The sequence below is a fragment of the Halovenus halobia genome (assembly GCF_051414135.1).
In the GTDB taxonomy this organism is placed as follows: domain Archaea; phylum Halobacteriota; class Halobacteria; order Halobacteriales; family Haloarculaceae; genus Halovenus; species Halovenus halobia.
This window is the reverse complement of record NZ_JBLKOA010000006.1, coordinates 165,976-219,322: the sequence shown is the minus strand read 5'-3', so window position 1 is coordinate 219,322 and position 53,347 is coordinate 165,976. Positions and strand designations below refer to the sequence as shown.

At 61.4% G+C, this 53,347-nt stretch carries 59 protein-coding genes, 2 tRNA genes and 1 pseudogene (2 of these 62 running past the window's edge); 29 read left to right on the top strand and 33 right to left on the bottom strand.

Features of this window, described 5'->3' with window-relative positions:
* On the top strand, positions 1-1,406 hold the 3' portion of the coding sequence (gene thrS / locus ACMGFM_RS14065; RefSeq protein ID WP_436903289.1) for a threonine--tRNA ligase. Its footprint begins 526 nt before the window's first position; 1,406 of the gene's 1,932 nt are visible here — the last part of the coding sequence; its start codon lies beyond the left edge, outside the window; the stop codon is at positions 1,404-1,406.
* Here thrS and ACMGFM_RS14060 read toward each other — a convergent pair whose 3' ends face one another.
* Positions 1,407-2,132 (bottom strand): phosphatase PAP2 family protein, encoded by a 726-nt coding sequence (locus ACMGFM_RS14060; protein WP_436903288.1) that lies wholly within the window; start codon positions 2,130-2,132, stop codon positions 1,407-1,409.
* 104 nt (positions 2,133-2,236) lie between these two features.
* Between ACMGFM_RS14060 and ACMGFM_RS14055 the strand changes: the two genes are divergently transcribed.
* The 3 genes from ACMGFM_RS14055 to ACMGFM_RS14045 all read left to right on the top strand — a co-directional run bounded on the left by ACMGFM_RS14055 (position 2,237) and on the right by ACMGFM_RS14045 (position 6,213).
* The gene (locus ACMGFM_RS14055; protein ID WP_436903287.1) at positions 2,237-3,199 is read left to right on the top strand and encodes a DUF3592 domain-containing protein; all 963 of its coding nucleotides are present in this window, start codon (positions 2,237-2,239) and stop codon (positions 3,197-3,199) included.
* A gap of 41 nt (positions 3,200-3,240) precedes the next feature.
* A complete protein-coding gene (locus ACMGFM_RS14050; RefSeq protein ID WP_436903286.1) occupies positions 3,241-3,687 on the top strand; it encodes a hypothetical protein in 447 nt (148 codons plus the stop codon).
* A gap of 138 nt (positions 3,688-3,825) precedes the next feature.
* Positions 3,826-6,213 carry a hypothetical protein gene (locus ACMGFM_RS14045; protein ID WP_436903285.1) on the top strand — a complete coding sequence of 796 codons (2,388 nt, stop codon included), beginning with the start codon at positions 3,826-3,828 and terminating at the stop codon, positions 6,211-6,213.
* Between the two features lie 5 nt (positions 6,214-6,218).
* On the opposite strand, the gene ACMGFM_RS14040 is transcribed toward ACMGFM_RS14045, so the two are convergent.
* Positions 6,219-7,871, bottom strand: a complete 1,653-nt coding sequence (locus ACMGFM_RS14040) for a hydroxymethylglutaryl-CoA reductase (protein WP_436903284.1) — start codon at positions 7,869-7,871, stop codon at positions 6,219-6,221.
* Positions 7,872-7,970: 99 nt separating this feature from the next.
* Complete coding sequence (locus ACMGFM_RS14035) at positions 7,971-8,513, bottom strand: hypothetical protein (RefSeq protein ID WP_436903283.1); 543 nt, start codon at positions 8,511-8,513, stop codon at positions 7,971-7,973.
* Positions 8,514-8,700: 187 nt separating this feature from the next.
* On the opposite strand from ACMGFM_RS14035, the gene ACMGFM_RS14030 reads away from it, so the two are divergent.
* Positions 8,701-10,008 carry a DUF445 domain-containing protein gene (locus tag ACMGFM_RS14030; protein ID WP_436903282.1) on the top strand — a complete coding sequence of 436 codons (1,308 nt, stop codon included), beginning with the start codon at positions 8,701-8,703 and terminating at the stop codon, positions 10,006-10,008.
* Positions 10,005-11,312 carry an Abi-alpha family protein gene (locus ACMGFM_RS14025; RefSeq protein ID WP_436903281.1) on the top strand — a complete coding sequence of 436 codons (1,308 nt, stop codon included), beginning with the start codon at positions 10,005-10,007 and terminating at the stop codon, positions 11,310-11,312. Before ACMGFM_RS14030 ends, ACMGFM_RS14025 begins: the two co-directional genes overlap by 4 nt.
* A 1-nt stretch (position 11,313) precedes the next feature.
* Here the strand turns inward: ACMGFM_RS14025 and ACMGFM_RS14020 are convergent, their stop codons facing one another.
* Positions 11,314-12,693 (bottom strand): wax ester/triacylglycerol synthase family O-acyltransferase, encoded by a 1,380-nt coding sequence (locus ACMGFM_RS14020; RefSeq protein ID WP_436903280.1) that lies wholly within the window; start codon positions 12,691-12,693, stop codon positions 11,314-11,316.
* A 155-nt stretch (positions 12,694-12,848) separates the two neighbouring features.
* Here ACMGFM_RS14020 and ACMGFM_RS14015 point away from each other — a divergent pair, with 155 nt between their 5' ends.
* Positions 12,849-14,498, top strand: coding sequence for a flavin-containing monooxygenase (locus tag ACMGFM_RS14015; protein WP_436903279.1), 1,650 nt, complete (start codon positions 12,849-12,851; stop codon positions 14,496-14,498).
* On the opposite strand, the gene hisF is transcribed toward ACMGFM_RS14015, so the two are convergent.
* Positions 14,495-15,310 carry an imidazole glycerol phosphate synthase subunit HisF gene (gene hisF / locus ACMGFM_RS14010; protein WP_436903278.1) on the bottom strand — a complete coding sequence of 272 codons (816 nt, stop codon included), beginning with the start codon at positions 15,308-15,310 and terminating at the stop codon, positions 14,495-14,497. The genes ACMGFM_RS14015 and hisF overlap by 4 nt on opposite strands.
* 293 nt (positions 15,311-15,603) lie before the next feature.
* Between hisF and ACMGFM_RS14005 the strand changes: the two genes are divergently transcribed.
* Both ACMGFM_RS14005 and ACMGFM_RS14000 read left to right on the top strand, forming a co-directional pair.
* Positions 15,604-15,783, top strand: coding sequence for a DUF7550 family protein (locus ACMGFM_RS14005; RefSeq protein ID WP_436903277.1), 180 nt, complete (start codon positions 15,604-15,606; stop codon positions 15,781-15,783).
* 69 nt (positions 15,784-15,852) lie between these two features.
* Positions 15,853-15,984 (top strand) — tRNA-Met (locus ACMGFM_RS14000).
* Between the two features lie 86 nt (positions 15,985-16,070).
* On the opposite strand, the gene ACMGFM_RS13995 is transcribed toward ACMGFM_RS14000, so the two are convergent.
* Together ACMGFM_RS13995 and ACMGFM_RS13990 are read right to left on the bottom strand one after the other, a co-directional pair.
* Positions 16,071-16,949, bottom strand: coding sequence for a S8 family serine peptidase (locus tag ACMGFM_RS13995; RefSeq protein ID WP_436903276.1), 879 nt, complete (start codon positions 16,947-16,949; stop codon positions 16,071-16,073).
* Positions 16,950-17,107: 158 nt separating this feature from the next.
* A complete protein-coding gene (locus ACMGFM_RS13990) occupies positions 17,108-17,377 on the bottom strand; it encodes a hypothetical protein (RefSeq protein WP_436903275.1) in 270 nt (89 codons plus the stop codon).
* Between the two features lie 115 nt (positions 17,378-17,492).
* On the opposite strand from ACMGFM_RS13990, the gene ACMGFM_RS13985 reads away from it, so the two are divergent.
* Positions 17,493-17,627: a hypothetical protein gene (locus tag ACMGFM_RS13985; protein WP_436903274.1), complete on the top strand. Its 135-nt coding sequence runs from the start codon at positions 17,493-17,495 to the stop codon at positions 17,625-17,627.
* A gap of 141 nt (positions 17,628-17,768) precedes the next feature.
* Here the strand turns inward: ACMGFM_RS13985 and ACMGFM_RS13980 are convergent, their stop codons facing one another.
* On the bottom strand, positions 17,769-18,134 hold the full coding sequence (locus tag ACMGFM_RS13980) for a hypothetical protein (RefSeq protein ID WP_436903273.1): 366 nt from the start codon (positions 18,132-18,134) through the stop codon (positions 17,769-17,771).
* Between the two features lie 73 nt (positions 18,135-18,207).
* The gene (locus tag ACMGFM_RS13975; RefSeq protein WP_436903272.1) at positions 18,208-19,566 is read right to left on the bottom strand and encodes an FG-GAP repeat protein; all 1,359 of its coding nucleotides are present in this window, start codon (positions 19,564-19,566) and stop codon (positions 18,208-18,210) included.
* 146 nt (positions 19,567-19,712) lie between these two features.
* On the opposite strand from ACMGFM_RS13975, the gene ACMGFM_RS13970 reads away from it, so the two are divergent.
* Both ACMGFM_RS13970 and ACMGFM_RS13965 read left to right on the top strand, forming a co-directional pair.
* Positions 19,713-20,261, top strand: coding sequence for a cysteine hydrolase family protein (locus ACMGFM_RS13970; protein ID WP_436903271.1), 549 nt, complete (start codon positions 19,713-19,715; stop codon positions 20,259-20,261).
* Between the two features lies 1 nt (position 20,262).
* The gene (locus ACMGFM_RS13965; RefSeq protein WP_436903270.1) at positions 20,263-21,012 is read left to right on the top strand and encodes an SDR family oxidoreductase; all 750 of its coding nucleotides are present in this window, start codon (positions 20,263-20,265) and stop codon (positions 21,010-21,012) included.
* A 10-nt stretch (positions 21,013-21,022) separates the two neighbouring features.
* Here ACMGFM_RS13965 and corA read toward each other — a convergent pair whose 3' ends face one another.
* From corA to ACMGFM_RS13940, 5 genes are all read right to left on the bottom strand, one after another.
* Positions 21,023-22,009 carry a magnesium/cobalt transporter CorA gene (gene corA, locus ACMGFM_RS13960; protein WP_436903269.1) on the bottom strand — a complete coding sequence of 329 codons (987 nt, stop codon included), beginning with the start codon at positions 22,007-22,009 and terminating at the stop codon, positions 21,023-21,025.
* Complete coding sequence (locus ACMGFM_RS13955) at positions 22,006-22,170, bottom strand: hypothetical protein (RefSeq protein ID WP_436903268.1); 165 nt, start codon at positions 22,168-22,170, stop codon at positions 22,006-22,008. Before ACMGFM_RS13955 ends, corA begins: the two co-directional genes overlap by 4 nt.
* 248 nt (positions 22,171-22,418) lie before the next feature.
* Positions 22,419-22,492, bottom strand: a tRNA-Thr gene (locus ACMGFM_RS13950).
* A 67-nt stretch (positions 22,493-22,559) separates the two neighbouring features.
* Complete coding sequence (locus ACMGFM_RS13945) at positions 22,560-23,543, bottom strand: class I SAM-dependent methyltransferase (RefSeq protein WP_436903267.1); 984 nt, start codon at positions 23,541-23,543, stop codon at positions 22,560-22,562.
* Positions 23,544-23,582: 39 nt separating this feature from the next.
* Positions 23,583-23,825 (bottom strand): DUF7385 family protein, encoded by a 243-nt coding sequence (locus ACMGFM_RS13940; protein WP_436903266.1) that lies wholly within the window; start codon positions 23,823-23,825, stop codon positions 23,583-23,585.
* A 98-nt stretch (positions 23,826-23,923) separates the two neighbouring features.
* Between ACMGFM_RS13940 and ACMGFM_RS13935 the strand changes: the two genes are divergently transcribed.
* Entirely contained in the window at positions 23,924-24,208 is a 285-nt protein-coding gene (locus ACMGFM_RS13935; protein WP_436903265.1) for a DNA-directed RNA polymerase subunit L, read from the top strand.
* 12 nt (positions 24,209-24,220) lie between these two features.
* Here the strand turns inward: ACMGFM_RS13935 and ACMGFM_RS13930 are convergent, their stop codons facing one another.
* The 6 genes from ACMGFM_RS13930 to ACMGFM_RS13905 form a co-directional block, all read right to left on the bottom strand.
* Positions 24,221-25,213: a hypothetical protein gene (locus tag ACMGFM_RS13930; protein WP_436903264.1), complete on the bottom strand. Its 993-nt coding sequence runs from the start codon at positions 25,211-25,213 to the stop codon at positions 24,221-24,223.
* A 50-nt stretch (positions 25,214-25,263) separates the two neighbouring features.
* Positions 25,264-26,127 carry an aminotransferase class IV gene (locus ACMGFM_RS13925; protein WP_436903337.1) on the bottom strand — a complete coding sequence of 288 codons (864 nt, stop codon included), beginning with the start codon at positions 26,125-26,127 and terminating at the stop codon, positions 25,264-25,266.
* Between the two features lie 5 nt (positions 26,128-26,132).
* The gene (locus tag ACMGFM_RS13920) at positions 26,133-26,750 is read right to left on the bottom strand and encodes an anthranilate synthase component II (protein ID WP_436903263.1); all 618 of its coding nucleotides are present in this window, start codon (positions 26,748-26,750) and stop codon (positions 26,133-26,135) included.
* Positions 26,747-28,225: an aminodeoxychorismate synthase, component I gene (pabB, locus tag ACMGFM_RS13915; protein ID WP_436903262.1), complete on the bottom strand. Its 1,479-nt coding sequence runs from the start codon at positions 28,223-28,225 to the stop codon at positions 26,747-26,749. The genes ACMGFM_RS13920 and pabB overlap by 4 nt, the downstream gene beginning before the upstream one ends.
* Positions 28,226-28,297: 72 nt before the next feature.
* Positions 28,298-28,858, bottom strand: a complete 561-nt coding sequence (locus ACMGFM_RS13910; protein ID WP_436903261.1) for a helix-hairpin-helix domain-containing protein — start codon at positions 28,856-28,858, stop codon at positions 28,298-28,300.
* Positions 28,859-28,976: 118 nt separating this feature from the next.
* The gene (locus tag ACMGFM_RS13905; protein WP_436903260.1) at positions 28,977-29,795 is read right to left on the bottom strand and encodes a shikimate dehydrogenase; all 819 of its coding nucleotides are present in this window, start codon (positions 29,793-29,795) and stop codon (positions 28,977-28,979) included.
* Positions 29,796-29,878: 83 nt separating this feature from the next.
* Here ACMGFM_RS13905 and fen point away from each other — a divergent pair, with 83 nt between their 5' ends.
* Entirely contained in the window at positions 29,879-30,856 is a 978-nt protein-coding gene (gene fen, locus ACMGFM_RS13900; protein ID WP_436903259.1) for a flap endonuclease-1, read from the top strand.
* 53 nt (positions 30,857-30,909) lie between these two features.
* Positions 30,910-31,485, top strand: coding sequence for a response regulator (locus tag ACMGFM_RS13895; protein WP_436903336.1), 576 nt, complete (start codon positions 30,910-30,912; stop codon positions 31,483-31,485).
* Here ACMGFM_RS13895 and ACMGFM_RS13890 read toward each other — a convergent pair.
* Positions 31,482-31,976, bottom strand: a pseudogene (locus tag ACMGFM_RS13890) (multiprotein bridging factor aMBF1); the annotation flags it as partial. The gene ACMGFM_RS13895 and the pseudogene ACMGFM_RS13890 sit on opposite strands and share 4 nt — an antisense overlap.
* On the opposite strand from ACMGFM_RS13890, the gene ACMGFM_RS16665 reads away from it, so the two are divergent.
* Both ACMGFM_RS16665 and trpB read left to right on the top strand, forming a co-directional pair.
* A complete protein-coding gene (locus tag ACMGFM_RS16665; RefSeq protein ID WP_495849258.1) occupies positions 31,858-32,103 on the top strand; it encodes a DUF8138 family protein in 246 nt (81 codons plus the stop codon). The pseudogene ACMGFM_RS13890 and the gene ACMGFM_RS16665 sit on opposite strands and share 119 nt — an antisense overlap.
* A gap of 7 nt (positions 32,104-32,110) precedes the next feature.
* Positions 32,111-33,286 carry a tryptophan synthase subunit beta gene (gene trpB, locus ACMGFM_RS13885; protein WP_436903257.1) on the top strand — a complete coding sequence of 392 codons (1,176 nt, stop codon included), beginning with the start codon at positions 32,111-32,113 and terminating at the stop codon, positions 33,284-33,286.
* Here trpB and eif1A read toward each other — a convergent pair.
* On the bottom strand, positions 33,283-33,573 hold the full coding sequence (gene eif1A / locus ACMGFM_RS13880; RefSeq protein WP_299276940.1) for a translation initiation factor eIF-1A: 291 nt from the start codon (positions 33,571-33,573) through the stop codon (positions 33,283-33,285). The two genes, trpB and eif1A, sit on opposite strands and share 4 nt — an antisense overlap.
* Positions 33,574-33,672: 99 nt before the next feature.
* Here eif1A and ACMGFM_RS13875 point away from each other — a divergent pair, with 99 nt between their 5' ends.
* On the top strand, positions 33,673-33,888 hold the full coding sequence (locus tag ACMGFM_RS13875) for a DUF7470 family protein (RefSeq protein WP_436903256.1): 216 nt from the start codon (positions 33,673-33,675) through the stop codon (positions 33,886-33,888).
* A gap of 118 nt (positions 33,889-34,006) precedes the next feature.
* Here the strand turns inward: ACMGFM_RS13875 and ACMGFM_RS13870 are convergent, their stop codons facing one another.
* Positions 34,007-35,980, bottom strand: a complete 1,974-nt coding sequence (locus ACMGFM_RS13870) for a DUF460 domain-containing protein (protein WP_436903255.1) — start codon at positions 35,978-35,980, stop codon at positions 34,007-34,009.
* A 522-nt stretch (positions 35,981-36,502) separates the two neighbouring features.
* Here ACMGFM_RS13870 and ACMGFM_RS13865 point away from each other — a divergent pair.
* Positions 36,503-36,733, top strand: coding sequence for a DUF8123 family protein (locus ACMGFM_RS13865; RefSeq protein ID WP_436903254.1), 231 nt, complete (start codon positions 36,503-36,505; stop codon positions 36,731-36,733).
* Here the strand turns inward: ACMGFM_RS13865 and ACMGFM_RS13860 are convergent, their stop codons facing one another.
* Positions 36,734-37,711 carry an NOG1 family protein gene (locus ACMGFM_RS13860; protein ID WP_436903253.1) on the bottom strand — a complete coding sequence of 326 codons (978 nt, stop codon included), beginning with the start codon at positions 37,709-37,711 and terminating at the stop codon, positions 36,734-36,736.
* Positions 37,712-37,902: 191 nt separating this feature from the next.
* On the opposite strand from ACMGFM_RS13860, the gene ACMGFM_RS13855 reads away from it, so the two are divergent.
* Positions 37,903-38,439, top strand: coding sequence for a response regulator (locus ACMGFM_RS13855; protein ID WP_436903251.1), 537 nt, complete (start codon positions 37,903-37,905; stop codon positions 38,437-38,439).
* A 2-nt stretch (positions 38,440-38,441) separates the two neighbouring features.
* On the opposite strand, the gene hisE is transcribed toward ACMGFM_RS13855, so the two are convergent.
* Together hisE and pdxT are read right to left on the bottom strand one after the other, a co-directional pair.
* Entirely contained in the window at positions 38,442-38,741 is a 300-nt protein-coding gene (hisE, locus tag ACMGFM_RS13850) for a phosphoribosyl-ATP diphosphatase (protein WP_436903249.1), read from the bottom strand.
* 44 nt (positions 38,742-38,785) lie between these two features.
* Positions 38,786-39,385 carry a pyridoxal 5'-phosphate synthase glutaminase subunit PdxT gene (gene pdxT, locus ACMGFM_RS13845; RefSeq protein ID WP_436903247.1) on the bottom strand — a complete coding sequence of 200 codons (600 nt, stop codon included), beginning with the start codon at positions 39,383-39,385 and terminating at the stop codon, positions 38,786-38,788.
* Between the two features lie 114 nt (positions 39,386-39,499).
* On the opposite strand from pdxT, the gene ACMGFM_RS13840 reads away from it, so the two are divergent.
* Positions 39,500-39,862, top strand: coding sequence for a HesB/IscA family protein (locus ACMGFM_RS13840; RefSeq protein WP_436903245.1), 363 nt, complete (start codon positions 39,500-39,502; stop codon positions 39,860-39,862).
* Here the strand turns inward: ACMGFM_RS13840 and ACMGFM_RS13835 are convergent.
* Positions 39,859-40,059: a dodecin gene (locus ACMGFM_RS13835; RefSeq protein ID WP_436903243.1), complete on the bottom strand. Its 201-nt coding sequence runs from the start codon at positions 40,057-40,059 to the stop codon at positions 39,859-39,861. The genes ACMGFM_RS13840 and ACMGFM_RS13835 overlap by 4 nt on opposite strands.
* A 138-nt stretch (positions 40,060-40,197) precedes the next feature.
* Here ACMGFM_RS13835 and ACMGFM_RS13830 point away from each other — a divergent pair, with 138 nt between their 5' ends.
* Complete coding sequence (locus tag ACMGFM_RS13830) at positions 40,198-40,770, top strand: HalX domain-containing protein (RefSeq protein ID WP_436903241.1); 573 nt, start codon at positions 40,198-40,200, stop codon at positions 40,768-40,770.
* Positions 40,770-41,429 (top strand): DUF7504 family protein, encoded by a 660-nt coding sequence (locus ACMGFM_RS13825; protein ID WP_436903239.1) that lies wholly within the window; start codon positions 40,770-40,772, stop codon positions 41,427-41,429. The genes ACMGFM_RS13830 and ACMGFM_RS13825 overlap by 1 nt, the downstream gene beginning before the upstream one ends.
* Here ACMGFM_RS13825 and ACMGFM_RS13820 read toward each other — a convergent pair.
* Together ACMGFM_RS13820 and ACMGFM_RS13815 are read right to left on the bottom strand one after the other, a co-directional pair.
* Positions 41,418-42,320, bottom strand: a complete 903-nt coding sequence (locus ACMGFM_RS13820) for a phosphatase PAP2 family protein (RefSeq protein ID WP_436903237.1) — start codon at positions 42,318-42,320, stop codon at positions 41,418-41,420. The genes ACMGFM_RS13825 and ACMGFM_RS13820 overlap by 12 nt on opposite strands.
* Positions 42,317-44,116 carry an ABC transporter substrate-binding protein gene (locus ACMGFM_RS13815; protein WP_436903235.1) on the bottom strand — a complete coding sequence of 600 codons (1,800 nt, stop codon included), beginning with the start codon at positions 44,114-44,116 and terminating at the stop codon, positions 42,317-42,319. Before ACMGFM_RS13815 ends, ACMGFM_RS13820 begins: the two co-directional genes overlap by 4 nt.
* Before the next feature lie 124 nt (positions 44,117-44,240).
* On the opposite strand from ACMGFM_RS13815, the gene ACMGFM_RS13810 reads away from it, so the two are divergent.
* Positions 44,241-45,605, top strand: a complete 1,365-nt coding sequence (locus ACMGFM_RS13810; RefSeq protein ID WP_436903233.1) for an MFS transporter — start codon at positions 44,241-44,243, stop codon at positions 45,603-45,605.
* Between the two features lie 55 nt (positions 45,606-45,660).
* On the opposite strand, the gene ACMGFM_RS13805 is transcribed toward ACMGFM_RS13810, so the two are convergent.
* Both ACMGFM_RS13805 and ACMGFM_RS13800 read right to left on the bottom strand, forming a co-directional pair.
* Positions 45,661-46,683, bottom strand: a complete 1,023-nt coding sequence (locus tag ACMGFM_RS13805; RefSeq protein WP_436903232.1) for an N-acetyltransferase DgcN family protein — start codon at positions 46,681-46,683, stop codon at positions 45,661-45,663.
* A gap of 247 nt (positions 46,684-46,930) precedes the next feature.
* Positions 46,931-47,824 (bottom strand): Vms1/Ankzf1 family peptidyl-tRNA hydrolase, encoded by an 894-nt coding sequence (locus ACMGFM_RS13800; RefSeq protein WP_436903231.1) that lies wholly within the window; start codon positions 47,822-47,824, stop codon positions 46,931-46,933.
* A gap of 112 nt (positions 47,825-47,936) precedes the next feature.
* Here ACMGFM_RS13800 and ACMGFM_RS13795 point away from each other — a divergent pair, with 112 nt between their 5' ends.
* The 3 genes from ACMGFM_RS13795 (at position 47,937) to ACMGFM_RS13785 (ending at position 50,953) form a co-directional block, all read left to right on the top strand.
* On the top strand, positions 47,937-48,116 hold the full coding sequence (locus ACMGFM_RS13795; protein ID WP_436903229.1) for a DUF5786 family protein: 180 nt from the start codon (positions 47,937-47,939) through the stop codon (positions 48,114-48,116).
* Positions 48,113-48,673 carry an endonuclease dU gene (locus tag ACMGFM_RS13790; protein WP_436903227.1) on the top strand — a complete coding sequence of 187 codons (561 nt, stop codon included), beginning with the start codon at positions 48,113-48,115 and terminating at the stop codon, positions 48,671-48,673. Before ACMGFM_RS13795 ends, ACMGFM_RS13790 begins: the two co-directional genes overlap by 4 nt.
* A gap of 432 nt (positions 48,674-49,105) precedes the next feature.
* A complete protein-coding gene (locus tag ACMGFM_RS13785) occupies positions 49,106-50,953 on the top strand; it encodes a PINc/VapC family ATPase (protein ID WP_436903226.1) in 1,848 nt (615 codons plus the stop codon).
* Here the strand turns inward: ACMGFM_RS13785 and ACMGFM_RS13780 are convergent, their stop codons facing one another.
* Positions 50,954-51,220 carry an ArsR family transcriptional regulator gene (locus ACMGFM_RS13780; RefSeq protein WP_436903225.1) on the bottom strand — a complete coding sequence of 89 codons (267 nt, stop codon included), beginning with the start codon at positions 51,218-51,220 and terminating at the stop codon, positions 50,954-50,956.
* Positions 51,221-51,341: 121 nt separating this feature from the next.
* Positions 51,342-51,788: a hypothetical protein gene (locus ACMGFM_RS13775; RefSeq protein ID WP_436903224.1), complete on the bottom strand. Its 447-nt coding sequence runs from the start codon at positions 51,786-51,788 to the stop codon at positions 51,342-51,344.
* A gap of 81 nt (positions 51,789-51,869) precedes the next feature.
* Here ACMGFM_RS13775 and ACMGFM_RS13770 point away from each other — a divergent pair, with 81 nt between their 5' ends.
* On the top strand, positions 51,870-52,217 hold the full coding sequence (locus ACMGFM_RS13770) for an EMC6-like membrane protein (protein WP_436903223.1): 348 nt from the start codon (positions 51,870-51,872) through the stop codon (positions 52,215-52,217).
* A 3-nt stretch (positions 52,218-52,220) separates the two neighbouring features.
* Positions 52,221-53,347: the 5' portion of a ribosome biogenesis/translation initiation ATPase RLI gene (locus tag ACMGFM_RS13765; RefSeq protein ID WP_436903222.1), read on the top strand. 703 nt of this gene lie beyond the right edge of the window; only the first 1,127 of its 1,830 coding nucleotides appear in the window; its start codon is at positions 52,221-52,223; its stop codon lies beyond the right edge, outside the window.

Below are 53,347 nucleotides of genomic sequence, written 5' to 3'. Positions count from 1 at the left end.
ACGACTGGCAGGACCTCTGTGAGGGACCGCACGTCGAGTCAACGGGCAAGATTGGCGCGGTCAAACTGCTCGAAATCTCCGCCTCGTACTGGCGCGGCGACGAGGACAATGACACACTTACGCGCGTGTACGGGACGGCCTTCGAGACCGAAGACGAACTCGAAGCCGAACTACAGCGCCGGGAGAAAGCCCAGGAGCGCGACCACCGGAAGGTCGGCCAGCAGATGGACCTGTTCTCGGTGCCCGACCACTCGCCGGGCTGTGCACACTTCCACCCAGCCGGGATGACAATCCGCCGAGAGCTGGAAGAGTACATCCGCGGCAAGAACGACAAACTTGGCTACGACGAGGTGTTCACGCCCGAACTGAACAAGGCCGAACTCTGGAAGCCAACCGGTCACTACGACGCGTTCAAGGAGGCCGGCGAGATGTTCGCCTGGGAGCAGGACGACACCGAGTACGGCCTGAAGCCGATGAACTGCGCCAACCACGCTCACATCTACAAGGAAGGCCAGCACTCCTATCGTGACCTTCCAGTGCGGTTCTCGGAGTTTGGCACCATCTACCGCAACGAGCAGTCCGGAGAGCTCTCGGGACTCCTTCGCGTGCGCGGACTGACGCAGGACGACGGCCACGCCTTCATCCGCCGCGACCAGATTACCGAGGAGATAACGGGCACGCTCGAAGTGATAGAGGAAATCTACGACCTCTTCGACCTAGAAGTGCTGTACAAACTGGAGACGAAAGGCGACGACGCCGTGGGGAGCAACGAAATCTGGGAAGAAGCGACCAACGGTCTCCGCGAGTCGATGGACTCACTCGGACTGGAGTACGATATCGAGTCGGGTGAAGCCGCTTTCTACGGCCCAAAGATTGGACTCGACGCCCGTGACGCACTGGGCCGAGAGTGGACGATTGGGACTGTCCAGCTCGATTTCAACATCCCAGACCGGCTGAATCTCAGTTACGTTGGCGAGGACAACGAGGACCACCAACCGGTGATGGTCCACCGCGCGCTACTGGGGAGTTTCGAGCGCTTCATGGGCGTCATCATCGAGCACTTCAATGGTAACTTCCCGACGTGGCTCGCTCCCGAACAGGTCCGAATCCTCCCGGTTTCGGACGACAACATCCCCTTCGCAAAGCGACTGAAGAACCGCGACTTCGGCGACTTCCGTGTCGAAATCGAAGACCGCTCCTGGACCGTCGGCAAGAAGATTCAGCAGGCCCACGACGACCGGGTCCCCTACATGCTGATCATCGGTGACGACGAGGAGGAAGACGGGACGGTTTCGGTCCGAGACCGGTTCGAGAACCAGACCCAGGACGTGCCGATCGAGCAGTTCCGCGCCCATCTCGAATCGGAAGTCGACGAGAAACGCGTCGAACCTGACTTCCTCGACTGATCAGTTGGCGCCGAATTGTTCCCAGACCACAAGCGCAACCAGCCCGAGAACACCGAGTTCAACTGCTGTCTGTGCCCCGCCGCTGGCAAGATAGTACAGCCCTGCGAACGGAAGGACAGCAGCGAAGCCAACGGTGACGCGGCGGTCCGGAGCGTACTGCGCTGGCAGCCAGAAAAACAGCGCCAGCGCGAGCAGTCCGGTTGGGATCCCAGCCAGCACGTCGACGAGGTTGTGCACACCCAGTGCGAGTCGGCTGAAACAGACCGTTCCGATGAACACGCCAGCGCCAGCAAATCGCTGTCGTCGGGTCCCGACAGGCAACACGACAGCCAGCCCGACGTACAGAAGCGTCGCGGTGGTCGCGTGGCCGCTAGGAAAGCCAAAGCCGCCCGCAGCAATCGCATTCTCGTACAGCGGTCGGAGCAGGCCGGGAACCTCGCTTGGGTCAACTGGGACCGTCGTCGGCCGGGGGGCCTCGATGGTGTGTTTCAGCGTCCGGTAGAGACCGAGGCCGCCAAGCGCTGTTGCAAACAGTCCAGCGACATCGACACGCTGTGCTGGGAGCCGCCAGTAACAGAGTCCAAGCAACACGGTCAGAAACCAGAAGTCCCCGAGTTGGGTGAGTACGGCCATCAGTCCCGCAGCCCAGCCGGGCAGGACGCGCTCAAGGAACTCGACAGCCCCGACACTGCGGGCCGTCGCCAGCGGGAGCCGAGAGAGTGCCATACCGGCAGGTACGGGCCAGTGCTGTAATAGCTGACGGCTCGCGCGTTTCCGGCTCCGAAACGAGACTGGCGTTATTATATGCCACTCGGACAGAACCCGGAAGCATGGAGCTGTCTGTCGGTAGCGTGCCGGTCAGACTGACGGGAGCGACACTCCTCGTGATGGTGCTCTGTGTGGGCGCCATCGGGTACGCTGGCTACGATTACACACAGCAGTCAGCGGCCATCGAGGAGGCTGTCGCAGTGAATGCGACGGTCACGGAGACAGACATCGAGGAGACCGGCACTCGCGGCGTGCGGTACGAGGTAACTGTCGTGTTCACCTACGAGTACGAGGGCACGGCCTACGAGAGCAATCGACTGTACCCGACGACACTCAGTCCAACCTTCGAGACGGAGTCGAAGGCTCAGTCGGTACTCGCCTCCCACGAACAAAACGAGGCGACGACAGCCTACGTCGAGCCATCGGACCCAGACGGGGCCTTTCTCGAACCCCGCCGAACGAGCGGGCCGCTCTGGCTCGCGGGCGGCGGCGGGCTGGTACTTCTGCTGACGGTGCTCAACGCTGCCGGCGCACAGACGCCCGGGCAAGAGACTGGGGTCGCGCCGGCGGACGAACGCGAGGTAGCGAGCGGAACGCTGTTCGGGGTCGACCGCGACCGCATCAACTGGCTCAGCAAGCGAGTTATCGCTGGCGGAGCGGTGATGTTCGTGCTCACGCTGGTGGCGACAGTCCTGCTCCTCGCCGCCGCCGAGGACGCACACGTCGAGGCGACGGTAACCGACCCGGCCGGACTTGCAGTCGTGACTGCGTTCGTCTCGTTTCTCTCCGTCATCGGTGGACTCCTCCTGTACGGGAGCTGGTCGTTTACGGAGTACCGCCGTCTGCGCGAGTCCATTCCCGAGCCACGGCCACCGAGCCCGTTCACGCACCCGACGCGGCTGGTGACGATTCTCAGAACAGACAGCGACAAACTCGACGACTACGGGAAACGAGTCGGGCGCACCGGCTTTGCCATCGCGGTGGCACTGTTCTGTCTCGGGGTCGTCCTGCGGGCCCTCATTTAATCGGGAGTAGATTCATTTGTCCCCCTCGTCGAGAGGCACCTGTGAACCTCCCTCGACGCAGCGTGCTGGCAGCAGTCGCCGCCATCGGGGTCGCGGGTTGTACCGGAACTGACGCCACCCCCACAACCACACAGGCGAGTGGCCCCGAGGCAGCGGTTAGAAATCTGCTGGCGGCCATCAACGCCGGCGACGACGAGCGAATCGACGAACTGACCCTCGCAGACAATCCCGATATCGAACAGCAGTCGGTCACCGTGGAGACAGTGCGAGTCCACTCAGCCGAGCGCTACGCGAGCAGGACCGACCGCTCGGCGACAGCCGTTCGCGAGCGGATGGCCGAGTACATCGGACGAGAAGGGTTCGAGAACTACGCGTTCGTCTCCGTCGATGTCGACATGGGCGAGCGTGGCCCTTTCGATGGCTATGCCACCGTCGTCAAAGACGGGGACAGATGGCTCCTGACGGAGCTATCGGCTCTGACCAAGTGAGGAGACGTTCCTCGGTTGGACCACAAACATTAACAGCACCGCCCAGCGTGGCGTTCGTATGTGTGAACGCCGCTCGCGACAGCCGGCAGATAACTACGTTGGGACAGCCAAGTTGGTTGGGCAGAGGTGGTGTAGTCGATGAGGTCACGGCTTCTAGTTGCGTTTCTGGTGGTAACTACCGTCGGAGTGCTCGGCGTTGCCGCCGACCCTGCCGCCGGCGCGACGCAGGATTCCGAACAGCGAATCGAGACCGACCACTTCGTGATTACCTACGAGGAGGGAATGGAGGCCGACGCCGAAGCGGTGGCGTCAGTCGCCGACGAGTACTACAGCGTGCTCTTCCAGCGGTTCGGCCAGAATCCGAAGGAGGGGCGCCTCCGGGTGGCACTCACCAGCGAGTCGACCCTCCCCTGTGGAGACGACAACGCCGCTGGTTGTTACGACGGGTCGGACAAGACCATCTACATCTCCGAGGGTGACCCCGAACTGCTCTACCACGAACTGGTCCACCGCTACCAGGACGTCGCGGGGATTGGCTCTCCCGGGGGACAGCAACCGCTCGCAATCGGTATCGAAGGGACGGCAGAGTACCTGAGCGTGCCCAGCACCGAACTGGCACAGCGGGCGACCTTCGACTTCGACAAGGACTGGTATTTCACCGTCCGGGACGTCGACGTGGCCTCGGAGGAGTACGCCCAACTCGCGCTGTTCAACGAGTTCCTGCTCCACGAGTACGGCCGCGAGGCCTTCGACGTGCTGTACGAGCAGGCGTGGTACTTCCCCGCCGGCGGAAGCGTCGCCGAGGAACTCGAAGCCATCACGGGAACGGAGTTCAGCACGGTCCGAGAGCAGTTTCTCGACCAGCGCGGCCAGCAGCGCCAGCGACTCAGCGAGGGGCCGACCGCATTACCCGGGTTCACATACGACCCGTTCGTCGTCTCGGCGGGGACGGAGGTGACCTTCGACGCCCGGACGCCCGGCGTCATCGAGCAGTTGGGGCGGTCGTGGTATCCAGCGCGACCCAGCGCCTACGAGTGGGACTTCGACGGGGACGGCGCCGTCGATGCGACCGGTCCGGTCATCACCCGGACAATCGACAACCCCGCAGACACGACTGTCACGCTTTACGTGACCGTCGACGGACAGCGCCGGAAAGCGAGCCAGGACATCCTCAGTCGGTTCGTGTCAGACGGGTCGAGTCCCACGTTGGCGGTGACCGACATAACTCGCGGTGCGGGCCTGACCTATCCGGCAGACCGGAACGCGGACTACCGTGGTGTCGTGGGCGCGCAGGCGACGCTGAACGCCTCGATTGTGAACCGCGGTCTCGCACGAACGGAGACGGTTACCCTGTCGCTCGCGAACAGGACGGTCGCCGAGCAGACGGTCGAATTGGAACGGGATTCGACGACTCCGCTGACGCTCGCACACACGATTCCCGGTGGACTCGAACCGGGGGCGTACGACTACGAAATCACGGTCGACGGTCGAACCAGCGAGCGAACGGTCTACGTCCGCCAGCCAGCACTCAATCTGGACTGGGACTCGATTGCCGTCCCCGAGGGGAACTCCGCACTCTTGCTCGCCGGAAAGGTCAGAACCGGTGAGCGCGTCCGGCTGACAGTTGACCCGACCGCGACCGAGTTCGACTCGCAGGTGACCGAACGAGTCGCCTTTTCCATCGGTGACCGGACGATAGACGAGCGCGAGGTGACGTTCGGACCGGGGACGGAGAAAGTGACCGTCGAGTTCGACGCGCCCTCGACGCCGGGCACCTACCAGCTCGGCGCCAGCGCAGTCGACGCGACGAGTCCAGTAAAGGGCTTCTCGCGACGACTCACTGTCGTCGACGATGTCGCGCTTGCGCGCGTCGAAAATGCTGCCGGGGACTGCTCGCTGGCGGTCACCGAAATCGAGTTCACCCAAATCTTCACCGCCGACACCGAGCAGTACATCTGGGCGGACGAGGTGTCGGAAATCAACCCCGGCGACGAGGTGACCTACACGATTCACGCACTCCGGAACGACAACTGCGAGAGACGAATCGAACTGCCCGTCACCGTTGGCGGCGAGCAACAGACAGTGCTGGAGGAGGCTAGCGGAACCAGACAGTACACCTTCAGGGTGACTCAGGCGTTCGGCTCGCCGGGAACGTACGAGTTGATGGTCGACGAGACAGTGTTGAGCGAAATCAACGTGACTGCCGACCAGACAGACAGCGAGGCGGATTCTGAGGAGACCGACTCAGACGACACCACCGACCAGACCGATTCCACCGACGAGGAGCGCGCGGGCGATGGCTCGACAGACGAGACAGAGTCGACCGAGGACCAGACTGACGAGCAAGACGAGGAGAACCAACCCACAGAAGACACGACCGAACGGAGCACCGAACCGACCCGAGAGAACGAGAGTCAGTCACCGAGCAGCGACGAGTCCGGGCCTGGATTCGGAATCGGGGCCGCGCTCGCTGGGGCTGGGGCTGGTGGGTATCTGTTGAAACGAGAACGACCGGAGCGTGAGTGAGGAGATTAGCGGTTCCGGCCGAGCGATTCGTGGCTGGTCACCCAGTCAGAGGCCGAGATTGCGGCACCGAGTGAGATTTCGCCGGCGAGCACCGTCGCCGCGGCAATCTCTGCGAACTTGTTGACGTTGCCGGCACCATCACAGTCGAGCATCGAGAGACACTCCTGCTGGGTTGGCATGCCCGTTCCGCCGCCGTAGGTTGCGACGATAAGCGACGGAATCGTCACGGAGATATGCAGCGAGTTGTCCTGCAACAGCGTCGTGTTGATCATCGCCGAGTGTGACTCGGCCACGTTGGCCTCGTCCTGTCCACAGGCGATGAACAGCGAGGCGAGTCCGTTGGCAGGGTGTGCGCCGTTGGTGTCCGCACCGGAGAAAAACGACCCCAGCGTCGCAATCTTGCCGTGGTGGTCGAGACTCTCGGGTTCGGCACCGAGGTGGTGGATACAGGTATCCTCGCTGAGGGTGACCTCGGCAGTGACGCGTTTCCCGCGTGTCATCAGGTCGTTGACCTTCGAGGCCTTCTTGTCGGTGCCGAAGTTGCCCTCGAGATAGAAGTTCTCGACGTAGCCCGGATACTCCTGGAGAATCCAGTTACACGCCGCAAAGGTTGCCTTGCCGACCATATTTTGGCCGGCGGCGTCGCCGGTTTCGTAGCTGAACCGGAGGTGGGCGAAGTTGTTGGTCATGTAATCCTCGATGCGGACGAGATTCGCCACGCTCGAGGTTTCCTCTGCTTTCTCCTCGACGGTTTCCTGGTGCTCGAAGACCCAATCGCGGAAGTCACGGGCCTTCCGGGCGTCCTCGAAGACGAACACCGGCGCGCGGTTCATTCGGTCGTCAGTGACCGTCGTCTTCGCGCCACCGGACATGTTGATTGCCTTCATCCCACGACTGTAAGAGGCGACCAGTGTTCCTTCGGTCGTCGCCATCGGAATGGGGTACTCGCCGTCGGCGTGTTCACCGTTGACTTGGACTGGCCCGGCGATACCCAGTGGCATCTGTGCCACGCCGATGAAGTTCTCGATGTTACCCTCTCCGCGCTCGGCGTCGAAGGAGTACTCCGGTACGTGTTCGAGTTCGACGCCAGTTTTCTCTTCGAGCCACTCGTGGCGGTCGGCGATTGCTTCCTCGCTGTAGTTGTTTGCTTCGTCGCGCGGAATGCTCGTAATCTGGCCCTCGTCGCGGATCGTATCGCCGATTTCCAGGGAGAGTTCGCCGAACGGTTCGGCGATGAACTCGGTGTAGATCTCGTGGTCGCCCGTCGGCAGTTCCATTCCCTCGACGGTGATGACGACCGTGCGCCCGACCGCAAACGAGATTGGGTCGTTTTTCGTTACCTCGTTCACACGGAAGGTCTGGCCATCGGCCGTCTCCATCTGCACCCTGTCGAGGTCGATCTCGTCACCGTTGATACGGAGTTTCTTGATCCCCGCAAACTTCGCGTCCTGTAAGCGGTTTTTCACTTCGTACTCGATGCCGTCATCAGTATTTTTCAGGCTCCCGTAGGTGTAGAGTCGTTTCAACACCTTGTCAGGGATGTCGAGTGAAATTGCGCCCCCGGAGCTGAGCAGGTTCGCGTACAACCGTTTCAGAATCCCACTGTCTGGTTTTGGTATAACCATCTGCGTATCTCGGATATCAACACTATCGGTCATAATGATTTCGAACCTCGATATCACCTGCACTACATTTCTCGTTGTTCAGAGCGAGAAAAACGTCACAGCGTGTGCGACCAGCGAGTCAGTTCTGAAAGTTCAGGCGTCGTCGCCCGAGTCGATCTCGATGGTTGTTGGCTCAGTGTTGCTTCCAGCGAACGTATCGACCTGCTCCTCGAACTGGTCGAGAACCTCGTCAAGTTGACCGGGGAACTCCTCGGCGGCCAGCGAACCCTCGAGCAGCGTCTCGACCTGGGCCTCGACCGCTTCGTTGACTTCGAGCAGCAGGTCGACCTGGTCCTGCACTCCCGCAACTGCCTGGTCGGCCCCAGACTGCTGGCCGGCAGTGCCGAAGAAACTGTCCTGTTGTGCCTGAAAGAGGTCGAACGCTTCGTCGACGGAGTCTCGAATCTGTTCGATATCTCCCCCGACGACGGATTCTGTCGCGTCGAGTGAGCGGTGGGCCGACTGCCGAGAGAGTTCGACAGCCTGCTCGCTCAGTCCGCGCCCCGAGTCAATGCCGGCAAGCGCGGTCCCGCCGAACTCCGCCGGGAACCGGAGCAGTTCCTCTGCGGCTACGCCGGTTTGTCGAATCGCTGTCCGCTGCAGGTCAAAGAACGCCGAAAGTGGTGTATCTGTCATTGGTGACTGATAGTTTGTTTCGGTGAACATTAATACTTGCCGATTAAACACACTGAACACCACTCAACGACAACGAAAGTCATCGGGTTCATCGACCCTCGCTGGTCGGGCAACTAAAAGATAAATGAACCCGGCGGAACGAAGGACAGACGTACACCGACGGTGTCGCGGTCGGGAGAGAGGAAGTATGCTACTATCAGAAGTCGCCGCCGTTGTGAGTTTGCCCGACGTGCAGTGGCGACTGCTTTCGATTCCACTGATTACGGGGTTGATCGGCTACGGCACCAACTGGGTCGCGATTCGGATGCTGTTCTACCCGACAGATTTCGTCGGCGTCTCGATGCCGGGACTGCGACAGGTCGCGCCCGCGCTCCCGCGGAGACTCCAGCAGATTCCCGGCGTCGTCGAGGGCCGGGTTGGCTGGCAGGGAATTATCCCCTCGCGGTCGGCCCGGATGGGAACCATCGCTGCGGAGAAAGGAATTGCCAAAATCGGGACCGAAGCGGAGTTTTACGAGCGGTTCGACCCCGACCGAATTGCCTCGCATATCGTCACCGAGTCCCGGGAGGAGGTCCGGGAGTTGACCACAGAGGTAATCCAGTCAGAGTATCCCGAACTGTGGCACAACGCACCGGAAGTGACACGCGAGTTCATCCACGCCCGCGTGGAAAACCGGTTTCCGCGCATCGCCGAAGAGATTACCGAGAAGATCGGCGAGAATATCGACGAACTGCTGGATATCAACCAGATGATAGCCGGCCACCTCGACCGCAATCCCGAGTTGATCAATCAGATCTTTCTGGAAGTCGGGGACCGCGAACTGAAGTTCATCGTCAACTCGGGCTTCTATATTGGGACCTTTCTCGGCCTGTTTTCGGTCCCGCTCTTTCTGTACATCGACAAGTGGTGGGTGCTCCCGCTCTGTGGCGTCGCGGTTGGCTATCTCACCAACTACATCGCCCTGTACATCATCTTCCGGCCGATCAAAGAGTACAAACTCGGCCCCATTCGCCTCCAGGGGCTTTTTATCAAGCGCCAACCAACTGCCGCGGCGAAGTACGCCGAGATAGTCGCCGAAGAGGTGGTAACGATCGGAAACGTCGCCGAGAATCTCATCCACGGCAGCCAGTCAGACCGCACACGAAAAATGATCCGTGACGCAATCCGACCCGAAGTCGACCGCTCGGTGGGCCTCGCCGCCCCCATAATCAGAATGGCCGCCGGCGACCAGCAGTACGAGCGACTGCGGGAGACGTTCGCGGAGGAGAGCGTCGACCAGACAATCGGCCCGCTACAGGACCCCGAGTTCAACGACGAACGCAGCGACGCAATCGAAGGCTGGATGACCGAGCGCATCAGAAATCTCCCGCCCGAAGGGTTCGTGGAGTTACTGCGGCCAGCCTTCGAGGAAGACGAGTGGATGTTGATTCTGCTCGGCGCGGTGCTCGGCTTCGTCGCCGGGTGGCTCCAGCTACTGGTGGTGACAACGTTATGAGTGGTGACACAGACGACGACCCGGACACTGTCGACGAGGTCGACGTGAACCTCCGGCTGGCGGAGGTCGACCGTATCTTCTCGATTGTCGAGCAACTACTGCAGGGCGACCGCCTCGAACGCGAGGAAACAAACCGGCTGATCGGGCTGTTCGAGCGCGCAATTGCGAACCCGACACAGACAGAGCCAGAGACGATTGCAGAGTTCGTCTCGCTGGTCGAGGAGTCGATTATCCAGCCCGATGAGCTCGAAGACGCAAACGTCGAGGGACTGCTCTCGGTGTTCGAGCAGGCCCTTGCCGGGACAGGAACTGGCGAGGAGCGAACTGACGATATTCTGTCAGTGATTGAGGCGGGGGTGCGCGACCCAGCGAGCATCAACTCGAACGACGTCGAGCGGTTCCGGACGGGCATTCAACAGGCGATTACAGCCATGACCGACCCGTACAACAGTCCGCTGAGCGGGTTGTTTAGCGGGGACGGTGCGGAGCTCGTCCCGGCAGAAGACAGCGACCTGGAGACGTTCCGACTGGCGCGGCTTGGCGCGGCGATGACACAGCGAGCAACGGGCTACTCCCTCGAATCCGGCGTCCGAACCGGCACGCGGATGGGGTATGCGGCGATGAACGCCAGCTCGCCCGCCGAGTTGCTGACCGAGGTGCGCGCAATTACACTCGACGAACTCCAGCGGTCCGGCGTCGACATCGGGGAACGGCGCTCAGAGTGGCTCGACGCCCACGATGACGCCGCGCTCGACGACCGACCCGTTACAAGCGAGCAACTTCGCCAGCGCGGGGAACGCCTGCTCTCCAGATCCGCAGAGATCGGACGGAGCGAAGCCTTCCACCCGGCCTACCCGTCGATACTTGACTCGCTCGCGGCGGACGAGGCCCGCATTCTTCGCCTGCTTGCGACGGAGGGTAGACAGGCCTCGATTGATGTCTACGACAAACAGTACATCCCACCCCAGTCACGGCTGATTGCCCGGACACTCTCGATGGTCGGGACCGATTCGGGCTGTCGCCACGCCGAGCGAACACCGATTTACCTGCAGAATCTCCAGCGACTCGGACTGGTCCGAGTGACCGAGCAACCAGTCGATGATCTCAAGCGGTATCAGGTGCTCGACGCCCAACCACACATCGAGGCCGCCATCGACCGAGCGAATCGGCCCAAAACAGTCTACGGCTCCATCCAGTTGACCGAACTCGGCGTCGATTTCTGTGAGAGCTGTCTGCCGGTGACTGTCGAACACGAAGGCGGGCGAGAACAACTCCGGAGCGACGACCAACCAGCCGAGGAGTAGGTCAGTCGTCGAGTTGGGCTTCGAGGTGGCCGATTTCTGCCTCGAAGTGTTTGGCCAGACCGTCTGCGTCTGGGATGAGATTGGCGTCGCCGGCGACGCCGACGCGGACGCTGCCGCCGTAGGTGATGAGGCTGATGCCCAGCCCCTGGTCGACGGCCTGTGGCACCCAGAAGACCATGTCGGTTACTTCCGTGCCGGCGAAGTCGATGGTGTTCAGCGGCCCCGGCACGTTCGTGACGATGCCGGTCGCTCTATCCTCGAACATCGTCATGAGTTGCTCCTGTGCCATGTCGGGCAGCATCCCGCCGAAGTCGAGCAGTTTGTACATCAAGAAGGCCTCGACCCCGAGTTTCTCGATGCCGACGTTGTCACTCATGAACTCGATGCGCTCGCCAAGGTCCTCCTCGCCGACCGGCAGCGGAAGAAAGGCCAGTCCGAAGCCGTTGCCCAGTTGTTCGGTGCGGTCGGCCATCGGCACGAGGTTGACCGGAACGGTACACCGGAGTTGCAGTCCCTCGGTGTCTTCGCCGCGGTCTTCGAGTTCGCGCCGGAGCGCTCCTGCCGTGACCGCCAGCAACACGTCGTTGACCGTCGCGTCGTGTTGTCGTTTGATGTCTTTGATGCGGGCGAGTTCCACACCGTCGGTCCAAGAGGCGTGTTTCCGGCTGCCCAGTTCACCTCTCAGGGAGGTGTCGGCCTCGTCGGGCATCCGAAGCAGGTAATCCATTTCCTTGATTGTCGTCGCCGCCAGTCCGGCTTTCCCGAACCGAATCTCGCTCAGGTCTGCGCCCTCGTCGGCACTGCGGCCGCTGTCGCTGTGGGCGTTCGGTTTGCGCTCGGTGCTCCGGGCCTCGGAGGGGTCGCTGTTTGGGGCCTGCGGGACGTTCCCGATAGGGAGTTCGATATCTTCGGGGTTGTCGGCCAGTCCGAGCAACACGTACAGGAGTGCAAACCCGTCGCCGAGGCTGTGGTTGATGCGGAACGTGATTGCATTGCCGTCGCCTCTGTCCACGTCGTCGATGAGATAGGCCTCCCACAGCGGCCGGCGCTCATCGAGCGGTCGGCTCATGAGCCGACCAACGAATTCCTGGAACTTTGCGTCGCTGGCTGGTTCTGGCAGTGAGATATCGTAGACGTGTGATTCGATGTCGAAATCCTCCACCGTCTCCCAGTATGGACGGCGGAAGCGCCGCTTTCGGCCCCCAATTTTCTGTGTGAACCGGTCGAACTGCAGCAATCGCTCCTCCAACCGGTCGCAGACTTCCTCGTAGGTTACCTTCTCGTCGAACCAGAGAATTCCGGTAATCGTCATCAAATTGTCCGTCCGCCCCATTCGTCGCCACGCGTTGTCAGCACCCGAAAGCGGATCTCGATCTGGCATGATCGGTTATCAGGTTGTTCAGGATAACATCTCTTAAACCTTCGTTGTTAGGAGGGTCAGTGCCCGCTGTGACGGTATCTTCGAGTCTCCGGGCCGGCAGGGCGCTTATTGTGCTGCGAGCCAAATGTGACAGCCGACCATCAATGTGTGCAACAATGACACGGGACGACACGGGGGGAACAGCAGCAGTCGATGCTGTCGTTGTCGGCGCAGGCTTTTCGGGACTGTACATGTCTCACCGCCTGCGCGAACTCGGCCTATCGGTTCAGGTGTTCGAGAAAGCACCGGACGTGGGTGGAACGTGGTACTGGAACCGCTATCCGGGGGCTCGCTGTGACAGCGAGAGCCACATCTACTGTTACTCGTTTTCCGAGGAGATTCGCGAGGAGTGGGAGTGGAGCGAGCGCTACCCAGAACAGCCCGAAATTCTCGACTATCTCCGCTTCGCTGCCGACCACCTCGACCTGCGAGAGCAGATTAGCTTCGAGACAGCGGTCGAATCCGCAACGTTCGACGAAGACGCTGGAACGTGGACCGTCGAAACCGACGGCGGCGAGTCAGTCACCAGTCGCTTTTTCATTAGCGCCGTCGGCTGTCTCTCGGAGCCGTACACTCCCGACTTCGACAATCGCGATGCCTTCGAGGGAGAGAGCTATCACACGGCGCGGTGGCCACAGAACGGTGTCGAGTTAGCGGGGAAACGGGTCGGAGTTATCGGCACTGGCTCGACCGGTATCCAGCTGACGCCGGAGGTTGCCGACCGGGCAGGCCACCTGACCGTCTTCCAGCGAACGCCGAACTACGCCGTGCCGGCACGGAACCGCCCGCTCGGAGACGACGAGTGGGCAGAGATCAAAGCCAACTACGACGAGATCTGGGAGGACGCACGCTTCTCGTGGCTGGGGATGCCATTCGAGATGACACACGCGACGACGGCAGGATTGTCCGACGAAGAGATTCGCGACGCACTGGAGGAGGGCTGGCAAGCGGGCGGCTTCCGGTTTCTGCATACTTTCGAAGACACGCTGTTCAACGACGACACGAACGAGATTGTATCCGAATTCCTTCGTGAGAAGATTCGAGAACAGGTTGATGACCCCGAAACAGCCGAGAAACTCGTGCCCACAGCGCACCCTTACGGGAGCAAACGACCGCCGATGGATTACGGCGGCTACTACGAGACGTTCAACCGCGAGGACGTGACGCTTGCTGACGTGGCGGAGAACCCAATCACCGAGTTCACGCCCGAGGGAATTCAGACGACGGCCAACCACTACGACCTCGATACCGTCATCTTCGCAACTGGCTTCGACGCGATGACCGGCGCGCTGCTGGCGATGGATATCGAGGGCCGGGACGGATACACCCTCGAAGAAGCGTGGGAGGGCGGCCCGCGGACGTATCTCGGCCTCGGCGTGGATGGCTTCCCGAACCTGTTCACCATCACTGGCCCGCAGAGTCCGTCAGTCCTGAGCAACATGCCCGTTTCTATCGAGCAACACGTCGACTGGATTGCGGACTGTATCGAGTACATGCAGTCGGAGGGGTACGAGTACATCGAACCGCAGTCTGCGGCCGCCGAGCGGTGGGTTTCCCAGACGAATATGCTCGCCGACCAGATGCTCTTCTCGGAGGCAGAGTCGTGGTATCGCGGCGCGAACGTCCCAGACAAGCCCCGTGTGTTCACGCCGTTCCCCGGCGGTGTCGAGACCTACCGGCGAGAATGTGAACGCGTCGTCGAGAATGGCTACGAGGGCTTCGAGTTCGGCCAGTCCGTCGACGGAGTAGCAGGCTCCGCAGATTAGAGTCGAACGGGAATTCCGCGCTCGTCGAGATACTGTTTCGTTTCTTCGATGGAGTACTCGCCGAAGTGGAAAATAGACGCGGCCAGCGCGGCGTCGGCGTTGGCCTCGGTGAACACTTCGTAGGCGTCCTCGGGACCGCCACAGCCCGACGACGCGATTACCGGCGTCGAAACAGTTTCGCAGACGGCACTCATCAGCGGAATATCGTAGCCGTCCTTGGTTCCGTCGGCGTCGATAGAGTTGATGAACAGTTCACCCGCGCCACGGCGTTCTGCCTCTTCGGCCCACTCGACGGCGTCGGTGCCGGTGCCCTCACGGCCCCCCTTGACCGTGCACTCGAACCAGCAGGATTCGCCGTCGACCTCGGCGTAGTATTCGCCCTCGTCGTCGAATCGTCGGCGTGCGTCGACGGAGATGACGATACACTGGCTGCCGAACGCCTGTGCCCCCTCACCGATGAGTTCTGGGCGCTGCAGTGCACCGGTGTTGATTGACACTTTGTCGGCACCGGCCCGAAGCGTCTCTTTGATATCATCGCGGGTACGGATGCCGCCGCCGACAGTCAGCGGGATGAACACCTCGTCGGCGACCGACGAGACGGTATCGAGCATCGTCTCGCGGCCCTCGGCAGAGGCGGTGATATCCAGAAAGACGAACTCGTCGGCACCGGCCTCGTTGTACTCCTTTGCCATCTCGACCGGGTCGCCGGTGTATTCGAGGTCCTCGAAATTGACGCCCGTGTAGACTGCAGCGTTACCGTCATCGTCGACATCCACGTCGATACAGGGGATGATCCGCTTGGTGAGGGTCATATGGGTTGTTGTGCCGCGGTAGGAGACTGGGGCACCTATGCGTTTCCATCCGAGGAGTTTGAGTAGAGAGCGAGAAGGTTACGGATATTAACAGCCAGAAAGCCCCCCTCGCGCTCGGCCCCTTTCAGTCCCACCCGCGGTGGCCTGTGGGACAAGCAACAGGGTGGGGCTGAAAGGGTCGAGAACCTCGGGGCTTTCTGGCTGTTCTCAGCAATACAACAACCACGTCCACTCGAACCAACCCATACAAAAAGAGTCGATACACCGAAGTGAATCCGACTACGAGTGCGAGTATGAGCGACGACGACAGCGAGGCCTACGACCCAGCGGACCCGCAAGCACCGGAAACGGAGCCACCGCGGCGCAGCACCGCCCCGCAGAGTGAGTACACCAACGGACAGGTCGCAATCGGATTTGCCGTCCTGTTCGTGGGACTAGTCGTGGTAGTTGGGTTGACGCTGGCGCTGGCGTAACTGGGACTCCGCCACATACCGCGTTGGAATGAGAATCTTAAAGACAACGACCCGATTAGGGGTGTATGCGCCCGGGTGGCTTAGCTGGACATAGCGCCGCACTCATAGGGTATCAACGAACGCGGCACACGCACGTTCCCCCGAGGGTCGCCTCGGACCTGGGACATGCGGAGATCGAGGGTTCGGAGCCCTCCCCGGGCACTTCTCAACTGTCGCGAATCTTCTGTGAGCGACAGCGCTGGAAGTGCGCTGGAGGGTGGAGAACCCGTGGGTCGCAGGGAGAGATGCTATCGGAGTAAATTCTGGAATATAGCCTGTGAGTTGAACTTGCGCTGAGACGTCCCCTCGACTGTCGTTGGCGTGTTTCGGATTGCTTCCATTACCTCTTCTGGTTGTGGGAGAGGGCGCTCCTGTGCTACAGTGCTCAAGATATCGGCAAGCGCACCCGAAACTAAGGCGGTAGCAAAACTCGTTCCGACATCGATGCCTAATGTTCCATCACGTCGTTGGAATGGATAATGGTCTGGAGCAAACACATCAGGTTCGCCATCACTAAATGAAACGTTGAGATCAGACAACTGTTCTATGCGATTATTTTCACAAGAATGCCACTCCGAGCACCCACGGCCCGAACAGAACGCGATATCTATTGGCTCTCCATCAGACGCCATTTTTGAATCCCGGATCCAATATGCGTTCGGGGGGTAGATGTTCTGTGGAACTGTTCGATACACACCCACATCTGCATCCTCGTTAACTTGGAGACCGAAGCGTGTTTCATAGCTCCCGACAGCGATAGCATCGCTACACAAGGCAGGACAGTAGAGAGTTTTTGACTCTCCTTCGTATTGATTACCTGCACCAGCGACCACGATCGTCCCGCTTTCAATCACCTCTCTGGTGGCTTTGCAAATACGGCAGCGTTGTTTGCACCCGGTGTGATGCTTCCCCCCGGAAATATTCACTATATCTACGCTTCTACCTTTGATATCGCTCATTGCTTTGAGGAAATTGCTGGGTTTGAATTCTCCCGAATCAATGATGATTCGATGGGTTTCATAGAGCGACTCCGGGGCATACTCCTGAATTATTCGCAACATACGGAAGCCATGAACTGCCGTTACAGCGTCATCGCTAGCAATATAGTTTTTCTGCCTACTGGTCACAATGTCGAACCCAACTTCGTCTGGTTTGTAAATAGAGTCTATGACCGCAATTGTCAGCGTCTCCCCTCGCTCGCCTTCAGACCGGTGTTGTATGTCAATGAAGTGTTTTCTGCCAACAAAATTTTGGAACCAGCCGAGCTCGTCATCCGGAGGGGACGTTAGTTTCCCTCAAGAATCTCCATTCCTTCATCAAGCTCAACACTTTCAATTCCGTCAAGCCCACAAATTTCAACTATGCTTGATCTGGGGACGGAGGCATGGAGGCTACTAAATGGGAGCTCTTCGACATCTGTCGCGCCAAACTTCCTCGCCTGGTGTTGTACTTCTGTGAGGTGCCCTTCTCGTACGCCAATGAGGAGGTTGACACTCTCAGGCCCCTCTTCCGCGTGAGCGAGAGCCGTAATCTCATCGGCGACATAGGCACTCATGTATAGTTGACTCTACGTATCCATCAAGAATAAAGTTATGACAAAATTTCACGGGCAATATCGAGGTCGGAAATACAGCACCTTTTTAAAAGATCACGGTCCTCAACCCAAATGTATGCCTGAGAAGACCGAAATCAAGACCATCCCACTCGGTGACAATGATATCGAAATCAAGCACGCCGAGTCTTTCCGTGGTTCGGAGCCCTCCCCAGGCATTTTCCACGGAACCACGACCGACAGGGAGTGGTGACGCCGTGAAATCCCGGGCGGCTCCGTTCTGTAAACACGATTCCGGGAAGACCTGTTACAGTCAGCCGCAGCAGAAATCGAGAGAGAGTCTTCGTCGCCTGTCCCACGGAGACTCAGTTTCGGAGGGAGTCTGAAACAGCGTTCAGGCGTGTCGATACCGTGAAAGATGCACCAGTAGCGTTGCGCTGCCGAAGAGTATCGTCGCGTAGGTGACTGGCATGAAAAAGCCCCCAGAGTGTGGCTGAATAATGTGGAACACGCCAATCGCAAGCGGGACCCCACCTGCAAGGAGTGCACGCAGTGACGGCCGGTCACGGGTCGCCGCGAGCAAAACTGCATAGCCGAAGAAGCCACCGGCAAAGAGCCAGGGCGGGATGCCAAGTTCCGCCGGTTCGCCGCGCATGAGATCCTGGCCGGCGTGCATGAACGCGGCAGCAATAGCGAGGGATTCGGCGTAGCGTATTAACTCCGGACGGCGCTTGACAGTCCCGGATTGGGAGTCGTTCATACGGCCATCTCTCTGGTTGTCGGTGAGTCAAAATAAACACTAGGGGAAACCGGGAGACACGCGACGACGCGAGTCACGAACTCGGGCCGAAGACGTAGGCTGCACCACGGCGGCGAAGGCCAGTTGGATTTGCATTCGGAGCGCCGACGAGGGCAGTCGAGCCATCTCTAGACAGTGCAACCAGTGAGAAGCGGTCCAGACTACCCCCGTCGTCGGCCACGAGTTTCCGCTGTTGACTCCACCCGTCACGACGGCGGAGGAAGGCGTAGACTGCGCCAGCTTTCGTGCCGTGAGGTTCGGCTTCGCCAGAAGCTCCAACGAGCACAACCAGTCCGTTCGCCCCGACAGCCACCGACTCGCCCAGGCGGTCCAGGCTGTCAGCGTCAGGGAGGACCAGAGGACCATGTCGGGTCCAACCATCGTGGCCGTGTTCGAAGATGTACGCAGCACCGCGGCTCACCGCGCCGCTTGAGCTAGCCTGGGGAGTCCCGATAACGGCTAGCGAGCCATCGGCGGCGAGTGCGACCGGCCGGTCTGCGTCTGTCCTGTCTTCGACATCGGCGGTGAGTGTGGCCGTTGGTCGCCAGCGACGACCGGTCCGGGTGAAAACGTATCCGAGCGCTTCGCCGCAGGCGCTGAGGAGAGCGGTCGACCCATCAGCGGTCAGCGCGACCGAGCGACCGAACCGTGGGGGCTGGTCGTCCGGTGCTGTGAGCGTCCCGTGCTGTCGCCAGAGGTCGCCGCGACCAGAAAAGACGTATCCTGTGCGTGCATCCTCGCCGTTCGTACCCACGAGAGCAATCGTACCGTCTGCGGCAAGCGCCACCGAGGTACCAAATGCGTCACCGGGAGCACCGTCTTCAGAGACGAGTTTCGCTCGCTGTTGCCAGTCACTGTCGCGGGGGCGGTCAAACTGCGAACGGGTGAAGACGTACACGGCGCCAGCGAAGTCGCCGTGAACTGTGTCGTTGTTCGGGGCACCGACGAGGGCTGTCGTGCCGTCTCCAGACAGCGCGACTGACCAGCCAAACTGGTCTCCACGGCGGCCGTCGTCCGGGAGCAGTCGTGCCTGTCGTTGCCAGACCAACCGTCGCCTGACAAATAGTTCGACAGTCCCACCCGCAGCGGCTGGCGCGCCAACGAGGGCGGTCGATCCGGTCTCCGACAGGGCGACCGAGTGGCCGAACTCGTCGACGCTGTGGCTGTCGCTGGCGGTGAGTCGCGCCGCTTGTGAGTCCGGGAGCCGAGAGAGGAGTTCTTCGGTGACATCGGGTGGGTCGGTGGCACTGAGAAACTGCGCCGAGTGCGTGACTGCGTCGCCAGACTGGCCGAAAACGAGGTCGCTGCCGTCGCTACTCTGGAGACGGCTAGACAGACCCACTGTGGCACTCGTGGCAAGCAGGCCCAGTACGTGCCGTCGGTCCCAGTCCATACTAGTGAGTCGGGGCCAGCAAGTAAAAATCGTGTGATGGTAAAACATAACTAGGACATCGCAGAAACCGGCGAGTGAGTGACTGGTAACGGCGAGGAAGGCCGGAAATACGGAGTATTATCACCAGCGACGCCGAGAGTGGGTGCATGGAGCCGGAGACGACAGCCATCATTGTCATCGACTTGCAGCGAGAGTATTTCGAGGACGACCGACCGTGGTACGTGCCCGACAGTGACCGCGTGCGTGAGCAGTGCCAGCAGATACTCGACGCTGCCCGGGAGACTGAGGCGACCGTCATCCACGCCCGGCACGTCTCCCGGGGCCGGGACGCGGCCGTCTTTGGCTGGGGGTCGGAGTACATCGAGATTATCGACGACGTAGAGATAGCAGAAGACGAGCACCTCATTACAAAGACCACACCGAGTTGCTTCCCCAACACGCGACTGTCAGATATCCTCCAGCGCAACGGCATCGAGACAGTGGTCTGTACCGGGCTGCTGTCGTTCATCTGCGTCGATACAACTGCGCGAGACGCCGCGGCGCGAGGGTACGAAACGAAGTACGTCGAGGACGCGACAGCAGCGTTCCCGCTGGAGGGGTACAAACCCGAGGAGATTACCGAGACTATCGCGACGATTCAGGATCTCGTCTTCTCGGATGTCGTCGGAACCGACGCGGTCGTCGACCAACTCTAAGATGACGCGCGAGCAGTTCTCCGAGTCGGTCGTGTTAGTGACCGGTGGGAGTTCTGGAATCGGCGCCGCCACTGCCCGGCAATTTGCCGACTCCGGGGCCGACGTTGTGCTGTGTGCCCGTAGTGAGGACCGCCTGTCTGCGGTCGCCGCCGACTGTCGCGAGCGCGGCAGCGAGGCGCTTTCGGTGCCGACAGACATCACCGACCCCGACGCCGTCGACGCGCTAGTCGAGGCGATAGCGGACCGCTTTGGGCAACTTGATGTGGTGGTTGCTAACGCCGGCACCGGCGAGCAGTCCAACGTACCGTTGTCGGAGTTGCCAATCGAGCAGTTCGAGCAGGTCACAGAGACGAACGTCCACGGTTCATACTACACCACGCGCGCGGCGGCACCCCTGTTGCGCGACGGCGGCGGCGCACTGGTCTACGTTGGCAGTTTCAAAGGGAAGTATCCAAGCCCGTCGACACCGATTTACGCCGCCTCGAAGTGGTGGCTGCGCGGGTTCGCCGCCAGCATGGCTGGCCGTCTCGGCCCCGACGGCGTCGGCGTGAGTCTAGTCAACCCCTCCGGCGTGACGACACCGTTTGGCTCGCAGTTCCGTGAACAGACGAACGACGTGGTGCTCGACGAGGAGTCGACGCTGGACGCCGAGGATGTGGCGGAGGCAATCAGCTACGTCGCTGCCCAAGAGCCACCGGCGGCGGTGAGCGAACTCGACCTCAACCGTCAGGATATCTTCGAGCGGTTCTAGTGGAGGCGACTCACAGCCACTCCTGCCGGCGGAAGTGGCCGAGCATCACCACTGCGATGAGCGTCATGCCGAGCATGGCCGCCGGATAGCCGTAGGTCCAGGACAGTTCCGGCATGGCAAGGGCCGTCCCAGAGAAATTCATCCCGTAGATGCCGGCGACGAAGGTAAGCGGGATGAAGATTGTCGCAACGACAGTCAGGGTTTTCATCACGTCGTTGGTCGACTGGGAGACGGTGTTGATATAGATATCCCGCGAGCCACCTGTGAGGTCACGGTAGGTTTCGATCAGGTCGACAACCTGCACGAGGTGGTCGTAGACATCTCGAAAGTACTTCTCGTTGCTGTCGTCGACCTGCGGAATGTCGCCACGAGAGAGCGAGGAGATGGCCTCCCGCGCCGGCCACGCAACCTTTCGGAAGGCAAGCAGGTCTCGGCGGATGTTGTTCAGGTCTTCGATCATCCGCGGGTCCGGTTCAGAGAGGATGCGCTCCTCGGCGAGTTCGATATCGTCTTCGATTTCATCGAGAATATCGAAATACTCGTCGACGATAGCGTCCATGATCCGGTAGGCCAGAAAGTCCGCGCCGCGGGCGGCGACCCGGTCGCTGTGGCGGGTCCAGGCCGGACCGGTCGGTTCCACGTTTTCGAGGTCACCCGTCGAGAGCGTGACGAGCCAGTCGTCCCCGATGAAAAAACCGACCGAGGTGGTCCGGACTTCCTTGTGGAAGGCGACGGCTTCGCGCTGGCTCAGCCGCGTCGTCTTCATCAACACGAACGTGTGTGTTTCGTACTCCTCGGTTTTCGGGCGATTCTGCTCGTCCAGTACGTCCTCGATAGCGAGTTGGTGAATGTCGAACTCCGACTGTATGGTGGCGATGTTCGTCTCGTCGGCGTTTTCAACGTGGATCCACGTCTCCCCTGGCGCGGCAATCGCCGTCGCGATATCGTCGTACTGTTCGACGGTCTCGGGTGTGTAGACCATCACGTCGAGGCTCATAGTTCAGCCTCCGTGGCCGGCGTCGTGAACGCCAGCGTGATGCCGACCATCGTCAGCGTCAACGAGAACGCACGGCCGGGATAGGCCGCGTAGACACCGACGAAATAGCCGAGGATTCCGGCCGCTGTCAGGCCGATTCCAAGGACTCTCCTGTAGTGCATACCCGCAGTATACACCGGGTGGGTCAAAAGTTGTCACCACGAAGCGATGAGTTGAGACGAGTGCTCGAAGACCGACCACGCGCGGGATGTGAACCACGGTCGGAGCGAAGCTCCTCGTGTACACTCGTCGCAGAACCAAGCCGGTGAAGGGATTGTGAACTACGCCCACTTCGGTCGCTTCGCTCCCTCGTGCTCTCGTTCAAATCCCTCCGGATGGCTCTCACGCCTCGCAAGCGCTCGGCGAGAAGAGCCGGTGAAGGGATTTGAACCCTTGGCCTATTCCTTACGAAGGAATCGCTCTGCCAGTCTGAGCTACACCGGCGCGCACACTCATGTAGTATCGATACGACCAATAAGCGTTGCGAATCCGCCCGCCGAAAGCCGACTGCTCACCGCCGAGCGAGGCGCACATCCAGCACGACGTTGTACTCGTGCGGCGCGTACGACCGCACCGTGTGGCGGTTCTCGACGGTCACCTCGTACTCCGGCGTTGCCGCTTCGCGGATGGCCCGTTCCCCCGGCCCGAACAGGTCGTCCTCGTGCTGGATATCGTAGTAGTGAATTACGCATTCCTCGCCAGCGAGCGCAACGGCAGTGTCGACGAACTCGTTGGCAGAGTGAGGCAAGTTCATCACCAGCCGGTCTGCCCAGCCAGCGTACTTGTCGGTCGTGTCTCGCACGTCGCCGTGAATTCCAGTCACGCGGTCAGCGACACTGTTGCGCCCAGCGTTCGCCCGGAGATACTCGATGGCTGTCTCGTTGATATCGACGCCGACAGCATGTTCGCCGCGCTTGGCCATCGGAATCGTGAACGGACCAACGCCGGCGAACATGTCGAAGACCTGCTCGCCCGCGGCAACCTGTTCGGTGACGCGATGGCGTTCGGTCGCCAGTCTGGGCGAGAAGTAGACAGCAGCCAGGTCGAGTGCGAATTCACAGCCGTACTCGCGGTGGAGCGCTTCGGTCTCGTCGCCGACGAGCACCTCCCAGTCCCGAACGCGTTGCTCGCCACGAATCTTCGAGGCACGGTTGAGCACCGTCTTCGTCGGGATGTCAGAGTCGACCAGCGCGTCGGCGAGTGCCCGCGCTCGCTCGGGGGCATCCTCGTCGATGATGATAACCTCGCCGAGACGTTCGTACGAAGCCGAAAAGTCGATCAGATCGTCGGGTGTGGTCTGTGTCTCTCGGCGTGGGGCGTCATGTTCCACGACGGTGTATTCCTCGGGGACCGCGTCCGGGTCTCGAACCGGAATGTACAGCGAGCCGTCTTCGTGGACGATTTCGTACCCCTGCGCAACGAGGTCAGCCTCGGCGAGGCGCTGTCTGGTCGCCTCGCCATCCTCGCGGGACACCCGGACACAGGGCACAGTCATACACGACAGTCGCAGGCGACCCGCGGTAAGTCTGCCGTTTCAGTGCGTGAGCACGAGCAGTTGGTCGTCGGTGCGAGCGAGACAGAAGGGGGTGTCGGGGTTGCCGAAACTGTGTGTCCGGTCCTCGCTTATCAGGAGTCGCTCGAAGGGCTTGCCACAGGCCGGACAGCCAAAGCCGTCGCGGTTTGCCAACTGCATCGTCTCGCGGTCTTCGCGGATGAGTTTGAGTCCGTGACGATACTCGTGGACATCGAATCCACCGGAGATGTCCAGTTGGTCCATACCCCGCATTCACACTGGGACTCGAAAAATCTTCATCCCAGGGCCGCGAAGACGGCCGAGTCGAAAGGTTGAGAAGCGTCACCGGACTTAATCAGAGTATGGAACTTCGGGTTATCGACAAAGAGGAGACGGAACTCGCCCTCGAGATCGCCGGCGAGGACCACACGTTCATGAACGTCCTGAAGGGTGCACTGCTAGAGACAGAGGGAGTTACGGCGGCAACCTACGACGTGAACCCAGAACAGTCCGGTGGTCAGACTGAGCCAGTGCTGACCATCAAAACTGAGGCTGACGTGGACGCACTTGACGCCCTCGAAGACGGCGCCGACCGAGTTATCGGCAAGTCCGAAGGGCTACGCGACGCCTACGAGGCGGCAGCCTAAGCGAGCGTATTTTCAGGACGCACAGAGGAAAACCTGCAAGTAGAGTCGTCCCTCGGCAGCGTGGATATCGACACCAATCACATCGACGGCTGAGTCTGTGACGAGCGGGTCAGTTAGCAGCCCGTCGGTGACGAATTTGTCTGCCAGGGTACTCGCGTCGTCGCCGGGCGCGACAGGAGCAGACGACTGAATTCCCCACGCGCGCTGGCAGCTACCGCTCAGCAACTCGTTGACCCGTTGTTCGTTGACGCCGCCGCCATCGGCGAGTTCAGCCTTGACGCGTTGCTGATTCGAAAAGGTTGCAATCTCGTCGACCCGGTTTGGTCTGGAGAGTGCCTCAACATTCTCGCTCTCACGCTGTTCGTTGAGTCGGTCGACAAACTCACTCTCGGCATCCGCCAGCGCGATACCGGATTCTGTCTCGTCTTCGCTTCCCGGAACATTCTGGACATCGGGGACGCCGTTGCTGATGAAGGGCACGTCGATGACGCCGACAAAGCCGAGAATTGCCACGGCTGCAATCAACAACACCGCACCGAGGGCGAGGACGTACTGCGGTGTTACGAGGTCCAGATAGCTCGGAATCGCCGTTTCAGATTCGCTGATCCGCTTTTCCGTCTCTTCGAGGTCGGCGTTGCCACAGTTGTTGCAGGTTGCGGTGTGTCTGGCATGTTCGCGGCCGCACTGGCTACAGGTCCAGACGGTAGTTGTCTCCCGAATCGTCCCACGTTGTGCGCCGCCCTCACCTGGTCGTTGGGTGAGTTCCTCGTCGCTAATCGTCTTCTCCTGTCGCTCCAGCGTGGCGTTGTTACAGCGACTGCACGGCGGGGAGTGTTTCGTGTGCTCGCGACCACACTCGGTACAGACCCAGACAGTCGTCGACCCGGCCTCGCCGCTGGCACCCTGGCGGACCACTGCACGCTCGAATTTGCCGTGCCCGCAGTTGTCACAGGGCGGGTCGTCTGCTTCGTGGGGTTTCCCACACCACTCACACCGCCATTCCATTACGCGTAGGTTTGCCCTCGCAACGAAAAAGCTACTGTTGTCGTCGTCACTCAGTCGTACAGTTTCTCGACGCGGTCATCGAAGCGCTGCTGGAGTGTGCGCGTGACTGGGCCAACCTCGTAGGCACGCCCATCGACGCTGGTGACCGGGCGAATCTCCCACGTCGAGTTCGTCACGAACACCTCGTCGGCGTCGACCAGTCGGTCAGGCTCGTAGACGCCAGTCACCGTCTCGATGCCCGCAGCGTCGGCGAGTTCGAGCACAACGTTTCGGGTAATCCCGGGCAGCAGTGGCAACGAGTCTGCTGGCGTGTGTACTGTTCCGTCGTCGACAAAGAAGAGATTGCTCGACGCACCCTCGGTGAGCGCGCCGTCGACTGAGCGAACAATTGCCTCGTCAGCCTCGCTGCCCCGGAGTTCGAGGCGAGCGAGAATGCTGTCGAGGTAGTTGTGTGTCTTCGCGTCTGCCGGGAGCACACTGTCGGGCGTCTGGCGACTGTCGACCGTCGCAAGTGCTGCAGGGCCAGACCAGACCCGCTCGCCGTCGGTCCCGCCACGCGGCAGTTCGGAGATGTAGACGACGATAGTCGGGTCAACGTCCGGGTCGGGCGAGAGTTTGCCGGGCTGGACACCCCGGGTAATCGAGAGTTTCGTGTATGCCTCGGTCAGGTCGTTGGCCGCCAGTGTTTCCTGAATGCGCGCGTGGAGGTCAGCGGCCGGCGGAAGCGCATCAGCAAACCCGAGTTGCTCGCAACTCCGCTGGAGTCGGTCAGCGTGAGCACTCCACTCAAAGATGGTGCCGCCGTAGACGCGCATCGTCTCGAACGCTCCGTCGCCGTACATGAACCCGCGGTCACGAACGTTGACCGTCGCCTCGGAAGCCGGGACGAGTTCGCCGTCAACGTGATACTGCAGCTCTGTCATTGCGTCTCCTCCGCAAGCGCGAGGAAGTTCTCGACGAGAGCCATTCCCTCGCCAGTGAGGATGCTCTCGGGGTGGAACTGGACGCCGATATGTGGCCGCGTGTCGTGGCGAACAGCCATCACGACCGTCCGCTCGTCGTCCGTCCGGGCCGTCTCAGTCAGTGAGTCTGGCAGGTCCGCTCTCTCGACAGCAAGCGAGTGATACCGGCCTACCTCGAACTCCGGCGGCAACCCCTCGAACACACCGGTACCGTCGTGAGAAATAGCAGACGGTTTGCCGTGAACGACGTCCTCGGCGTGGCCAATCTGTGCGCCGTGGGCAGCACAGAGCGCCTGGTGACCGAGGCAGACACCGAGTGTGGGGTAGGACCGCTCGGCAAACAGTGGGACCGAAACGCCGGCGTCCTGTGGCGTGCCCGGGCCGGGCGAGACAACGATTGCGTTGGGGTCGAGTTCGTTGATACCTTCGAGGGAAACTTTGTCATTCCGGCGGACGACAACCTCGCCACCGCGGGCGTTGCCGACGCCATCGGTGACGGCTTCCCCAACGTACTGGACGAGGTTGTACGCAAACGAGTCGTAGTTGTCGACAACCAGCACAGTGAACTCACTCACGGTGAGTGCACCTCAAACTCTGCTCGCTCACCCAGCGCCGTGTCGACGGCGTTGATGAGTCCGCGAGCTTTGTCGAGTGTTTCGGCGTATTCTGCCTCGGGGTCGGAGTCGTGAACGATACCTGCCCCGACGCGGAGGTGATACTCCTCGTTGTAGCGGACCAGCGTTCTGATGATGATGTTCAGCGTCGCGCGGTCGTCGAAGCCGACGATTCCGATGCTGCCGGTGTAGGGACCGCGACGACTCCCCTCGAGTTCGTCGATAATCTCCATCGTCCGGGGTTTCGGCGCGCCGGTAATCGTCCCGCCGGGGAACATCGCAGCAATCGCGTCACCGAGGTCGTATTCGTCGCGAAGTTGCCCCTCGACCAGCGAGACAAGATGCATCACCTCGGAGTAGCGGTCGACACGGCGGTACTCCGACACGTCGACACTCCCGTACTCAGAGACCTTGCCGAGGTCGTTGCGTTCGAGGTCGACCAACATCGCATGTTCGGCCCGTTCTTTCTCGTCGGTCGTGAGTTCGGACTCCAGACGCTGGTCTTCGGCGTCAGTTTCGCCTCGTGGTCGTGTACCGGCAATCGGTTCGGTCCACAGTTGGTTCCCGTCGCGTTCGAGGAGGAGTTCGGGGCTCGCACTCACCAAGTCGACACCCGGAAACTCCAGGAGCGCAGAGTACGGAGCGGGATTGACCGACCGGAGTGCGTCGAAGGCGGCGACTGGGTGGACTGCCGCAGGTGCGCGAAGTCGGTGCGAGATGTTCGTCTGGAAGGTGTCGCCCTCGCGGATGTACTCCTTGACGCGGCGCACGCGCTCTCCAAACGCCGCGGGACCGCAGTCACTCTCGAAGCGTGCGTGGTCTGCGTCCGCCGGCGCGGGGCCGACCGCCGGGTCGCCATCCTGCAAGCGTGCTCCGAAGGTTCGGACCGTCTCGCGGGCCTGCTCGTACGTACGCTCGATGTCGGCGTTATCGTCAGGGTTGGTGATTTCTGGGCAACTCGTTATGCGGAGTGTGACGGCCTCGCCGCGGGGTTCCTCCCACGCGACAAGTGTCTCGTAGAGGGCGACCTGCAGTCGCGGGAGTGTGCAGTCTCGCTCGGCGTCGCCGGGTAGCGCTTCGAGTTCGCGAGCAACGTCGTAGGAGAGCCAGCCAATCACGCCACAGGGGTAGGGCACTGAGCAGTCGCCGCGGTGGAGGTCAGTGTCCTCGACCAGTTCGGTCAGACGCTCGAGCGCCGGGCCATCGTCGGGGCCGACGCTGTGGGTTTCGACTGGTTCGACGCCGAAATACCCCCAGCCGGATTGGCCGCCGGAGGTTTCGAGATAGGCGCCGCCGGTCTCGCGGCGTGCTCGGCGGTAGGCGAGAAACGGGTCAGAGACGGTAAGCCGTGCCTCGACTGGCACGCGGTCGCCCGGCGCAGCGTCGGCGGCAAGCGCCGCGAACTCGCCGGGAGTCGTCACCACCTCTAGAGTCATACGGTAGTATAGCAGCGGAGCTACTAACGACTTTGCGGTTCGAGAAAACGGCGTCCGTCGTGGTGGCAGTAATTAGAGGCGGTCGTTTGCCTTGTCAATCCAGTCCTGGGCGCGCGAGTCGGAGGTCTGTGCGGCGTCAGCGACTGTTTCGGCGTCACTGTCTGCCAGTTCCGCGATTGTGCCGATACCGGCGTCAGCGAGGCGTTCGCTGTACGTCGGGCCGATACCGTTGATATCGTCGACCGCAGCCCAGCCGGCTTCCTCGCTGTCTGTGTCGTCGGCCTCGGCCGCTTCCTCAGTCGCGGTCTCTGCTTCAGACTCCTCTTCTGGCGCTTCCTCGGCAGTCTCAGTGTCAGCAAGGTTTGCGGCCGTCTCGGCGTCGGCTGGGTCTTCGGTGTCAGCTGTCTCGGATTCGACTTCGTCGGCGTCAGCCGTCTCGGCACCCATCTCTTCAGCGTCCTCGTCTTCGTCTACTGTCTCGGTTGCGGTGTCGGTACCCTTGACCGCATCCTCTGATTCCGTGTCAGGTTCACGCTCGACGGTAATGTCACTCTCGTTGTCAGTGTCACTCTCCGCGGAACTCGACCCGGAGAGACCGAACAGGCTCCGAATCATCTGCGTCAATACCTTCATACTCGCCTGTTATGTAGCAGACTACTTAACTATTTCAAAATGTCAGACTAGTTTCTTTGGTGATGTTTCCGAGTGAGCAACAGAACGGTGCCACGATGGGCCAGTCTCCGTCGTCAGACTAGTCCAGTCCTGCGCGGAGCGCCTCATTCATCGCCTCGACTGGAGCAGATTCGCCCGTCCACCGCTCGAAGGCCTCGACTCCCTGATACAGGAGCATCCACGCGCCGTCGACTGTCGTTGCACCCGCGGCCGCCGCGTCTCGGAGCAGTGTTGTCTCCAGCGGAGAGTACACCGCGTCCAGCACTGCAAGGTCACCGTGCAGTGCCTCGGCGGGGACAGGCGACTCGTCGGATTCCATCCCGACGCTGGTCGCATTCACGAGAATATCGGCGTCAACGAGCAACTCCTCGACGTTGTCGAGTCCCTGCCCGGTCGCTGTTCCCGACACTGACGAGTCCGTGACCGATTCAGCAAGTTCAACGGCTTTCTCCGTCGTCCGATTGGCGATGTCGACGGTCAGGCCGTGGTCAGCGAGACCGAACACAGTAGCGCGACCCGCGCCGCCAGCACCGACGACAACTGCCCGCCCCGCGAGGTCGACATCGTGGTGTTCGAGCGCGCGGACGACCCCGATTGCGTCGGTGTTGTATCCCCTCGGCGGGTCAGTCTGGAAGTCGATGGTGTTGACCGCGCCGAGGCGCTCGGCCAGCGGGTCAGGGTCGACCACGTCGAGCACGTCCTGCTTGAACGGGATAGTGACGTTCAGCCCGGAAACGCCGAGTTGTGCGGCGCTTTCGACCGCGGCGGCGCCGCCGTCGGCTGGCGGCTCGAAGGTGACGTAGCGGGCGTCGATGTCACAGTGTTCGTAGCCAGCCTCGTGCATCGGCGGCGACAGCGAGTGGCCGACTGGGTTGCCAATCAGTCCGTAGACGTCCATGCCCGACCGAACGGCAGCGGCGCACAAACATCGACCGGTTTTCGTCCCGGGAGATTCAAGCGACCCTCGCCCCTACGAGGGATATGGGAAATGCCGACCTGCGCGACCTCGCCGCTATCGAGGAGATTAGCTTCGAGGAGGTGGCTGGTTCGACGGTCGCCGTCGACGCACACAACTGGCTGTACCGATATCTGACGACGACCGTCAAGTGGACCAGCGAGTCGGCGTACACAACCGCTGACGGGACCGAGGTGGCGAATCTCATCGGCGTCGTACAGGGCCTGCCGAAGTTTTTCGAACACGACCTCACCCCGATATTCGTCTTCGACGGCGCCGTCACAGAACTCAAAGACGACGAAGTCGAGCAGCGTCGCCAGCAGCGCGAACAGTACGAGGACGACCTCGAGGCCGCCCGCGAGCGCGGTGATTCCGTCGCCGTGGCTCGCCTCGAATCACGCACCCAGCGCCTCACCGACACCATCGTCGACACGACACGAGAACTGCTCGAACTGCTCGATGTGCCGGTCGTCGACGCGCCAGCAGAGGGGGAAGCCCAGTGTGCCCACATGGCCCGGAACGATACCGTCGATTACGCCGGGACGGAAGACTACGACGCCCTGCTCTTTGGCGCGCCGCTGACGCTGCGACAGTTGACCAGCAAGGGCAACCCCGAGCGGATGGACCTGCAGGCGACACTCGACCGACACGGACTGAGTTGGGAACAACTCGTCGACGTTGCGATTCTCTGTGGCACTGACTTCAACGAGGGCGTCTCGGGCATCGGGCCGAAAACGGCCGTCTCGCTGCTGAACGAGCACGGCGACCTGTTTGCGGTGCTGGACGCTCGTGACGAGGAGATCGACCACGCCGACCGGATTCGCCAGCTGTTTCTCGACCCTGCCGTTGTCGATGTCGACCCCGAGACGTCGGTCGACCCAGACGTAGACGCCGCTCGCGAGTTCGTCGTCGAGCAGTGGGGCGTCGACCCCGGTGAAGTCGAGCGTGGCTTCGAGCGCATCGAAGACGCGATTGTGCAGACAGGGCTGGACAACTGGACCTGACCGGGCAGTCTCAGGGGTATTATATACGCCCGGACACAACCGGAAGATAGAGCATATCCGTGCCCAATCAGCCACCCGACCACGAGACACGCGACGGCGAGCAGATTCGGGTCCTGATTGTCGAAGACGAAGATAGCCTCGCGGAGATGTACGCCCAGTATATCCCCGAGTACGACACTGAAATCGCCTACGGCGGCGAACAGGCACTGGAGGTACTCTCGCCGGAGTACGACGTCATCCTGCTGGACCGGCGGATGCCGGTTGTCTCGGGCAACGAAGTGCTGGCAGCTATCGAAAAACAAAAACTTCCTGCGAGAGTGGCGATGGTCACGGCTGTCAACCCCGATTTCGACATCATCGACCTCCGAATCGACGATTATGTCGTCAAACCAGTGACTCGGGCAGAGCTGCGCGAGACTGTCGACCGACTGCTGACACTCGACGAGTACAACGAGCGGATGCAACAACTTACATCGAAGAAACTCAAGCGCAATATTCTGCAGGTCGAAAAGAGCCGTGCAGAGCTCTCTGAGAGCGCAGATTTCGAGGCGCTCGAAGCCGAAATCGAAGCGCTCGAGTCTGAGGTAGATTTACTGGCCGACGACCTCGATGTTGAAAGAGGGGCCTAGGAGTCTTTTCGTTCGACAACATCGCCCAGCGTGTACTCTCCGGTCGAGGAGTCACTCTCCCAGTCGGACTCGTCAGTGCCGCCGCCGGCAGAGAGGTCGATTTCGAGTGCGGCTTCGAGTTTCTCCTGGGTCTCGTCAGTCGGGAGCATCTCGCCCTGTTCGAGTTTTCGGATGAGACTCGCTTTCTCGTTCAGATCCTTGGCGAGGTCTTCCTGACTCAGGCCGGCCCGTTCGCGGCCCTGTCTGATCTGGTCGTCGTAATCCTGAGCGAGTTCCTCAATGTCGTCGAACATATCGGGCTTTCGGCCGCCGCCACCGCCGGAACTGGTCGTCGAGGCGCCGGTATTGGTCGCGCCAGCACCGGTCGAGCTGTTGTCGTCCGAGGAACTCGTCGAGTACTTCGTCGAGGAACTGGACGACGAGCCAGTCTCGATTTCAGTCCCGAAGTCGGTGCATTCATCGCAAACATTCAACTTTGCACCTTCAATCTTGACGCGGTTCGGAGACGACGTTTCCGTCCCGCACATCTCACACTGGACCATATCCGTCCTTTGGCCACCCCCGCGCATAAAACGCACGCCGTGTGAGCCGAGTGTTTTTGTCGACGCAGCCCGGTGAGACGCATATGGCTTCAGATGGCACGTACGAAGGGTATGGTGGACGACACGTTCCGGAACCACTCGAAGAACCCCTCGCCCAGCTCGCGGCGGGGTTCGAGGAAGCAATCGAATCAGAGGAATTCTGGGAGCGACTCGACTACCTGCTCGAACACTACGCAGGGCGACCGACACCAGTCTTTCACGCCGAAACACTCTCTGAGCGATACGACACAGAGATTTACTTCAAACACGAGGACCTGCTCCACGGCGGCGCGCACAAACTCAACAACACGCTGGGACAGGGCTTGCTCGCCAAACAGGCCGGCAAAGAGCGACTCATTGCCGAGACGGGTGCGGGACAGCACGGCACCGCGACGGCGATGGTCGGCGCGTTGCTCGACCTCGATACGACCGTCTATATGGGTCGCAACGACATCCAGCGCCAAGAGATGAACGTCTTCCGGATGCGGCTGATGGGCGCAGAGGTGAAGGCAGTCGACCGCGGCAACGAGGGCCTCGCCGAGGCTGTCGACGCCGCGCTGGAGGACCTCGTCGAGAACGTCGATAACACACACTATCTGGTCGGGAGCGCAGTGGGGCCGGACCCCTTCCCGCGGATGGTCCGAGAGTTCCAGTCGGTCATCGGCAAGGAGGCCCGCGAACAGGTACAGGAACTGCACGGTGACCTGCCGGACGCCTGCGTGGCCTGTGTCGGCGGCGGGTCGAACTCGATTGGACTGTTCAGCGCGTTCAAAGACGACGAAGACGTTGCGCTGTACGGCGCTGAACCGGGCGGGAAAGGACTCCACTCCGGACAGCACTCCGCACCGCTGTCGGAAAATCCCGACAGTGAGGGTGAGGTGTTCCAGGGTGCGAAAACGAAAGTCATCGGCGAAAATACGGAAAATCACTCGGTCAGTGCTGGGCTCGATTATCCCGGCGTCGGACCGGAACACGCCGCCCTACAGGAAACTGGTCGGGCAGAATACCGGGCGATTACCGACGACGAGGCGCTGGCGGCCTTCCGTGAACTCTCCGAAAGCGAGGGAATCATTCCGGCGTTCGAGCCGAGCCACGCCATCGCGCTGGCGTTCAAGCTTGCTGAAGAGGGCGAGCACGACAGTCTCCTCATCAACCTCTGCGGTCGCGGAGACAAAGATATGCAGTCGGCGGCCGAAAGGTTCGACTTGACCCCGTCCTAGGCGCTCTGGATGTGGCCTTCGTCGCGGAGCTGGTCGGCTTCCTGTTTCTCGTAGCGCCAGGTGATATCGGCTTTTTCGTCCTGCCAGTCCCACGGTTCAACGAGGACAACGTCATCCTCACGGATCCAGATGCGTTTTTGCATCTTGCCCGGGATGCGAGCGGTTCGTTCGACACCGTCCATGCACCTGACGCGGACGCGGTTGGCTCCGAGCATGTCGACGACGACTGCAAACACCTCCTCGTCGTCGGGCATACGGAGGTCGTTGCGCCCCTCGTTGTCACTCATACCTCAAAATTAACAGCGACACGTAAAACTTCTGCGAGAAATTATCGAATTCGAGCCGAAGTCACGGATTTTATACGCTGGTACATCGCAGAAGTAGCCATGGTATCAGCGCAGCTACGGGAAGCAAGCGAGCAACTCGAAGCGACGGTGGGGGCCGAAGGGAAGTACGGTGTGGGGGTTGTTGCGGCGGGATTGGCGGTTATCGGACGGGACCGCCCGAAAGTCGCGGGCGGCCTCGCGCTGGTGCTTGCCGGTATCGGCCTGATTGCCTACGGTGGGCTCTCTCGGTTCATGGAGTCGATGGGGCTAGCATAGGACGCGACTGCGGATATCCAGCACTCCCGGTCGGCACTAGTTCTCTGACAATTTCGGTGTCGCATACGGGCGTAATCGGTCACAGTTGGCCAGTACGAGCCTCACTGTACCCGGACCACTAGCCCTCTGGTCGGTCAGCGCGGTGTTCGCTGATGAGGCGGTCGACCATCTCTGCGCTCTGTTCGCGCTTGCGGTCCTCGGCGCGCTGGTGCCAGTCCTCCATAGCTTCTTCTACTTCAGATTCGCGAGCGACCGCAAGTTCGTCGACTTCCTGAATCGTCACCATCTCTGCGGGAGCGACAGGAATCTCTTCGTCGAAAAGAATCGCGTCGGCCATATCCGAGAGCTGGCCGTTCCGGAGGACAACTTTCGGGTTGATATCTGCCAGTCGCTGTGCGGTTGAGCGCCCCGCCCCGCTTGCGTCACGGAGGAAGATCACGTCGTCCTCGGCGAGGCCAAATTTCTCGTCGGCAGTCTCGATATCGTCGCGGGTGAACTGCTCGATTACCTTCACCGGGACGAGGCCTGCCTTCTTTTCCGCAACGTCGGCAAAGTTCGAGTGGTCGAGTTTCCACAGCGCTTTCAGCCGTTCGAGTTTGCCTTCGAGTTCTTCGATCCGCTCACGTTCGGTTTCGAGTTCGCGTTCGAGTTGGTCGTTCCGGCGTTCCAGTCGCGTGACTTCACGGCTCTTGCGGGTCTCACGCCGCTGTTCGCTACGGGCGTCAGAGAGTTTCTGTTCGTACTCGTCGATGCGGTCGTCTTTCTGCTCGATGGTCTCTTCGAGAGTGTCGACGTGGTCCTGGAGGCGCTCGACCTGCGTTTCGAGGCGGTTGATCCGGCGTTCCTCGGCGGTCAACTCCCGAGGGACGTGGTCGGTCTGCTCCTCCTCGTCTTCGTCGTCCTCGCGCAGGTCAGAAAGTACCTCGGCCAGTGGCTGGCCGTCAGCAACGACGCGTTCGAGCACCGCGCCCTGGTCCTGTCGCGGCGGCGTCTCGCGGGCGATACGCTCGAATTTGTCTTTGTTGGCGTCGTAGGCACCGAAGGCGGCCGCGATGGCGTCGCGTTCGTGGTCGTTATCGTAGCCTTCCTCGCGCGTGCGGTGCTGTTTCACGTCGACCGGCAGGTCCCGGTCGGGCACCCAGCCGGCGGCGTCGAAACTCCGGCGAATCTTCTCGACAGTCTCGGGCATCGGCGTCACGTCGGCGGCGATGATGACCGGCCGACCCCGCTCGATAATCCACTCGATAACAGCGGCGGTGTCGGCCGTTCGCGTGCTGAGCACGTCGAGTACCGCGCCGTCCGTGCTAACAATCGCAACGGCGGTTGTGGTCCCGGGGTCAATCCCCACAATGACTCGGTCGCGGCGTTTCACCAGTGGCTCGAACTCCACGCCGTCGCGCCGTTGGCGTTCGATTTCGATTCGCACGTCGCCGGACCGCTCCGTCGAAACCGGCAGGTCGCTGGGCGGGGCTTCCACGGTAAAGATAGCGTTGGAGAAGCCGCCGTATTTCTCGGTGGCGTCGCGTTCGTAGTCGAGGCCAGCGTCGTCGAGTTCGGATTCGACCTCGCGGGTGCGCCGTTTGACCGAGCCGTGGATTCGGCGAGTGTATCGGTCCTCACTCCACCCGCCGCTTCCGGTGGAGCGTCCGCGGGCAACTTTGATTTCGGTGGTGTTAGTGAAGGCCGTGACTGCCTGACCGACGTTCGCTGCGGCGAGGCGGGCGGCAGCCTCGGCCTCTTTCATCGGCTTCTTTGCGTAGGGAACGCCGTGGCGGGAGGCCACCCGCGAGAGCGGTTCGGGGTCAGTTCCGCCGGTCACCTGAACGAGAGTTGTCTCGGGCGGAAGCGAGCCAAGGAAGTGAATCAGGGCGTCTTTGTCCTCGGCCAGTTCGTACATGTTGTCCGTCGCGACCATCGTGGGCCGCTCGTCGTTGATACGACGGCGGAGCTTTCGGTAGCTGACAACGTCGCGCTCGATACCCTCGCCGTCGAAGACGACAAGCGCGTAGGAGGGGGCGTCGCCGCGGACGTCGCCGCTCTGAATATCGACGCCGAAGACGACTGCGTCCAGCGCGCCCGTGCGGTCACTCACAGCAGTCGGTAGGGCTGGGATTCGTATAAATCCTCAGCTCGTGGACAATGAGTGGTTGGGTACGCACGAATGGTCTCGGAGAACCAGAAAGCCCCCGCCTGTTCAAGTTGGGGGACTCGTTGTCTCAGAAAATCGGAGATTTTCAGGATGACGAGAGAGCTTTGCTCTCTCGAACCACGCGCGCTCCTTCCAGTCGCGTGCTTACGTCACCGGGAGACTCCGTCTCCCGAGCCCGCGGCGAAGCCGCGGACGCCCGCCTTCCTCGAACAGGCGGCCCCTTTCAGTCCCACCCGCGGTGGCCCGTGTCACAAGCCAGAGGGCGGGACTGAAAGGGGCGGCTGTCTGAACGACGGCGGCTGACGCAAGGACCGCAACGCAGTGAGGACCGCAGCGAAGCCCCCGAGTTCAGACAGTCGGGGCTTTCTGGTTGTTACACACCAAGACACCATCCGTTTCTGCCACACCCAAAACTCCTAGCGACAAACCACACAATTTACTACGGCCAACGCGCTGGTGTGCAGTATGAACATCTCGTACGATGACAGACTCGAAGTGCTCGGACTCGCCACCGCGGCCTTCGTGGCGATTGTCGCGCTGGGCACGCTGGTCGGCCAACCCTGGGCAACCGCCGAGGGGACGGCCCCCGCTCTCGTCCAGACAGTCGGACTGCTCTTGTCGTTTCTGGTCGCCGCGGTCATCGTGCTCGTGACACAGGGCTACGACCTCGCTGACCTGCGCGCGATGCGCGAGTAATTACCGCTCGTCGTCAATCGGCAGTTCCGGTTCGTAACCGACAGCCTCAATTACTGCATCAAGTACGTGCTGCACGTTCTCGCCGGTTTCGAGACTCATTACAGAGTCAGCTTCAGCCGGAGCGTCGCCCTCGAAGCGGTCGCGCTTGTTCGCGACCGTCACGACCGGAACGTCGAACCGCTCGAGAATATCTGCTCGCAGTTGGAGTTGCGTCTCGAGTGGGTAACCGCTGTCCCCGGAGGGGTCCAGCACGACCAGCACCGCGTCAGCGGCGTGTTCGAGCGCGCTGACGGCCTGTGATTCGGAGGGGTTGCGCTGCTCTGCTGGGCGGTCCAGCAGGCCGGGCGTATCCACAATCTGATACTTGATGTGATTGGCTTCGACGTGGCCAATCTGAATCTCTGTCGTTGTGAACGGATAGGCGGCTTCCTCGTTGGTCGCTCGGGTCACGTCGTTGACGAACGATGACTTGCCGACGTTCGGCGAGCCAGCGACGACAATCGTCGGCTCGTCGGGGCGAATGTCCGGAAGGTCACGGAGTTTTTCGCGGGCGTCGGCAACGGCCAGCAGGTCGTCTTCGATTTCTTCGACCACGTCGGCGATGCGGGCGAAGGCCTGTTTGCGGAACTTCCGGGCCGTTTCGAGGTCACCCGAGAGGCGCGGTTCGTACTCGTATCTGATTTCGGTCGTCTTGTTGGCTGCCCAGCTCAGTTCGTTGAGATGCTGGCGCAGGTCGTCCGCACCGACAATAGCGTCCGCGAGTTCGTAATAGAACGGGTCGAGACGGTCGAAATCGGGCCAGTCGCCCACGACGTTTTGCAGGTTGTCAGAGACGATATTCGCTGCCGTCAGCAGCATCGACTGCTGGGCGTCGGTGCCGCGTTTGGCCCGACCCGAGCGAGACGCCCGCGAAAACGCCTTGTCCAGAAGCTCCTCGCTCCGGGGCGTCGTCGGTAACTGCTCGAATGGATGACTCATTGTCCACTTCTACCGGACGAGTACTGAAAAGACCGTCTGTTCGCCAAAGCGGTCCTGCGCGGCCGACAGAGTCGTCGGCACTCGACGATACTGTGCCGAAGTTCTCTAACACGTTAGTTGCTGTTCGCTGACATCGTACTAACTAGTTATGCACAGCGCAACTATGGACGGAGTAAGTATATAGAAACAAGATGACGACCGCTCAAGACGCAACTGTCCTCATTGTCGACGACGAGCAACCACTGCTTGACTCCTACGCAGCGATGCTCGGGATGCACTACGATGTAGACACCGCCGCGTCCGGCGACGCAGCGCTAGAGGCAGTCGACCACGAAACCGACGTGGTCTTGCTCGACCGGCGACTGCCAGAGTGGGAAGGAACAGAGATTCTGACAACGATTCGCGAGCGCGGCCTGGACTGTCAGGTGCTGTTCTGCTCTGCGGTCGTTCCAGATGTCGATATTCTCTCCGTCGAACCCGATGACTACCTCCACAAACCTGTTGGCATCGACGAACTGACCAACGCTATCGAGGCACAACTGGAGATGGCCGACAAAGCCGAAGCAGTCCGGGAATACGAGCGACTCGAACGTCTCAAAGAGATTTTACAGGAGACACAGTCACAGGCTCGACTCTCAGCTGCCGACGGATATCAGCAGTTGCTCGACCAGCTCGAGCAGCGTGCGCGGACCGTCGGACAACGCCGAGATAACGCCCCTACAGCCTGAGTTTACCGCCGGTCTGCGAGTTCCTCGCGCAGGTCTGCAAGCGTCATATCGTGCATCGAGAGCACTACCAGTAGGTGGTAGACGATGTCGGCAGCCTCGTGAGCCATCTCGTCGGTGTCGTCGTCTTTCGCGGCAAGCAGAAACTCAGTCGTCTCCTCGCCCAGTTTCTCCAGCGCAGCGTTCTGGCCTTTCTCGTGGGTGAACAGCGAGGCCGTGTAGGAGCCTTCTGGCAGGTTTTCCTTGCGGTCTTCGATCACGTCGAACAGTTCCTCGAGAATTTCGTCGGGAGTCGCCTCGGTCATACCGGTTGCTGGCCGGCAACAGTCTTCAGCGCGTCGGTACTGAGTCAGGCTTCGGCCAGGACAGACTCGAAAAACGCCAGGTCGTGCAGCCGGGAATCATCGGTCAGTTCCGGATGGAACGAGAGACCAATGACCGAGCCCTGCCTGACCGCAACCGGGTCGTCGTCCCACGACGCCAGCACCTCGACCCCCTCGCCAATCTCGTCGATGACCGGCGCGCGGATGAACACCGCCGGGAATGGGTCGTCGAGTCCAGTCACCCCCAGCGGCGCCTCGAAACTGTCCCGTTGTCGGCCGAAGGCGTTTCGCTTGACAGTCACATCCAGCAGGTCGAGCGTGTCGACGCGGTCGTCGTGAGCGTCGGTGCTGACGAGAATCAGCCCGGCACAGGTCGCGAGAATGGGTTTGTCGGCCTCGGCGTGCGCCTGAATTTCTGCGGCGATTCCCTCGCGGTGGACCAGCCGCGAGATAGTCGTCGACTCTCCGCCGGGGAGGAGAAGCACGTCACACTCGGGGACCGCTCCGGCATGGCGAATCTCGACAACTTCGGCTGTCTCGCCGTGTGCCTCAGCAGCCTGCCGGATTGCCGCGGCGTGTTCGCTCACGTCTCCCTGCACTGCGACGACGCCCGCTCGAACCGTCATAGCTCCCGGTAGGTGACCGACGAGAAAAAGAATCCCGGTCTTGGCTCCAGACTGGACGAGCGTCCGAAACAGACGGTCGTCAGAGTTAACATCGTTCGGCAGGTAGCAGTCCGTATGAGCACGACCGACGACACCCCCCAGCAATCCACTATCTCGGTCAGCGAAACCGCTGCCGAGGAGGCGATCGCGCTGCTCGAACGCGAGAGTATGGATACCGACGTGTCCGGCCTTCGGCTGTACGTCCAACAAGGCGGCTGTGCCGGACTCTCGTACGGCATGCGTTTCGACAATGAACCCGAAGAAGACGACACTATCTACGAACACCACGGCCTGCGCGTGTTCGTCGACCCCGCCAGCATGAGCTACATCGAGGGCTCCAAACTCGACTACGAGGGCGGACTACAGGGCGAAGGGTTCCACGTCGAAAATCCAAACGTCGTCAGTGAATGTGGCTGTGGCGAGAGTTTCCGAACCTAGTCTTCGAGCTCGAAGGCAACCTCGACTTCTGCTTGATACTCTCGGCCGTCGACACCCGCCAGTTCGACGCCCATCTCCTCAACTTCGGCCCAGTGAACCTTGTCGAGGGTGTCGTGGGCCCGGTCAATTGCATTGTCGACAGCGTGGTCGAACGATTCTGCACTCGATCCGATCAGTGTGACTTTCTTGAATACCATTTGTGAGTCCCCCGTGGTGCACGGTCGGTCCGTGCGTACAGGTACCATGACAGAGTAAGACAAAGTAGGTTATGGTCGGCCACGCGACTCCGGGCACTCCCACAAGGCTATGTATATCGAAAGCGAAGAGTAGCGCAGATGGCAGATTCGGACCCAGTCGTGTTGATCGTCGAAGACGAGCCAGACGTGGCAGAAACCTACCGCCTGTGGTTAACGGACAGTTACACTGTCGAGACAGCGCGAAACGGTGACGAAGGAATCGAGAAGCTTGACGGGTCCGTCGACGTTGTACTGCTCGACCGGATGATGCCCGGGCTCTCGGGTGACGAGGTACTCGAACACATCCGCCGAGAAGAGATTGACTGCCGGGTGGCGATGGTCACCGCCGTCGAGCCGGATTTCGATATCCTCGAAATGGGATTCGACGCCTATCTCTCCAAACCCGTCAAAAGCGACGAACTCGAACAGACGGTCGCGAATCTGCTCGAACGGTCGACCTACGACACACTCTTGCAGGAGTACTACGCGCTGGTCGAGAAACGAGCCACACTCGAAGCGACCAAAAACGCCAGCGAACTGTCTGACCACGACGAGTACGAGCGACTGAAAACGCGACTGGACGAACTGCGCGACGAACTCTCAGACACCTTGGGGGGTATCGAGAACGACGACGATTTCGTCGCCACGCTCCGCAACATCGACGAGAACTAATGTACGACCTGTCTGGGGTCTTCGGACTGGACGCACTCACTGGACTTGCCCCCGGAGCGACCGTTCTGGTCGCAGATACCGACGGTACGGACACGACGACGTGGCTCTACGACGCGCTGCAGCAGGGACTACAGGCTGGTGAGGGCGCGGTGGTTGTCTCGACTGATGAGCCAGCCGACGCGGTCCTCGACCGACTCGACGGTGCCCGAGACGAACCACAGTCAGTCTGTGTGGTCGAGTGCCAGGGAACGGAGCGGTCCAGTCGGATGCGCAGCGACGGCGTGTTCGTCTACAGCGTCCCCTCACCGGACGACCTCACTGGGATTGGACTTGGACTGACAGCCTGTTTCGACCGGCTCGAGGCCGCCGGCTACGAGAGTGGTCGGATCGGATTCGTCTCGCTGTCGTCGATTCTCGGGGCGACCGGCGACCAGGCGACGTTCAAGTTCGCACACGTTGTCTCGTCGCGACTCGGCTCGGCTGGCTATCTCGGACTCTTCGGACTGGCACAGCCACACGGCCTCGAATCGCGGCGGATATTGAGCGAAGCCGCCGAGTGGACGGTCGAACTCAAGAGCACGCCGACGGGCACTGCTGGACGGATATGGCAACAGCAGACCGAGAGTGAGTGGTACCCGCTCGCGGGCTCAGATCGGTAGGTCGCGGTCGCGGGTGAACTGTTGCAGTCGGTCCAGCCCTGCGCGAGCAAAGCGGTCGATTGGCCGCCGGAGGCGTCGCCCGAGCGACCCAATTCTCCCGTCGAGATTCGTCGGGTCGGTCAGCCACGCTGCCGCGACAACACAGAAGACCGCCAGTCCAGTGCCAGCAATCACGTCGGTCAGCCAGTGGATGCCGAGATACATCGTCGAGATGACGACTGACCCCGCCACGAGCGATGAGAGCGGCAGCCACGCGGGATACTCGTCACGGGTTCGGTAGGCGAGCATAGCAACTGTCACCGCGAGCGAGGTGTGCAGCGACGGGAAGACGTTGACATTGGAGTTGATTTCGGTGGTGAGCAGATTCGACTCCGGCCAGTGGACGTACAGAAGCTGGTCAACCAGGTCTGGCATCACGTTGCGCGGCCCGTACGCAATGAAAAGAACGTAACAGCCAACGCCGATGATGTAGTTGAGCGCGTAGGCGATAATCGCCATCCGGAACGGCCGGTCATCCTCCAGGACCAGGTAGGCCACCACCGGAAACAACAGGAGAAAAATATAGCCGTAGATGTAGGTGTACGAAAAGTACACCGTCGCGGCGGGAGTCGCGTAGCTCTGGAGGACGGCGACAAACTCTCCTTCGAGGCTGAAGATTTCGTTGGTAATCTGCCAGTTGAGCAGCCACGACAGCGCCGGCCCGACCGACCGCAACACCGAGTTCACCGCGAAGACGCCGAGCAACAACAGCACGTACGGAAAGATGTACAGAAACCGGTCGCGGGCGCGGTCACGGAACGCCCAGACACGGTCGAGGCCGACGATAGTGACGACTCCCGCGACGACCAGCGCCGTCACGACAACGCTAATTTCGGGGAGGAGTGGAATCATCTGATGATCAGTGTGTCGTTCTCGTCGAACTCGAAGCCACGCTCGCGAAACGCCGCCCGCGCCGTCTCGACGTCGAGTTCACCATCTGTGCCCATAAAGGGAACCACCGGGTCTTCCGGGCCAAAGGCGAGGCTGTCGGGATTCCACCGTGTCTTGCTGAATGGATTGGCGGCCGGGCTGCCGTACCCCTCGAAGATCTCGTCGGCGACGTACTGTTTGTCGACCAGTCGTGCCACCAGTCGGCGGAAGTACGGGTTACTGAACGGTGTCGTCCCGGTGTTGAATCCAATCTGGTACGGCGAGTGTGAGCGCTCGGTAAACTGCGAGACGCCGGACGCGTCGACGATCCGCCTGATGACCGGTTCCCGGGGGTCGACACTCGTCGCCGTCGCGTCGACATCGCCCTGTGCGACCTGGTTGACTGCCGTCTCGTTGGAGGGCAACATGATAAGCTGGAGGCGGTCGAACGCAGGCTGGCCCGCAAAGGCCGCTGGAATTTCCTCGAAGAGGCCGGCCCCACGCTGGAGGAAGTGGTCTTCGAACGGTCTGAGCACCACTTCCTCCCCGCTGGAGACGCTCTCGACGACCAGGGGCCCGCTGCCGACGGCGTCAGTGTTAGCATAGATGATGGCGTTGGTAATGTTGTTCGAGCCCTCGATACCCTGGATATCTGCCGGGTCGCTCAGCTCTCGCCAGATGTGCTCGGGGAACAGCGGGACGGTCAGTGCCTGTTTGGCGACTTCCTGACTCGTGTCCGGAATAGTGAGTTCGACCGTCGTGTCGTCGACAGCGTGGGCGTCGGAAACGAGTCTGCTCCAGGCCTGAAACCGCGGTGCCGGAACAGTCTGGGTGATTTTGCCCAGCGAGGTGTCTGCGAGAAATCGGTAGGTGAACGCGGCGTCGTTGGCGGTCAGCGAGGTGCCGTCGTGCCAGCGGAGTCCCGGTCGCAGCGAGACCCGAAGCGTGTTCGAGTCTCGGAACTCGTAGTCGGCGGCCAGCCACGGGATGAGTTCGCCGTCGATGCGACGAACGAGCGGGTCGTACAGCAGGTCGGTCACTGGGTTCATCTGGCGGTATTCAACCGAAAGTGGGTTGAGATTCTGCGACATCCGCGAGTCGGCAACAGCGAGCTTGAGCGGGAGCTGGTCAGTCTGTGAGACCGCCGGTGCCCGGTCGAGTGTGAGATACGACAGGGGGTCTTGCAGTTCGTGGCGTTCCCAGCCGCGGAAGTTGTCAGTCCGGGCTGCCCGAATCTCGTCGGGAAAGGCCACGGTGGTAAACGGCTGTGTCTGGCAGACGTGGTCGAGCGTCTCTGCAACGACCTGGCGGCGCTGGTCGCCGCTTTCGGCGCGCTGGCGGGCGAGCAACTCGTCGAGCCCAATATCAGCGTAATGGTAGGGGTTTTGCCAGCCCGGTTCACTCGCGTACACCGAGTGCAGCAGTGCGGACAGCGCCTGCGGGTCCTCCATCGGTGGCATCTGCGCGACGAACAGCTCGAAGTTACCGTTCAAGAGGACTTCGCGGTAGAGTTCAGTTTCAGGGAGGACGTTCAGGGTCGCATTGACACCAACAGCTTCGAGATTCTCGACGAGGTGGCGGGCAAGCAGCGTCGCCATCCGGTCAGCGTCTGCTGGCGGTGCGGTGACCGACAGCGACACCGCTGACGGCGAGTCGCGGTTGAGAATGCTTCTGATGCGCTGGACACAGCCGCTGGTCGAGCCCAGCGAGAGCGCGGCCGCACCCCCAAGCAACTGCCGTCTTGTAATTTTGGGACCGTCATCTTGCGTTGTTCCCATCGTCTATGTATTTATAATTGATTCGCTGTCGCGTACATAAGGCCACTGATTAGTTTCTGGCTGGCAAACAGGTCTGCTCGACAGTTAACTGTCCGTGGGACGATGCGGTAGTAAGTCTGAATTCATGAGCAAACAGGAGGTGTCGGCCGACGCCGAGCAGAGTGGAGCACTCGGGACCGTCCGGCGATTTCTCGCGCTTGAGCGGGATGTGTTGGTACTTTCGCTGGCGATGTTCGCGTTCAGCCTCGGCTTCCAGATGACCAGCCGATTTCTCCCGAAGTACATGGTAGAACTCGGCGCGACGGGTCTCGTCGTTGGCCTGTTCGGCACGTTCGGCAACATCATCTCCGCAGTGTATCCCTATCCGGGCGGGGCCGTCTCTGACAAACTCGGCTCGCGGTCCGCACTGACGGCCTTCGGGCTGATTTCGACGCTTGGCTTTCTCGTCTGGCTGGTCGCTCCAAGCCTCGGCGCAGTGAGTCTTCTCGGAGTGACAACCGAGCCATGGCTCTGGATTTTCGTCGGTCTTGTACTCGCACAGGCCTGGAAATCATTCGGACTGGGTGCGACCTTTGCCGTGGTGAAACAGGCCACCGACCCCTCGCGGCTGGCCGCCGGCTTCGCGAGTACCGAGACGGTCCGCCGGACAGCGTTTCTCATCGGGCCGGTCCTTGCGGCGCTGTTGCTGGGTTTGCATATGGAGTTCACTGTGAGCTTTCGGTACGTACTGGCGGTTGCGGTACTGTTCGGCGCACTCGGGACGCTTGCACAACATCTCCTGTACGACGCAAGCGACGACACGTTCGGTGACTCCTTCGCAGGCGTGGCACAGATTCGTCAAGACGTGCGGGAGATGCCTGACTCCCTCCGTCCGCTGCTTGTCGGGGATACACTCGTCCGGTTTGCCAACGGGATGGTCTACGTCTTTTTCGTGCTGGTCGTCACCGACGTGTTCCAGGTCGGACTGGAGACGAGGGTCGCCCTCGGTGGATTTGCCTACGACCTCGCGCTGTCGCCGCAGGCGTTTTTCGGGTATCTGCTGGGCGTAGAGATGCTGGTCGCGCTGTTGATTATGGCTCCGGCAGCGAAGGCCGCCGAGCGTGTTGGGCTGAAGCCCGTCGTTGCCGTGGGTTTCGCCGTCTACGCAGTCTTCCCGGTCGTGTTGATATTTGCACCGCGGCTGGCTGGGTCCGCGTTGCCACTGTCGGCCGTGCTGGTCGCCGTCTTCGCCTTCTCAGGGCTCCGGTTCGCAGGCCTGCCCTCGCACAAAGCGTTGATCGTCGGCCCGGCCGAGCAGGGGGCCGGCGGGCGCGTCACCGGCACCTACTATCTGCTCAGAAATGTGGCCGTGATTCCGAGCGCGGCCGTCGGCGGCTACCTGTGGGATTTCGTTAGCCCGGCGGCCGCGTTCAGTCTTGCGGCAGCCATCGGACTCCTCGGAACCGGTCACTTCCTCGTCTTCGGCGAAGAATTCACGGCCTACAGCTAACTACTCCAGCGCGGCCAGCGAGACGGTAGTCGCGTCGATGAGCGGGAGCATCTGATCACTCACCAACACCGGCCAGCAGGCGGTCGAGGACTGCGTCGACATCGTCGCGGACAGGGTCGGCCACGGGCGTATCGAGTGCGTCGGCGTAGGTTTCGAGATGTTCGTTGGCCGTCTCGCGGTCGTACTCGGCCGTGTTGAGTAAACCCGCCTCGACAGTTGCACCCGAAATCGGGGCCGCCATCGACTCGTAGAGGTCAGCGTAATCCGCGGTGTCGGGCAGGCGGAAGCTATCGTAGCCGCCGACGCGCTCGCGCCCGGCGACGTGACAGAGCACCAGCGAGTCAGGCTGTGCGCCGTGGAGAATTGCGGTCGTCACGCCAGAGTATGCTGGGTGTGCGAGCGCGCCCTGCCCCTCGACAAACAGCAGGTCGTGGTCGCCAGCCTGCTCGACGATGTGCTCGGTCGCGCCGGCGGCGAAGTCCGAAATAACGCGGTCGATAGCGATACCCCAGCCAGCGATCATGATGCCAGTCTGGCCCGTCGGGACGACTTCGGCGTCGATACCACGCTCGCGGGCTGCGTCGCGTAGCTCGAAGGAGCCAGTCATCTTCCCAGAGGAGCAGTCCGTCCCAACCGTCAGGACGACGTGGGCGTCCACCTCGCCGGCAGTGCCGTTCGCAACGGTCAGGTCGTCGGGTGGCTGGCGCACGTCCCGGAGTTCGGCGTCGTGCTGGGCCGCGAGGCGAGCAAACTCCTCGTCGTCGGCCAGTGGGTCGTGCAGGCCAGCAATTACGTCACAACCCCGTCGGAGTGCCGCTGTCACGTCGGGCCGCCAGCCCTTCTCGAAGCCGCCGCCGATGGGCGCAATCCCGATCACGAGTGCGTCGCAGTCGGGCACGTCCGCGAAGCTAGAGACGATGGGTGCGTCCTGCACGTCGGGGAGATGGTCGCTGACGCGGTCGCCGGCACGGTCGCGGTCCAGCACTGCAACGGCGTCGTGGTCGCTGTACCGGAGGACACCGACGGCTGTCTTGGCGTCGTCGGGAAAGTTACCGTGGGCGAGCAGGGCAATCCGCATATCTCTAAAGGCGAGAGGGGGGCCTGTAAAGGTGGGTGTAAGGGAGTGCGAGGTCGACCAGCGGGAGACCTCGGATAGGTGAGCGGGGAGCGAATGCGACCCGCGAGCCCGAACGCCAGTGAGGATCTCCTTAATTGCGAACGGGGAGTGCAGCGACCCGTGAGCAGCGAGGTCGACTGGAAGGAGACCTCGAATAGGCGAGCGGCAAGCGGAGCGCGCCGCGAGGCCTCCCTACGGTCGGCCTCGCTCACAGCGTCCGCAACTGCACGCTCCAGAACTGCTCGGCAGCCTCACCGAGTGCCTCCTCGGGGTCGCCCGTCGCGTCGACAGCTTTGGTCACGGTTGCGAGGTCGTCCACCTCACCGAGCACCGAACGCTCGCCAACGAGATAGAGTCGGTCGGCCTCGCGTTCCGCCAGCGCGGCCCGACAGCGCTCAAGGTGGCTGTCGATCTGTTCGTCACGGAGTCGCTCGAAGCGACCCTGTGAGAACCCACCTTTGGAGTGTTGGCTCTTGAGCGCGCTGTCGAAGCCGTGAAAGCCGGTTCGCTCGTCGCCGTCGTAGGTCCCCATCGCGAACAGGTCCGAGCGCACGAGCGCGAGCGTGTACTGGCCGTGGGGCTGGAACCACTCGCGGTCGATTCGGAACTCCTCGCCCCACTCGACGAATGGCTCGGGGGCAACCGGCGGGCGGAGACAGGCACCGACGAGGTCGGCGTCGTCGGCGACAACGAGACACGGGGCCGCCCGGGCGACCAGCGGCGCACGGTCGCCAAACTGCTCACGGACCTCCGGCGGAAGGTCGTGTTCGTCCGGCACGTAGGCCGTCAGTGCGCCCTCGGCGCCGGTCTGGACGGAGTCGAGACGGTCGAGAATCTCCGTCAATTGCCGACCGCGAAGGCGTGCCTCGTTGCGGTACTCGGCGCTGTGGGTTTCGTCTTCCAGCCGGTCGACGCGGTCCTGGAGTTCGGTGACGCGGTCGTCGAGTTTGTTCGCGCGGCGCTGGGCCTGCTGGCGGTCCGTGACGGCGTCGGCGCGGCGCTGCTGCTCGGCGTCGAGTTGGGCCTGCAGGTCCTCGGCTTCGGCTTCGAGTTCCGCAATACGTTCTTTGAGTTCGGTACGGCCGAGCAGGTCGTCAAGCATCGTCAGGGCGGTTGGTTGGAAGCTATTAAAATCCCGCGACCAAGCCGGTTCGTGATAGTTGAGTAACACCCTCCGAGCGATTTTTTACCGTCAAACAGTAAGTTCAGCATGTATGGGGTTCGGGAGTTACGACGAATCCGAACAGGAGAATCAGGATTACGACACAGAGTTTGAAGACGACGACGGAGTCACTACGACCGAGAGTGACCACGACGGCGATGTCGAGTTCGAGTTCACCGCCTCGAACGACGAACTACTGGACCGCCTCGAAGACATCAAAGAAGAGACGTGAAACCGGGCGCTCGCGCGCTCGGTATCGCCGAGTCGTATCGCGGCGAGTCGAGTACCCTCGCCGGTGTTGTCTGCCGTGCCAGTCGGGTCATCGACGGCTTCGTTTTTGAGTCCTGTACGGTCGGCGGCACTGACGCCACAGCCGCGTGTATCGAACTGATTGACCGCCTCGGCCGCGAGGACATTCGCTACGTGCTGCTCGCCGGTATCGCGCCCGCGTGGTACAACATCCTCGACCTCTCGACAATCCACGAGGCCGCCGACAGGCCGGTGCTGTCGGTGTCCTTCGAGGAGAGTTCGGGGCTGGCGTCGGCTATTGAGTCCGAGTTCGAGGGTGCGGCTGCGGAGCAGCGATTGTCGACCTACCGCAACCTGCCGGAGCGAACTGCCGTGAGTGTTGGCGACGAGCAGCTGTGGGTTCGGAGTGTCGGTATCGACGACGAAAGCGCCGCTGCGGTCGTGCGAGCGTTCACCCCCGAGGGTGGGCGGCCCGAGCCGTTGCGGGTCGCCAGACAGGCGGCCCGTGCCGGAGATGAGTATCTGGAGTCTGTGGAGTGAGTACAGGAGTTTGTGCGTTAGTTTACTGTTGAGCGATAACGGAGTTGAAGAACCAGAAAGCCCCGGGACTCTCGGCTCGGGGGGCTTGCTGTCGTTCGAGAGAGCGAAGCTCTCTCGTGATGACGAAAGAGCCGACAGCTCTTTCGAACCACGCTCCGGTAGGTGCTTGCTACGCCCGCCTTCGCCGAGAGTCCCGCCCCTTTCAGTCCCACCCGCGGTGGCCTGTGACACATGCAATAGGGTGGGACTGAAAGGGGCCGGTCGCTTGGTCCGGCCCGGCTGAAGCAAGCACCCACTGGAGCGCAGCGAAGCCCGGACGGTCAAGCGACCGGGGGCTTTCTGGTTGTTGCTCCCGAGCCAGCCGTCAACTCCAACACAGAACCCACTCGGTTCGACCGGGTGACCTTTAAGAATGACAGTCCTAGCAGGGGTATGGAAATCGTCCCGGACACGAGTGTTATCATCGACGGCCGGGTCTCCGAGCGCGTCGATGCCGGCGAGTTCGCCGATGCGACTGTCGCCATCCCAGAGGCGGTCGTCGGGGAACTCGAATCGCAGGCAAACGACGGTCGCGAGACAGGGTGGGAGGGTCTCGAAGAGCTCCAGCGACTAATTGACCTCGACGAGGCCGGCGAAATCGTCGTCGAATACGTTGGTCGCCGCCCCGACGCGGGCGAACGCCACGGCGCAGCGGAAGGCGACATCGACGCCCTCATCCGCGATATTGCCGCCGAGCGCGGCGCAACGCTGGTCACCAGCGACGCCGTGCAGGCAGAGGTTGCCCGGTCGACTGGCGTCGACGTGACTGAGTTCGAGCCTGAGACTGTCAGCTACGACGAACTCGACATCGAACAGTACTTCGACGAGTCGACGATGAGCGTTCACCTGAAAGTCGGTGTCGAGCCGATGGCCAAACGCGGCACGATCGGCGAGATGGTCTACGAAGCCGTCGACGACCGCGTGTTGACTGAAGAAGACCTGCGTAGCTTCGCTGCCGACATCGAGGAGGCAACCCACGCCAACCCCGACGGGTTCGTCGAGCTGTCTGAACCCGGCATGACAATCGTTCAGTACGGGTCGTTCCGGATCGCAATGGCCCGACCACCATTCAGCGACGCACTGGAAATCACCGCAGTCAGACCGATTGTCAAGACCGATATCGAGGATTACGAGTACGCCGACGAACTCAAAGACCGACTGCTCGAACGACAGCGCGGCGTCCTGATTTCAGGTGCGCCCGGCGCAGGAAAGTCGACGTTCGCACAGGCAGTTGGGGAGTTCCTCAGCGATGCCGACTTCGCGGTGAAGACAATGGAGAAACCCCGCGACCTACAGGTCGGCCCCGACATCACCCAGTACACGGCGCTGGACGGCCAGATGTCCAAGACCGCGGATTCACTGCTGATGGTTCGACCGGATTACACCATCTACGACGAGGTGCGAAAGACCAGCGACTTCGAGGTCTTCTCCGATATGCGACTGGCCGGCGTCGGGATGATTGGTGTTGTCCACGCGACGCGAGCAATCGACGCCCTCCAGCGACTCATCGGCCGGGTCGAACTCGGTTTGATTCCGCAGGTCGTCGATACAGTCGTCTACATCGAGGCTGGTGAAATCGAGAAAGTCTACGACGTGTCGACGACGGTCAAGGTGCCAGAGGGACTGATGGAAGAAGACCTTGCTCGGCCGGTCATTATGATCAAAGACTTCGAGACCGGCGAGCCAGAGTACGAAATCTACACCTTCAACCGGCAGGTCGTCACCGTCCCCATCGGCGAAGACGAGGACACCGACTCCGGCGTCGACCAGATTGCCAAGCAGGAAATCGAACGGGAAATCCGCGCAATTGCACACGGTCACGTCGAGGTCGATTTGCGAGGTGGGAACACCGCGGTCGTCTGGGTCGAGGAGCGAGATATCTCCTCGGTCATCGGGAAGGGCGGCGGTCGGATTTCCGAAGTCGAGAAGCGACTCGGAATCGATATCGACGTGCGGACCTTCGACGAAAAACCCGACTCGGGCGGCGACAGCGGCGGCGAGAGTGTTGGTCCCGGTGGCGATGGAATGACCGTCCAGCCGGAAGTGACCAGCCGCCACGTTATCGTCCCGATGGACGGACATAGCGGCGAGACAGTCGAAGTGCAGGCCAACGGCGAGTACCTGTTCACGGCAACAGTATCCCGAGGTGGCGAGATACAGGTCTCACGAGGCAGCGCAATCGCCGAAGAACTCGAGTCGGCAATCGACCACGGAAAGACAATTACCGTCGTTCCGTCGTAATTAGTCGGAGACAGCGGCTTCGGTTTCGGCTTCGGGTTCGTCGGTGATCTCGTAGAGATTCTGTCGAGCGTCGGCAAAGTAGACATCCTCTTCGATGACACCGATGGTATCGAGCCGTTCGAGCGCGTAGCGAACTGTGCGAGCGGAGAGCATCGACTCCTGCACGATTCCTTTCTGGGTGAGCGGGCCGTTGTATTCGAGCACCTTGTAGACGAGCTTCGCACTCGGAGGTAGATCCGCGATCCCCTCCTCGTCGGATTCTGTCATCGGGTCAGTGTAAAGTGCGCCGACTGTATAAAGATTGAGGGATTGGGAGGAACGTGACCCCATCTCGGCCGCTCTGTGCCCTTTCGGGGTCAGGTTCGAGCTGGGTTGAGCCGGGAATATGTCAGCTCTCTGCCGGCGACTCCGTGGGATCGTCCTCAGCGTCGGTTTCCTCAGAAAGCACCGCACCTTTCGGGAAAATGGCGTAGCCCAGTACCACCGTGACGATGGCCAACCCGAGATAGATGAGGCCGAGTGTCGCGTGGTCGTGGATCAGACCCGTAACGGTGATGACGAGCCCGGAGCCGAGCAGATAGAGTCCGTACAACAGCAGGGCGGTCCCGGCCGCGCCGCCGGGAGTGGCGACCTCCGAGTCAGGATTGCGGAGGGTGTCGTGGGCAGCCCAGCCAATCAGTAGTGCCGTCCCGACCCCGTTGGCCGCGATCGAGGGGAGGACATCAACCCCGCGGACGAGGTCAGCAACGAACAGCAGCACCGACCCGATGAAGATGAGGAGGCCGAGCAAGAACAGCCACGGCGAAGCGCCGTCCCAATTGTCGGTGTCGGACATACCGGAGAGTGCAGCGGGGAGTGAATAATCCTGTCGGCGGGGAACGAACGGCTTTTTACTTGGGGGCGCGGATATGTGCATATGGCGACGGAAACGGGCGAGACAGCCGAGTCTGAGACCGAGACAGCAGGCGAGGGTGTCAGTCCGTACATGCGGAGCGTCATCGTGACCACTGGTTCGACACTGGCAGGTATCGCCGCTGGTGTGCTGGCACAGATGCAGGCTGCGGGCCCAAACGACACGATTGGAGCGTTCTTTCTGTTCGGCGCAGTCCTGATTCAGTTCCCCATCTATCAGGCAATCGGAATCGACACCAGCGATTTTGGTGGCAAAGACTACGCGTACGTGTTTTTCATGACCTTCGTCCTCTGGTTCATCTCGTGGGGTATTCTGCTGACCGCCGGGACGGAGCTCCCCTCACTACTGTAACCCATGGCCGAAGATAGTATCGCAGTCGTCGACCTCGAGAAGTGTCAACCGGATAGATGCAACTACGAGTGTGCGAACTTCTGCCCGCCCAACCGAACGGGCGAGGAGTGTATCATCACCCGTGGCGAGCGCTACGAAGAAGACGAGTTGTACCAGGGCACCGACGACCAGATCTGGATCTCCGAGGAACTCTGTCTCGGCGAGAGCTGTGGCATCTGTGTCGAGAAATGTCCGTTCGACGCGATTCAGATTCTGAACCTGCCACAGGAACTCGAAGACGAACCGATCCACCGCTTCGGCGATAATGCCTTCGCGCTGTATGGCTTGCCCGCACCCGAAGAAGGTCGCGTGACCGGGATTCTCGGCCCGAACGGAATCGGGAAGACAACGGCAGTGCGAATCCTCGCCGACGAACTCGCGCCGAATCTCGGCGAGGTTGGCGACGAACCCGACTGGGAACGGGTGCTGGAGGAGTACCGCGGCACCGCTTTGCAGGAGTATCTCGAAGCGATGCGCCAGGGCGACGTGACTGTGGCCCGAAAGCCGCAGTACGTCGACCAGATTCCCGACCAGTTCGACGGACCGACGAGTGCGTTGCTCGAACAGACCAACGAGCGCGGTGCGCTGGACGACCTGGTCGAACGACTCGGCATCGGGCCGGTCATCGACCAGCATATCGACACGCTGTCGGGCGGTGAACTCCAGCGAGTCGCGCTGGCGGCCACGCTCGCCCGCGACGCTGATTTCTACTTCCTCGACGAGATTACGCCGTATCTGGACATCAGCCAGCGGATGACCGCTGCGCGACTCGTCAGAGAACTCGCCGAGGAGGAAGACCGGTCGATGCTCGTGGTCGAACACGACCTCGCAATTCTCGACCTCATCGCGGACGCGATTCACGTCGCGTACGGGCAGGCCGGCGCGTTCGGGATTATCACGCCGCCAAAGTCGGTCAAAAACGGCATCAACGAGTATCTCTCGGGCTATCTCGAAAACGAGAACATGCGGATTCGAGAAACCGAAATCGAATTCGAGGAACACGCCCCGCGCTCGAACACGACGGGTCGGTCGCTTGTGGAGTATCCCGCCCTGGAGAAGAGTTACGGCGAGGGTGAGTTCTCGCTGTCGGT

Excerpts from the sequence above, each read along its gene's own strand:
- pabB (WP_436903262.1), bottom strand. The coding sequence starts at position 28,225 with ATGACTCTAGAGGTGGTGACGACTCCCGGCGAGTTCGCGGCGCTTGCC.
- ACMGFM_RS13985 (WP_436903274.1), top strand. The coding sequence starts at position 17,493 with ATGCCTGAGAAGACCGAAATCAAGACCATCCCACTCGGTGACAATGAT.
- hisE (WP_436903249.1), bottom strand. The coding sequence starts at position 38,741 with ATGACCGAGGCGACTCCCGACGAAATTCTCGAGGAACTGTTCGACGTG.
- ACMGFM_RS13800 (WP_436903231.1), bottom strand. The coding sequence starts at position 47,824 with ATGCTTGACGACCTGCTCGGCCGTACCGAACTCAAAGAACGTATTGCG.
- ACMGFM_RS13815 (WP_436903235.1), bottom strand. The coding sequence starts at position 44,116 with ATGGGAACAACGCAAGATGACGGTCCCAAAATTACAAGACGGCAGTTG.
- ACMGFM_RS14055 (WP_436903287.1), top strand. The coding sequence starts at position 2,237 with ATGGAGCTGTCTGTCGGTAGCGTGCCGGTCAGACTGACGGGAGCGACA.
- ACMGFM_RS14005 (WP_436903277.1), top strand. The coding sequence starts at position 15,604 with ATGAGCGACGACGACAGCGAGGCCTACGACCCAGCGGACCCGCAAGCA.
- ACMGFM_RS13980 (WP_436903273.1), bottom strand. The coding sequence starts at position 18,134 with ATGAACGACTCCCAATCCGGGACTGTCAAGCGCCGTCCGGAGTTAATA.
- ACMGFM_RS13955 (WP_436903268.1), bottom strand. The coding sequence starts at position 22,170 with ATGCACTACAGGAGAGTCCTTGGAATCGGCCTGACAGCGGCCGGAATC.
- ACMGFM_RS13930 (WP_436903264.1), bottom strand. The coding sequence starts at position 25,213 with ATGGAATGGCGGTGTGAGTGGTGTGGGAAACCCCACGAAGCAGACGAC.
- ACMGFM_RS14015 (WP_436903279.1), top strand. The coding sequence starts at position 12,849 with ATGACACGGGACGACACGGGGGGAACAGCAGCAGTCGATGCTGTCGTT.
- ACMGFM_RS13825 (WP_436903239.1), top strand. The coding sequence starts at position 40,770 with ATGTACGACCTGTCTGGGGTCTTCGGACTGGACGCACTCACTGGACTT.
- ACMGFM_RS13775 (WP_436903224.1), bottom strand. The coding sequence starts at position 51,788 with ATGTCCGACACCGACAATTGGGACGGCGCTTCGCCGTGGCTGTTCTTG.
- ACMGFM_RS13975 (WP_436903272.1), bottom strand. The coding sequence starts at position 19,566 with ATGGACTGGGACCGACGGCACGTACTGGGCCTGCTTGCCACGAGTGCC.
- ACMGFM_RS14045 (WP_436903285.1), top strand. The coding sequence starts at position 3,826 with ATGAGGTCACGGCTTCTAGTTGCGTTTCTGGTGGTAACTACCGTCGGA.
- ACMGFM_RS13970 (WP_436903271.1), top strand. The coding sequence starts at position 19,713 with ATGGAGCCGGAGACGACAGCCATCATTGTCATCGACTTGCAGCGAGAG.
- ACMGFM_RS13860 (WP_436903253.1), bottom strand. The coding sequence starts at position 37,711 with ATGAGTCATCCATTCGAGCAGTTACCGACGACGCCCCGGAGCGAGGAG.
- ACMGFM_RS13835 (WP_436903243.1), bottom strand. The coding sequence starts at position 40,059 with ATGGTATTCAAGAAAGTCACACTGATCGGATCGAGTGCAGAATCGTTC.
- ACMGFM_RS13945 (WP_436903267.1), bottom strand. The coding sequence starts at position 23,543 with ATGACTGTGCCCTGTGTCCGGGTGTCCCGCGAGGATGGCGAGGCGACC.
- ACMGFM_RS13965 (WP_436903270.1), top strand. The coding sequence starts at position 20,263 with ATGACGCGCGAGCAGTTCTCCGAGTCGGTCGTGTTAGTGACCGGTGGG.
- ACMGFM_RS13840 (WP_436903245.1), top strand. The coding sequence starts at position 39,500 with ATGAGCACGACCGACGACACCCCCCAGCAATCCACTATCTCGGTCAGC.
- ACMGFM_RS14025 (WP_436903281.1), top strand. The coding sequence starts at position 10,005 with ATGAGTGGTGACACAGACGACGACCCGGACACTGTCGACGAGGTCGAC.
- pdxT (WP_436903247.1), bottom strand. The coding sequence starts at position 39,385 with ATGACGGTTCGAGCGGGCGTCGTCGCAGTGCAGGGAGACGTGAGCGAA.
- ACMGFM_RS14040 (WP_436903284.1), bottom strand. The coding sequence starts at position 7,871 with ATGACCGATAGTGTTGATATCCGAGATACGCAGATGGTTATACCAAAA.
- ACMGFM_RS13940 (WP_436903266.1), bottom strand. The coding sequence starts at position 23,825 with ATGGACCAACTGGACATCTCCGGTGGATTCGATGTCCACGAGTATCGT.
- ACMGFM_RS13855 (WP_436903251.1), top strand. The coding sequence starts at position 37,903 with ATGACGACCGCTCAAGACGCAACTGTCCTCATTGTCGACGACGAGCAA.
- ACMGFM_RS14020 (WP_436903280.1), bottom strand. The coding sequence starts at position 12,693 with ATGCCAGATCGAGATCCGCTTTCGGGTGCTGACAACGCGTGGCGACGA.
- ACMGFM_RS13810 (WP_436903233.1), top strand. The coding sequence starts at position 44,241 with ATGAGCAAACAGGAGGTGTCGGCCGACGCCGAGCAGAGTGGAGCACTC.
- eif1A (WP_299276940.1), bottom strand. The coding sequence starts at position 33,573 with ATGAGTGACAACGAGGGGCGCAACGACCTCCGTATGCCCGACGACGAG.
- ACMGFM_RS13905 (WP_436903260.1), bottom strand. The coding sequence starts at position 29,795 with ATGGACGTCTACGGACTGATTGGCAACCCAGTCGGCCACTCGCTGTCG.
- ACMGFM_RS13910 (WP_436903261.1), bottom strand. The coding sequence starts at position 28,858 with ATGAAGGTATTGACGCAGATGATTCGGAGCCTGTTCGGTCTCTCCGGG.
- corA (WP_436903269.1), bottom strand. The coding sequence starts at position 22,009 with ATGAGCCTCGACGTGATGGTCTACACACCCGAGACCGTCGAACAGTAC.
- ACMGFM_RS13865 (WP_436903254.1), top strand. The coding sequence starts at position 36,503 with ATGAACATCTCGTACGATGACAGACTCGAAGTGCTCGGACTCGCCACC.
- ACMGFM_RS14035 (WP_436903283.1), bottom strand. The coding sequence starts at position 8,513 with ATGACAGATACACCACTTTCGGCGTTCTTTGACCTGCAGCGGACAGCG.
- trpB (WP_436903257.1), top strand. The coding sequence starts at position 32,111 with ATGGCTTCAGATGGCACGTACGAAGGGTATGGTGGACGACACGTTCCG.
- ACMGFM_RS13795 (WP_436903229.1), top strand. The coding sequence starts at position 47,937 with ATGGGGTTCGGGAGTTACGACGAATCCGAACAGGAGAATCAGGATTAC.
- ACMGFM_RS14060 (WP_436903288.1), bottom strand. The coding sequence starts at position 2,132 with ATGGCACTCTCTCGGCTCCCGCTGGCGACGGCCCGCAGTGTCGGGGCT.
- ACMGFM_RS13830 (WP_436903241.1), top strand. The coding sequence starts at position 40,198 with ATGGCAGATTCGGACCCAGTCGTGTTGATCGTCGAAGACGAGCCAGAC.
- ACMGFM_RS13935 (WP_436903265.1), top strand. The coding sequence starts at position 23,924 with ATGGAACTTCGGGTTATCGACAAAGAGGAGACGGAACTCGCCCTCGAG.
- ACMGFM_RS13875 (WP_436903256.1), top strand. The coding sequence starts at position 33,673 with ATGGTATCAGCGCAGCTACGGGAAGCAAGCGAGCAACTCGAAGCGACG.
- ACMGFM_RS13820 (WP_436903237.1), bottom strand. The coding sequence starts at position 42,320 with ATGATTCCACTCCTCCCCGAAATTAGCGTTGTCGTGACGGCGCTGGTC.
- hisF (WP_436903278.1), bottom strand. The coding sequence starts at position 15,310 with ATGACCCTCACCAAGCGGATCATCCCCTGTATCGACGTGGATGTCGAC.
- fen (WP_436903259.1), top strand. The coding sequence starts at position 29,879 with ATGGGAAATGCCGACCTGCGCGACCTCGCCGCTATCGAGGAGATTAGC.
- ACMGFM_RS13785 (WP_436903226.1), top strand. The coding sequence starts at position 49,106 with ATGGAAATCGTCCCGGACACGAGTGTTATCATCGACGGCCGGGTCTCC.
- ACMGFM_RS13990 (WP_436903275.1), bottom strand. The coding sequence starts at position 17,377 with ATGAGTGCCTATGTCGCCGATGAGATTACGGCTCTCGCTCACGCGGAA.
- ACMGFM_RS13770 (WP_436903223.1), top strand. The coding sequence starts at position 51,870 with ATGGCGACGGAAACGGGCGAGACAGCCGAGTCTGAGACCGAGACAGCA.
- ACMGFM_RS14030 (WP_436903282.1), top strand. The coding sequence starts at position 8,701 with ATGCTACTATCAGAAGTCGCCGCCGTTGTGAGTTTGCCCGACGTGCAG.
- ACMGFM_RS13805 (WP_436903232.1), bottom strand. The coding sequence starts at position 46,683 with ATGCGGATTGCCCTGCTCGCCCACGGTAACTTTCCCGACGACGCCAAG.
- ACMGFM_RS13780 (WP_436903225.1), bottom strand. The coding sequence starts at position 51,220 with ATGACAGAATCCGACGAGGAGGGGATCGCGGATCTACCTCCGAGTGCG.